This is a genomic window from Rhodoferax sp., from assembly GCF_018780565.1.
Classification (GTDB): Bacteria; Pseudomonadota; Gammaproteobacteria; order Burkholderiales; family Burkholderiaceae_C; genus Rhodoferax.
In genome coordinates, this window is sequence record NZ_JADMJN010000002.1 from 682,949 (window position 1) to 738,904 (window position 55,956).

Annotated in this window: 54 protein-coding genes, 1 tRNA gene and 1 pseudogene (2 of these 56 only partly in view); 27 read left to right on the top strand and 29 right to left on the bottom strand. The window is 60.2% G+C overall.

Annotation, left to right across the window (positions count from 1 at the left end; genetic code table 11):
* From IV109_RS03700 to IV109_RS03720, 5 genes are all read left to right on the top strand, one after another.
* Window positions 1–674: the 3' portion of a sensor domain-containing diguanylate cyclase gene (locus IV109_RS03700; protein WP_296692290.1), read on the top strand. The gene continues 379 nt to the left of window position 1, outside the view; 674 of the gene's 1,053 nt are visible here — the last part of the coding sequence; its start codon lies off the left edge, out of view; it ends in the stop codon at window positions 672–674.
* A 3-nt stretch (window positions 675–677) separates the two neighbouring features.
* Window positions 678–986, top strand: a complete 309-nt coding sequence (cutA, locus tag IV109_RS03705; RefSeq protein WP_296692293.1) for a divalent-cation tolerance protein CutA — start codon at window positions 678–680, stop codon at window positions 984–986.
* Between the two features lie 27 nt (window positions 987–1,013).
* Window positions 1,014–2,324: a guanine deaminase gene (guaD, locus tag IV109_RS03710; RefSeq protein ID WP_296692295.1), complete on the top strand. Its 1,311-nt coding sequence runs from the start codon at window positions 1,014–1,016 to the stop codon at window positions 2,322–2,324.
* Between the two features lie 91 nt (window positions 2,325–2,415).
* Window positions 2,416–2,982 carry a dCTP deaminase gene (gene dcd / locus IV109_RS03715; RefSeq protein ID WP_296692297.1) on the top strand — a complete coding sequence of 189 codons (567 nt, stop codon included), beginning with the start codon at window positions 2,416–2,418 and terminating at the stop codon, window positions 2,980–2,982.
* A gap of 19 nt (window positions 2,983–3,001) precedes the next feature.
* Window positions 3,002–3,796, top strand: a complete 795-nt coding sequence (locus tag IV109_RS03720; RefSeq protein WP_296692299.1) for an enoyl-CoA hydratase/isomerase family protein — start codon at window positions 3,002–3,004, stop codon at window positions 3,794–3,796.
* A gap of 24 nt (window positions 3,797–3,820) precedes the next feature.
* On the opposite strand, the gene IV109_RS03725 is transcribed toward IV109_RS03720, so the two are convergent.
* Window positions 3,821–4,747, bottom strand: a complete 927-nt coding sequence (locus IV109_RS03725) for a delta(1)-pyrroline-2-carboxylate reductase family protein (RefSeq protein WP_296692518.1) — start codon at window positions 4,745–4,747, stop codon at window positions 3,821–3,823.
* A gap of 78 nt (window positions 4,748–4,825) precedes the next feature.
* Between IV109_RS03725 and IV109_RS03730 the strand changes: the two genes are divergently transcribed.
* Together IV109_RS03730 and IV109_RS03735 are read left to right on the top strand one after the other, a co-directional pair.
* Window positions 4,826–5,701: a neutral zinc metallopeptidase gene (locus tag IV109_RS03730; protein WP_296692302.1), complete on the top strand. Its 876-nt coding sequence runs from the start codon at window positions 4,826–4,828 to the stop codon at window positions 5,699–5,701.
* A 130-nt stretch (window positions 5,702–5,831) separates the two neighbouring features.
* Window positions 5,832–7,316, top strand: coding sequence for a DEAD/DEAH box helicase (locus IV109_RS03735; RefSeq protein WP_296692520.1), 1,485 nt, complete (start codon window positions 5,832–5,834; stop codon window positions 7,314–7,316).
* Between the two features lie 60 nt (window positions 7,317–7,376).
* Here IV109_RS03735 and IV109_RS03740 read toward each other — a convergent pair whose 3' ends face one another.
* Window positions 7,377–8,231, bottom strand: coding sequence for a symmetrical bis(5'-nucleosyl)-tetraphosphatase (locus IV109_RS03740; protein WP_296692306.1), 855 nt, complete (start codon window positions 8,229–8,231; stop codon window positions 7,377–7,379).
* A gap of 24 nt (window positions 8,232–8,255) precedes the next feature.
* Here IV109_RS03740 and IV109_RS03745 point away from each other — a divergent pair, with 24 nt between their 5' ends.
* Entirely contained in the window at window positions 8,256–9,560 is a 1,305-nt protein-coding gene (locus IV109_RS03745; protein WP_296692309.1) for a hemolysin family protein, read from the top strand.
* Window position 9,561: 1 nt separating this feature from the next.
* Here the strand turns inward: IV109_RS03745 and IV109_RS03750 are convergent, their stop codons facing one another.
* The 6 genes from IV109_RS03750 to IV109_RS03775 form a co-directional block, all read right to left on the bottom strand.
* On the bottom strand, window positions 9,562–11,166 hold the full coding sequence (locus IV109_RS03750; protein ID WP_296692312.1) for a diguanylate cyclase: 1,605 nt from the start codon (window positions 11,164–11,166) through the stop codon (window positions 9,562–9,564).
* Between the two features lie 48 nt (window positions 11,167–11,214).
* Complete coding sequence (locus IV109_RS03755) at window positions 11,215–11,985, bottom strand: YdcF family protein (RefSeq protein ID WP_296692315.1); 771 nt, start codon at window positions 11,983–11,985, stop codon at window positions 11,215–11,217.
* A 106-nt stretch (window positions 11,986–12,091) separates the two neighbouring features.
* Window positions 12,092–12,373 (bottom strand): hypothetical protein, encoded by a 282-nt coding sequence (locus tag IV109_RS03760; protein ID WP_296692317.1) that lies wholly within the window; start codon window positions 12,371–12,373, stop codon window positions 12,092–12,094.
* 87 nt (window positions 12,374–12,460) lie between these two features.
* Window positions 12,461–13,462: a tripartite tricarboxylate transporter substrate binding protein gene (locus IV109_RS03765; RefSeq protein WP_296692322.1), complete on the bottom strand. Its 1,002-nt coding sequence runs from the start codon at window positions 13,460–13,462 to the stop codon at window positions 12,461–12,463.
* Window positions 13,459–15,096 carry an indolepyruvate oxidoreductase subunit beta family protein gene (locus IV109_RS03770; RefSeq protein WP_296692325.1) on the bottom strand — a complete coding sequence of 546 codons (1,638 nt, stop codon included), beginning with the start codon at window positions 15,094–15,096 and terminating at the stop codon, window positions 13,459–13,461. Before IV109_RS03770 ends, IV109_RS03765 begins: the two co-directional genes overlap by 4 nt.
* A gap of 12 nt (window positions 15,097–15,108) precedes the next feature.
* Window positions 15,109–17,262 carry an indolepyruvate ferredoxin oxidoreductase subunit alpha gene (locus IV109_RS03775; RefSeq protein WP_296692328.1) on the bottom strand — a complete coding sequence of 718 codons (2,154 nt, stop codon included), beginning with the start codon at window positions 17,260–17,262 and terminating at the stop codon, window positions 15,109–15,111.
* Window positions 17,263–17,352: 90 nt separating this feature from the next.
* On the opposite strand from IV109_RS03775, the gene IV109_RS03780 reads away from it, so the two are divergent.
* Window positions 17,353–18,267 (top strand): LysR family transcriptional regulator, encoded by a 915-nt coding sequence (locus tag IV109_RS03780; RefSeq protein ID WP_296692331.1) that lies wholly within the window; start codon window positions 17,353–17,355, stop codon window positions 18,265–18,267.
* 16 nt (window positions 18,268–18,283) lie between these two features.
* On the opposite strand, the gene IV109_RS03785 is transcribed toward IV109_RS03780, so the two are convergent.
* From IV109_RS03785 to IV109_RS03795, 3 genes are all read right to left on the bottom strand, one after another.
* Complete coding sequence (locus tag IV109_RS03785; RefSeq protein ID WP_296692335.1) at window positions 18,284–18,901, bottom strand: c-type cytochrome; 618 nt, start codon at window positions 18,899–18,901, stop codon at window positions 18,284–18,286.
* Window positions 18,898–20,139, bottom strand: a complete 1,242-nt coding sequence (locus IV109_RS03790; protein WP_296692339.1) for a PQQ-dependent sugar dehydrogenase — start codon at window positions 20,137–20,139, stop codon at window positions 18,898–18,900. The genes IV109_RS03785 and IV109_RS03790 overlap by 4 nt, the downstream gene beginning before the upstream one ends.
* Before the next feature lie 179 nt (window positions 20,140–20,318).
* Complete coding sequence (locus IV109_RS03795) at window positions 20,319–21,389, bottom strand: MBL fold metallo-hydrolase (RefSeq protein ID WP_296692342.1); 1,071 nt, start codon at window positions 21,387–21,389, stop codon at window positions 20,319–20,321.
* 204 nt (window positions 21,390–21,593) lie between these two features.
* Between IV109_RS03795 and IV109_RS03800 the strand changes: the two genes are divergently transcribed.
* Complete coding sequence (locus tag IV109_RS03800) at window positions 21,594–22,460, top strand: DMT family transporter (RefSeq protein WP_296692346.1); 867 nt, start codon at window positions 21,594–21,596, stop codon at window positions 22,458–22,460.
* 20 nt (window positions 22,461–22,480) lie between these two features.
* Here the strand turns inward: IV109_RS03800 and IV109_RS03805 are convergent, their stop codons facing one another.
* On the bottom strand, window positions 22,481–23,890 hold the full coding sequence (locus tag IV109_RS03805) for an FAD/NAD(P)-binding protein (RefSeq protein WP_296692348.1): 1,410 nt from the start codon (window positions 23,888–23,890) through the stop codon (window positions 22,481–22,483).
* Between the two features lie 138 nt (window positions 23,891–24,028).
* Here IV109_RS03805 and IV109_RS03810 point away from each other — a divergent pair, with 138 nt between their 5' ends.
* The 4 genes and pseudogenes from IV109_RS03810 (at window position 24,029) to IV109_RS03825 (ending at window position 27,116) form a co-directional block, all read left to right on the top strand.
* Entirely contained in the window at window positions 24,029–24,748 is a 720-nt protein-coding gene (locus IV109_RS03810) for an SDR family oxidoreductase (protein ID WP_296692351.1), read from the top strand.
* A 100-nt stretch (window positions 24,749–24,848) separates the two neighbouring features.
* Entirely contained in the window at window positions 24,849–25,382 is a 534-nt protein-coding gene (locus tag IV109_RS03815; RefSeq protein WP_296692523.1) for a glutathione peroxidase, read from the top strand.
* Window positions 25,383–25,968: 586 nt separating this feature from the next.
* Window positions 25,969–26,292 (top strand): annotated as a pseudogene (locus tag IV109_RS03820) (site-specific integrase); the annotation flags it as partial.
* A gap of 68 nt (window positions 26,293–26,360) precedes the next feature.
* On the top strand, window positions 26,361–27,116 hold the full coding sequence (locus IV109_RS03825; protein WP_296692359.1) for a hypothetical protein: 756 nt from the start codon (window positions 26,361–26,363) through the stop codon (window positions 27,114–27,116).
* A gap of 173 nt (window positions 27,117–27,289) precedes the next feature.
* Here IV109_RS03825 and IV109_RS03830 read toward each other — a convergent pair.
* The 5 genes from IV109_RS03830 to IV109_RS03850 all read right to left on the bottom strand — a co-directional run bounded on the left by IV109_RS03830 (window position 27,290) and on the right by IV109_RS03850 (window position 33,343).
* A tRNA-Thr gene (locus IV109_RS03830) sits at window positions 27,290–27,365 on the bottom strand.
* Window positions 27,366–27,393: 28 nt separating this feature from the next.
* Window positions 27,394–28,398: a class 1 fructose-bisphosphatase gene (locus IV109_RS03835; protein ID WP_296692361.1), complete on the bottom strand. Its 1,005-nt coding sequence runs from the start codon at window positions 28,396–28,398 to the stop codon at window positions 27,394–27,396.
* A 33-nt stretch (window positions 28,399–28,431) separates the two neighbouring features.
* Window positions 28,432–31,167, bottom strand: a complete 2,736-nt coding sequence (gene pepN / locus IV109_RS03840) for an aminopeptidase N (RefSeq protein ID WP_296692367.1) — start codon at window positions 31,165–31,167, stop codon at window positions 28,432–28,434.
* Window positions 31,168–31,243: 76 nt separating this feature from the next.
* A protein-coding gene (gene prfB / locus IV109_RS03845; RefSeq protein ID WP_296692372.1) for a peptide chain release factor 2 occupies window positions 31,244–32,348 on the bottom strand; the annotation gives its coding sequence in 2 pieces (ribosomal slippage) (window positions 31,244–32,266 and window positions 32,268–32,348; 1,104 coding nt in all).
* 92 nt (window positions 32,349–32,440) lie between these two features.
* A complete protein-coding gene (locus IV109_RS03850) occupies window positions 32,441–33,343 on the bottom strand; it encodes an alpha/beta hydrolase (RefSeq protein WP_296692376.1) in 903 nt (300 codons plus the stop codon).
* A gap of 25 nt (window positions 33,344–33,368) precedes the next feature.
* Here IV109_RS03850 and IV109_RS03855 point away from each other — a divergent pair, with 25 nt between their 5' ends.
* Window positions 33,369–35,138, top strand: a complete 1,770-nt coding sequence (locus IV109_RS03855) for an AMP-binding protein (protein WP_296692379.1) — start codon at window positions 33,369–33,371, stop codon at window positions 35,136–35,138.
* A 74-nt stretch (window positions 35,139–35,212) separates the two neighbouring features.
* On the top strand, window positions 35,213–36,277 hold the full coding sequence (locus IV109_RS03860) for an aldo/keto reductase (protein ID WP_296692527.1): 1,065 nt from the start codon (window positions 35,213–35,215) through the stop codon (window positions 36,275–36,277).
* 1 nt (window position 36,278) lies between these two features.
* Here IV109_RS03860 and IV109_RS03865 read toward each other — a convergent pair whose 3' ends face one another.
* The 4 genes from IV109_RS03865 to IV109_RS03880 form a co-directional block, all read right to left on the bottom strand.
* Window positions 36,279–38,051 (bottom strand): flagellin, encoded by a 1,773-nt coding sequence (locus IV109_RS03865; RefSeq protein ID WP_296692382.1) that lies wholly within the window; start codon window positions 38,049–38,051, stop codon window positions 36,279–36,281.
* A gap of 183 nt (window positions 38,052–38,234) precedes the next feature.
* Window positions 38,235–38,558 (bottom strand): hypothetical protein, encoded by a 324-nt coding sequence (locus tag IV109_RS03870; RefSeq protein WP_296692385.1) that lies wholly within the window; start codon window positions 38,556–38,558, stop codon window positions 38,235–38,237.
* A gap of 26 nt (window positions 38,559–38,584) precedes the next feature.
* On the bottom strand, window positions 38,585–38,941 hold the full coding sequence (locus IV109_RS03875) for a hypothetical protein (protein WP_296692387.1): 357 nt from the start codon (window positions 38,939–38,941) through the stop codon (window positions 38,585–38,587).
* A gap of 53 nt (window positions 38,942–38,994) precedes the next feature.
* Window positions 38,995–39,261: a hypothetical protein gene (locus IV109_RS03880; protein WP_296692390.1), complete on the bottom strand. Its 267-nt coding sequence runs from the start codon at window positions 39,259–39,261 to the stop codon at window positions 38,995–38,997.
* Window positions 39,262–39,526: 265 nt separating this feature from the next.
* Here IV109_RS03880 and IV109_RS03885 point away from each other — a divergent pair, with 265 nt between their 5' ends.
* From IV109_RS03885 to IV109_RS03895, 3 genes are read left to right on the top strand one after another with little or no spacing between them, the layout of a single operon-like run.
* Window positions 39,527–40,219 carry a response regulator transcription factor gene (locus IV109_RS03885; RefSeq protein WP_296692393.1) on the top strand — a complete coding sequence of 231 codons (693 nt, stop codon included), beginning with the start codon at window positions 39,527–39,529 and terminating at the stop codon, window positions 40,217–40,219.
* 17 nt (window positions 40,220–40,236) lie between these two features.
* Window positions 40,237–42,240, top strand: coding sequence for a 7TM-DISM domain-containing protein (locus IV109_RS03890; RefSeq protein ID WP_296692396.1), 2,004 nt, complete (start codon window positions 40,237–40,239; stop codon window positions 42,238–42,240).
* On the top strand, window positions 42,237–42,746 hold the full coding sequence (locus tag IV109_RS03895; RefSeq protein ID WP_296692399.1) for a nuclear transport factor 2 family protein: 510 nt from the start codon (window positions 42,237–42,239) through the stop codon (window positions 42,744–42,746). Before IV109_RS03890 ends, IV109_RS03895 begins: the two co-directional genes overlap by 4 nt.
* A gap of 15 nt (window positions 42,747–42,761) precedes the next feature.
* Here the strand turns inward: IV109_RS03895 and IV109_RS03900 are convergent, their stop codons facing one another.
* Window positions 42,762–44,798, bottom strand: a complete 2,037-nt coding sequence (locus tag IV109_RS03900; RefSeq protein ID WP_296692402.1) for an NADPH-dependent 2,4-dienoyl-CoA reductase — start codon at window positions 44,796–44,798, stop codon at window positions 42,762–42,764.
* A gap of 71 nt (window positions 44,799–44,869) precedes the next feature.
* Here IV109_RS03900 and IV109_RS03905 point away from each other — a divergent pair, with 71 nt between their 5' ends.
* The gene (locus tag IV109_RS03905) at window positions 44,870–45,361 is read left to right on the top strand and encodes an aminoacyl-tRNA deacylase (protein WP_296692405.1); all 492 of its coding nucleotides are present in this window, start codon (window positions 44,870–44,872) and stop codon (window positions 45,359–45,361) included.
* 76 nt (window positions 45,362–45,437) lie between these two features.
* Window positions 45,438–46,067: a glycerol-3-phosphate 1-O-acyltransferase PlsY gene (gene plsY / locus IV109_RS03910; protein WP_296692530.1), complete on the top strand. Its 630-nt coding sequence runs from the start codon at window positions 45,438–45,440 to the stop codon at window positions 46,065–46,067.
* Between the two features lie 29 nt (window positions 46,068–46,096).
* Here the strand turns inward: plsY and IV109_RS03915 are convergent, their stop codons facing one another.
* Complete coding sequence (locus IV109_RS03915) at window positions 46,097–46,585, bottom strand: pyridoxamine 5'-phosphate oxidase family protein (protein ID WP_296692407.1); 489 nt, start codon at window positions 46,583–46,585, stop codon at window positions 46,097–46,099.
* Between the two features lie 293 nt (window positions 46,586–46,878).
* Here IV109_RS03915 and IV109_RS03920 point away from each other — a divergent pair, with 293 nt between their 5' ends.
* Window positions 46,879–47,352: an Lrp/AsnC family transcriptional regulator gene (locus IV109_RS03920; RefSeq protein ID WP_366834223.1), complete on the top strand. Its 474-nt coding sequence runs from the start codon at window positions 46,879–46,881 to the stop codon at window positions 47,350–47,352.
* Window positions 47,353–47,376: 24 nt separating this feature from the next.
* Here IV109_RS03920 and IV109_RS03925 read toward each other — a convergent pair whose 3' ends face one another.
* From IV109_RS03925 to IV109_RS03935, 3 genes are read right to left on the bottom strand one after another with little or no spacing between them, the layout of a single operon-like run.
* Complete coding sequence (locus IV109_RS03925) at window positions 47,377–48,336, bottom strand: HD domain-containing phosphohydrolase (protein ID WP_296692414.1); 960 nt, start codon at window positions 48,334–48,336, stop codon at window positions 47,377–47,379.
* An 8-nt stretch (window positions 48,337–48,344) separates the two neighbouring features.
* On the bottom strand, window positions 48,345–48,992 hold the full coding sequence (locus IV109_RS03930) for a TIGR02281 family clan AA aspartic protease (RefSeq protein ID WP_296692416.1): 648 nt from the start codon (window positions 48,990–48,992) through the stop codon (window positions 48,345–48,347).
* Entirely contained in the window at window positions 48,992–49,477 is a 486-nt protein-coding gene (locus IV109_RS03935) for a YajQ family cyclic di-GMP-binding protein (RefSeq protein ID WP_296692419.1), read from the bottom strand. The genes IV109_RS03930 and IV109_RS03935 overlap by 1 nt, the downstream gene beginning before the upstream one ends.
* Before the next feature lie 45 nt (window positions 49,478–49,522).
* On the opposite strand from IV109_RS03935, the gene murB reads away from it, so the two are divergent.
* On the top strand, window positions 49,523–50,563 hold the full coding sequence (gene murB, locus IV109_RS03940; RefSeq protein WP_296692532.1) for a UDP-N-acetylmuramate dehydrogenase: 1,041 nt from the start codon (window positions 49,523–49,525) through the stop codon (window positions 50,561–50,563).
* A gap of 47 nt (window positions 50,564–50,610) precedes the next feature.
* Here the strand turns inward: murB and IV109_RS03945 are convergent, their stop codons facing one another.
* From IV109_RS03945 to IV109_RS03955, 3 genes are all read right to left on the bottom strand, one after another.
* Entirely contained in the window at window positions 50,611–50,928 is a 318-nt protein-coding gene (locus IV109_RS03945; RefSeq protein ID WP_296692422.1) for a pyrimidine/purine nucleoside phosphorylase, read from the bottom strand.
* Window positions 50,929–50,967: 39 nt separating this feature from the next.
* On the bottom strand, window positions 50,968–52,308 hold the full coding sequence (argG, locus tag IV109_RS03950; RefSeq protein ID WP_296692425.1) for an argininosuccinate synthase: 1,341 nt from the start codon (window positions 52,306–52,308) through the stop codon (window positions 50,968–50,970).
* Window positions 52,309–52,388: 80 nt separating this feature from the next.
* The gene (locus tag IV109_RS03955; protein WP_296692428.1) at window positions 52,389–52,751 is read right to left on the bottom strand and encodes an ArsC family reductase; all 363 of its coding nucleotides are present in this window, start codon (window positions 52,749–52,751) and stop codon (window positions 52,389–52,391) included.
* Between the two features lie 40 nt (window positions 52,752–52,791).
* On the opposite strand from IV109_RS03955, the gene folC reads away from it, so the two are divergent.
* The 4 genes in view from folC to purF are tightly spaced (at most 19 nt apart) and all read left to right on the top strand, a layout consistent with a single transcriptional unit that may run on beyond the window.
* The gene (gene folC / locus IV109_RS03960) at window positions 52,792–54,108 is read left to right on the top strand and encodes a bifunctional tetrahydrofolate synthase/dihydrofolate synthase (protein WP_296692430.1); all 1,317 of its coding nucleotides are present in this window, start codon (window positions 52,792–52,794) and stop codon (window positions 54,106–54,108) included.
* A 19-nt stretch (window positions 54,109–54,127) separates the two neighbouring features.
* Window positions 54,128–54,859 carry an SPOR domain-containing protein gene (locus tag IV109_RS03965; protein WP_296692433.1) on the top strand — a complete coding sequence of 244 codons (732 nt, stop codon included), beginning with the start codon at window positions 54,128–54,130 and terminating at the stop codon, window positions 54,857–54,859.
* 16 nt (window positions 54,860–54,875) lie between these two features.
* Window positions 54,876–55,364, top strand: a complete 489-nt coding sequence (locus IV109_RS03970; protein WP_296692437.1) for a CvpA family protein — start codon at window positions 54,876–54,878, stop codon at window positions 55,362–55,364.
* A 13-nt stretch (window positions 55,365–55,377) separates the two neighbouring features.
* On the top strand, window positions 55,378–55,956 hold the start of the coding sequence (gene purF / locus IV109_RS03975; protein ID WP_296692441.1) for an amidophosphoribosyltransferase. 924 nt of this gene lie beyond the right edge of the window; 579 of the gene's 1,503 nt are visible here — the first part of the coding sequence; it begins with the start codon at window positions 55,378–55,380; the stop codon falls past the right edge of the window.

Sequence of the window (55,956 nt, forward strand, 5' to 3'; positions counted from 1 at the left end):
CGCAGGGCTATTTTGATGGTGAGCAGTTGTTGCAGCGAAAGGATGGCAGTTTTTTCTGGGCCCATATGCTGGCACGCGGCGTGGTTGCCGGTGACGCGGGAGGAGGAACCATCTGGATCGTTGAAGATATATCGGGTGCCAAGGCCGATCGTGACCGACTGTCCTGGACGGCCACACATGACAGCCTGACCCAGTTGGCCAACCGGCGCGAGTTTGAGTCGCGTCTGTCCCAGGCCATGAGCCAGTTCAATGGCCGCAGCCTCAGTGTTTTGTATGTGGATCTGGACCGTTTCAAGGCCATCAACGACACCGCAGGTCATGCCGTGGGAGATGAAGTGCTGCGGCAGATTTCACGCCTGATGGAATCCCAGGTGCGGGAAAGCGATACTGTGGCCCGCCTGGGTGGTGACGAGTTTGCGGTGTTGCTGCCGGGTTGTTCGCAGGAACGGGCACAGCAGCTTGCAGAGCACATGCGGGCCGCCGTGGAAGCCTGGCGCCTGGTGCATGAGGACATGGCCTTCAATGTCGGCGCAAGCATCGGCATTGCTGCGGTGACCCCGGACCTTCCCGATATGGCGGCCGTGATGCATGCGGCGGACAGCGCGTGTTACGAGGCCAAGCGCAGTGGTCGCAACTGCGTCGTGACGTACGCTGCGCCCAAGCCGGCGTCCTGACCCATGGCCTATATCGCCGTCGTCACCACGGTTGGCACGCATGCCCAAGCGCAAGCCATGGCGCGAACCCTGGTTGAGCGCAAGCTGGCCGCGTGCGCACAGCTGACCGACATCGAAAGCTTTTATGTGTGGGATGGTGCTCTCCAGAACGAGCGAGAGTGCCGCATTTTGCTAAAGACAAGGGCTGAGTGCTACCCGGCGATTGAGGCCGCCATTCGCGAGTTGCACACCTATGAATTGCCTGCCATTCTTGCCCTGCCCATTGAACATATCTACCCACCCTATGCCCAGTGGATCGATGACAACACCTGATTCCTGGCAGATTGGGCAAAGGGCAGGATGAGAGCCTACCGTGCTGCCGTGCTTCGTTTTGCCGACAATCGGGAGCCACATGATTCGGCAATCCTGGAGCGTGATGGACTGCTGGTGGTCGGGCCAAACGCCGCGGGCGTGCAGGTCGTCCAAGCCGTGGGCCCCTACCGGGATCTCAAGGATGCGTTCCCGCATCTGGTTCCGGAGCACCTGCCCGGTCGCATCATTGCGCCGGGCTTCGTGGACCTGCATGTGCACTATCCCCAGACCGATGTGATGGGGTCGCCAGCCGAGGGCTTGCTGCCATGGCTGGAAAACTACACTTTTCCAGAAGAAAAACGCTTCTCTGCCCCCGAATACTGCGCGCAGGCAGCTACGTTTTTCATAGCTGAACTGCTGCGCAATGGCGTGACCACGGCACTGACCTTTGCGACCTCACATCCCGAATCGGTCAACGCCTTGTTTGGCCAGGCCCAGGCGGCCAGCATGCGCCTGATCACCGGCAAGTGTCTGCAGGATCGCCACTCGCCCGACGGCGTGCGCGATGCCACCGAGCAAAGCCTGATGGACACCGAGGCGCTGATTCAAAAGTGGCATGGCAGGGGCCGGCTGGGTTACGCGATCACGCCGAGGTTTGCACCGAGCTGCAGTCCTGCACAGTTGCGCGGCGCCGGCGAACTGGCCGCCAGATACCCTGATGTGTGGATTCAATCGCATGTGGCCGAGAACAAGGACGAGGTCCGGTGGGCCCGCGAGCTGTTTCCCCAGTCACGCAGCTACCTGGCCACCTACGCAGACTTTGGGCTGATGCGCGAACGCGCCATCTACGCCCACTGCATCCATTTGGACGACGCTGACCGGGCCCTGATGCGCGACACGGGTGCCGCAGCGGCGGTGTGTCCCGGCAGCAACCTGTTTCTGGGTAGCGGCTTTTTTGACTATGTGGCGGCTGATCGCGCGGGTTTCAAATACGGTCTGGGCAGCGACGTGGGGGCGGGTACGAGTTTCAGCCCGTTTCACACCATGCGGGCAGCGTACTGCGTGGGGCGGGAGGGGCAAACCAAAGCTGGTGTCTCGCTGTCGCCGCAGCAACTTTGGTGGCAGCATACGGCGGGTGCGGCGCGCTCACTTGGCCTGGATGGAGCGCTGGGCCGACCGGCCGTGGGCAATCTTCAGCCGGGTTGCGAGGCCGATTTTGTTGTGCTCAATCCGCAGGCCACGCCCTTGCTCGCGCGGCGCACCGCACGTGCAGCCAGCCTTGACGAACTGCTGTTTGCGATGATTGTGCTGGGCGATGACCGGCTGGTTGAAAAAACTGTGATTTCTCAAGCCTTTTAAGGCTCTGGCCCTTGTCGATATTACCTCATAAGCTACTAAATAGATAGCGCTTTCAAGTTTACAATCGGCCCAACTCAGGAGCCACCTTCCCATGACTATCAAAAGTGACAAATGGATTCGCCGCATGGCCGAGTCCACCGGCATGATCGAGCCCTTCGAGCCCGGCCAGATTCGCGAGCGCGATGGCAACAAGATCATCAGCTACGGCACCAGCAGTTACGGCTACGACATCCGCTGTGCGCCCGAGTTCAAGGTGTTCACCAACATCCACAGCACGGTGGTGGACCCGAAGAACTTTGACGAGAAAAGCTTTGTGGATTTTCATGGCGACAGTTGCATCATCCCGCCCAACAGCTTTGCTCTGGCCCGCACCATGGAGTACTTCCGCATTCCGCGCAATGTGCTGACCATCTGTCTGGGCAAGAGTACTTATGCGCGCTGCGGCATCATCGTCAATGTCACCCCGTTCGAGCCCGAGTGGGAGGGCTATGTGACCCTGGAGTTCAGCAACACCACCCCGCTGCCGGCCAAGATTTATGCGGGCGAGGGCTGTGCGCAAGTGCTGTTCTTCGAAAGCGACGAGGTGTGTGAAACCTCCTACAAGGACCGGGGCGGCAAGTACCAGGGCCAGCGTGGGGTGACCCTGCCCAAGGCCTGATTCTTGTTTATGGCTTGATATGACGATGCCCGCTGACTTTGCGCCAAGTTGCCTGAAGGTGCAGATACAAGGTGCTCTGGGCAGGCTCACCCTGTCCCGCCCTCAGCGTTTGAACGCGTTGTCGCCGCAGACCCTGTCCGAGTTGATCGCAGCGGCGCACTGGTTCGATGCGCAGCCTGAGGTGAAAGTGGTGCTGCTGCAGGGCGAGGGCCGGGCATTTTGCGCCGGCTTTGATCTGACAGCGTTTGGCAGCGCCGCCAGTGATGCCTCACCGCATGCGCAGGCCGATCAGGGTCGCCAGGTGCTGGAGGCGATTGAAGGCATGCGGGCTGTCACCGTGTGTGCGTTGCAAGGTCACGTGGTTGGGGGCGGGCTGTTGCTGGCGCTTGCCTGTGACCTGCGCTACGCCGCCATGGACGCCGTGTTTTCCATTCCCGAAGTTGATCTGGGTATTCCGTTGGCCTGGGGTGGTATCCCGCGTCTGGTGCGTGAACTCGGCCCGGCGTTGACGCGTGAACTGGTGCTGACCTGCCGGCCCTTTGGCGCGGCAGAAGCGTTGGCGTGGCGTTTCGTCAACCGTGTAGTGGCTGCAGATGGGCTGGCGGGAGAAGCGCTCGCTGTTGCCCAGCAGCTTGCCGCGCGTCCTGCCTTGCTGCTGCAGATGACCAAGACCCGTGTGGCACGCGCCAGCGAGAGTTTGACGAGTACGACTGACGCCGAAGGCGATGCTGCCATGTTGCTGCAGGCCCTGACAGATGCCGAGTGCCGCGACAGCGCGCAAAGCTATCTGCAGAGTCGTCGCAAGCCTGGGTAGAACTGGCTCGCCGGGTCGGCGATGTCACGCCCGTGAGGGTTTTGCGATCCGCAGGGCCGTTCGCGCCGCCGCCAGATCCCACCCCGCCCAGCCGCAACTTTTGAAAAGAACAGGTCCCTTGCTCGGGACTGGCGCAGAGCGCAGCACCGCACGCAGCGTGTCGAAATCGCTCACCGGAAGGCCCGCCTGCAGCAGGTCACCGGCTTCATGGCACGCGTCGGCTGTGTCCACGATCACAGTGCCATGGGCGGCAAAGTGCTGGCAGAACGAGGGACTGAGCTCCACCATGCTCGGGGTGAACGCGCCCACAGCGGCCAGGAAAGTGTCTGCCCTGGGCAGCTTGCGCAGCACCACCGCCTGGGCTGGTGTGCAGGTGACGACCAGCGGACAGTAGGCGAGTGCGTCGTCCGGGTCGGACACAAGAGTCGCCTTCACACCCAGGCTCTTGGCATGTTCCATCAGCAGGCGCGCACTGGCCTCGCTACGCGAGGCAATCATCACCTCCTTCAGTCCCAGGCCCTGCGCAAACGCGTCCAGATGGGCTTTGCCCTGCGCGCCGGCGCCCACAATCAGAAGCGGACCCTCGCGGTTGGGTGCCAGCCGCTGGGCGGCCAGCAGCGACACGGCAGCGGTACGCCGTGCAGTCACGGTGGGGCCATCCAGTATCAGATGACGCTGCCCGGTGGCAATGTCAAACACCACCACGTCGCCCTGAATGGTGGCGCGGCCGCTGCCGGCGTTCGCTGGGGTGAAGGTGATCAGCTTGGTGATGGCAATCCGGCGGTCCAGCGCCGGCATGACAAACAGACTGCCACCCCCGGGCAGTGCCTGCACCAGCCGGGGCGGTACCTGCACCGCATCGTCTTGCAGCACACTGGCAATTTCTTCGGCCAAAGCCGGGTAGGGCAATAGCGCGGCGGTGGCATCAGGATCGAGCAATGGGTTCATCATCGGGTGTGCGGGCTGTAACATCAGCCCAATTTACCGCACATTCAGTTGGCGGCAGAACGGCTCACCAGGAGTAGCGCCATGAAATGGGAAGGCAATCGCGAGTCGGACAATGTGGAAGACCGTCGGGATGACGGCGGTCCATCGGGTGGTGGGGGCTTTGGCGGGCGAGGCATTGGGATCGGGTCGATCGTCATTGCGCTGGTGGCATCCTACTTTCTGGGTGTCAACCCGATGACGGTGCTCAGCCTGCTCAGTGGCGGCAGCCCGGCGCCGCAAACCCAGCAGGTGACGGCGCACAAACCTCCGGCGGATGATCGCATGGCCAAGTTTGTGTCTACCGTGCTGGCAGACACGGAGGATGTCTGGACAGACGTCTTCAGCAAGGCCGGCGCCACCTACAAAGAGCCCAAGCTGGTCCTGTTCAGGGGTTCAACGCCCACGTCTTGTGGACAAGGCCAGGCGGCGATGGGTCCGTTTTATTGCCCCGGTGATCAAAAGGTTTACATCGACCTGGGTTTTTACGAAACGCTGAAGAACCGGCTCGGGGCACCGGGCGACTTTGCCCAGGCCTATGTGATTGCCCACGAGGTGGGTCACCATGTACAAAACCTGCTGGGTATCAGCGCCAAGATGGAGCAGATGCGGGGGCGCGTCAGCTCGTCTGAGTACAACGCCCTGAGTGTGCGACTTGAGTTGCAGGCCGACTGCTTTGCCGGTGTGTGGGCTCATCATGCGCAAGCAGCGCGGCAATTGCTGGAGCAGGGCGATGTGGAGGAGGCCATGAACGCGGCAGCCAGGATTGGCGACGATGCGTTGCAGAAGTCCGCTGGAGGGTCCGTGGTGCCCGAAAGCTTCACCCATGGCACCAGCGCGCAACGTCAGCGTTGGTTCGATGCCGGGCTAAAAAATGGCAAGGTCAAGGGCTGCGACACGTTTTCTGCCCGCCAATTGTGATATATGAGGGATAATAGGGGTTTGCCCCAGTCCTTGGGGCGCAATCAGCTATCGAATGGATAGCATTTGACCGTGGGCTTGAATGACCGATTTGAATTCTGATCAGAGCACTGATCTGACCCCTGAGACCTTGCCAATGGCCTTTGCCCAGTTGCAACTGGCCGCACCCTTGGCCCGTGCCGTGGCCGACATGGGCTACGAGTCCATGACGCCCATCCAGGCGCAGGCGATTCCGGTCGTGTTGCAGGGCCGCGATGTCATGGGCGCCGCCCAGACCGGCACCGGCAAGACGGCGGCTTTCTCGCTGCCCTTGCTGCAACGCATGCTCAAGCACGAGAACAGTTCTACTTCTCCCGCACGCCATCCGGTGCGGGCGTTGGTACTGTTGCCCACCCGGGAACTGGCTGACCAGGTGGCGCAGGCCATCAAGTCCTATGCCAAGCACACGCAGTTGCGCAGCACGGTGGTGTTTGGCGGCATGGACATGAAGCCCCAGACCATCGAGCTGAAAAAAGGCGTTGAAATTCTGGTGGCTACACCCGGACGTCTGCTGGACCATATCGAAGCCAAGAATGCGGTACTCAATCAGGTGGAGTATGTGGTGCTGGACGAAGCCGACCGCATGCTGGACATCGGTTTCCTGCCCGATTTGCAGCGCATCCTGAGCTACCTGCCCAAGCAGCGCACTACGCTGTTGTTCTCGGCCACGTTCTCGCCCGAGATCAAGCGTCTGGCCAGCAGCTACCTGCAAGACCCGGTGACGATTGAGGTGGCGCGCTCCAATGCCACGGCCTCTACTGTGGAGCAGCACTTCTACAGTGTGGGCGACGACGACAAGCGTCATGCACTGCACCAGATTCTGAAACAGCGCGGCATGAAGCAGGCTTTTGTGTTTGTGAACAGCAAGTTGGGCTGTGCCCGCTTGGCTCGTTCGCTGGAGCGTGAAGGCCTCAAAACCACGGCCCTGCATGGCGACAAGAGCCAGGACGAGCGCCTCAAGGCGCTCGACGCGTTCAAAAAAGGCGAGGTGGATTTGCTGGTGTGTACCGACGTGGCCGCGCGCGGCCTGGACATCAAGGATGTGCCGGCGGTGTTCAACTTTGACGTGCCCTTCAATGCCGAAGACTACGTGCACCGCATTGGCCGCACCGGTCGCGCGGGTGCCGCAGGTCTGGCGGTCACGTTTGTGTCCAAGAGCGACGCGCGGCTGGTGGGCGACATTGAAAAGCTCATCAAGACCAAGATCGAGCTGGAAGCGGTGGAGTTTGAAGAAGACCAGCCAGACATCCGCAAGCAGGGTCGCATCAACGACGGCCGTCGCATGTACGCTGAAGGCGCGCAGGACGATTCCCGCCAGGGGCGTCACCGCACGGGACCCATGCATGACGTAGCCCATGAAGGGCAGTTTGCCCGGCAAGACCGTCCGCCACGCCGTGATTTTTCACGTCCGGCGCCAGCACCACGTGACCCGTTTTTTGACAAGCCTTACGAGGCGGCACCTGTGGCTGAAACAGCGCCATCCTGGGAAGCCACGGCCACCAAGCACGGTGCGCGCAGCATTTCCGCCAACATCAAGCCCAAGCGCCGCGTGGCGGCTTTGTTTAAATCCGAGTGACCGCACTGGCCCGGTGAGATCGACTCGGCGTTTTGCCGGGACCTGCCGGATCGAGTCTTTTCATCCAGGTTTTTGGGCCTGCTCGCACTCCACCTGAATCAGCTCCTGCGCGGGCGTCTTCCCTCCCCCTTGTCCCTGCAGGCGCACCGCGCTGAGGCAGCCCCCCCAGACGCAGCCGGTGTCCAGCGACAGCACGTCGCTGCGGTCAAGCCATCCCAAGGTTGACCAATGCCCAAACGCCACGGTGACACTGGCGGTTTGACGCCCCGGTACTTCAAACCAGGGCATGTAGCCAGGGGGCGTGGCGCCGGCACCTTCCTTGGTGATGAACTCCATCTGTCCCTGTGCATCGCAAAACCGCAGCCGTGTGAGGGCGTTCACGATCACGCGCAACCGGGCGTTGCCGGCCAGTGCGTCGCTCCAGAAAGTCGGTTCGTCGCCATACATGTCGTGCAGGAACTCGCCCAGCGACGGACCGCGCAACACGGTTTCAACCTCGCGCGCAAGCGCTATGGTTTGAACGGCCGACCACGCAGGCAGCACGCCGGCATGGACCATCAATACTTCATGCCCGTCGATGTTTTCCAGGATCGCCATGCGCTGGTGCTTCAACCAGTCCAGCATGGACTGGCGGTCGGGTGCATCCAAAATCCCGCTCAATGTGTCTTTGCGGTGGGGCTTGCGCACCCCTGCCGCAATGGCCAGCAGGTTCAGGTCGTGGTTGCCCAGCACGCATTGCACCGACGTCCCCATCGCCATCAGACGGCGCAGCACGCCGGCAGAGTCCGGTCCGCGGTTGACCAGATCACCCAGAAAATAGAGTGTGTCGCGGCTGGCCGAAAAGGAAATTTTGTCCAGCAGACGCTGCAATGCGCTGTCGCAGCCTTGTACGTCGCCAATAAGGTAGAGTGCCATGGTGTTTATTTTCGCTTGTGATCCATGGAATTTTTGCTGATTGTCTTCCTGACCCTGCTCAATGGCGTGTTCGCCATGTCGGAACTGGCCTTGGCCGCAAGCCGTAAGGCCCGGCTCAATGCCATGGCGGAAGCGGGTGACAAGGGAGCGCAGGCGGCGCTGACGCTGCTGGGCAACCCCAATCAATTTCTCTCGACGGTGCAGGTGGGTATCACTTCCATCGGCGTGCTCAATGGCATTGTGGGCGAGGCGGCTTTCAGCGAAGGGGTGGCCGGCTGGTTGCGTGGGTTTGGCGTGGCTGATAAGGCTGCTGCCATTTCGGCCACCGCCATCGTGGTCACGCTGATCACCTTCACAACCATCATTTTTGGCGAACTGGTGCCCAAGCGCATTGGTCAGTTGTACCCCGAGTCCGTGTCCCGTTGGGTCTCGCGCCCGATGCTCTGGCTGGCCACCGCCGCCAAGCCTTTTGTGAAATTGCTGTCAGGCACGACCGCTGCGGTTCTCAGATTGCTGCGCATTGACACCACGGCGGCGCGGGCCGTCACCGAGGAAGAAATTACCGCCAGTCTGGAGGAGGGGGTCGATGCGGGCCTGATCGAGCAGCATGAACACCAGATGGTGCAGAACGTGTTTCAGCTTGATGACCGGCCGTTGACCTCGCTGATGGTGCCACGCACCGATGTGGAATGGCTCGATGCCAAAAACACCGTCGCCCAGTGTTTGATGCAGGCCGGAAGTGGCGGTGAAAAGGGCGCCCATTCCTGGTACCCGGTATGCCGTGGTTCCCTGGACGACGTGGTGGGGGTGATCAGCGTTGCCCGACTGCTGGAACTCGGCGTTGAGACGCCAGGCGCGATTGAGGCCTATGCCACGCCGGCTTCGTTCGTACCTGAAACCCTGAGCGGGATGGAGCTGCTGGAGCAATTTCGGTCCAAGGCCGGCCGCTTTGTCCTGGTGGTCGATGAATACGGTGTGGTGCAGGGCCTGCTGACGCCCCGGGACCTGCTGGAGGCCATCACTGGCGAACTGCAGCCGGGCGCACAGATCGATGCCTGGGCCACCCGGCGTGACGATGGTTCATGGCTGCTGGACGGGCTGATGCCGGTGGGTGAGCTCAAGGTCCGCCTGGACCTGGACGACTTGCCTGAGGAAGACCGGGGGCGCTACAACACGGTGGCGGGGCTGCTGATGTCGGTATCCGGTCACCTGCCGACGACCGGCGAGCGCATCGAGTGCGCTGGCTGGGTGTTTGAAGTGGTTGACCTGGATGGCAAGCGCATTGACAAGGTGCTGGCCACCGCCTCGCCGCTTCAGCCGCAGGCCTGATTCAATTGCAGGTGATCACGCAATTGCGCCCACCGTGCTTGGCGTCGTAGAGTGCTTCATCCGCGTCCTTGATCAGCATCTCCGCACTGGCGGTAGACGGGAACACCGACACACCGGCTGAAAAAGTCACGTCAAACCAGCTGTCCTTGAACGGGTACTTGATCTGACTGAAATCGCGACGAATGCGGTCCAGAATCTCAAAGGCCTGCTCAGCATCCGTATCCGGCAGGATGACCAGAAATTCCTCGCCGCCATAGCGCCCCACCAGGTCGGTCTTGCGCAGGCGTTGCTTGAGCAGCCAGGCCAGGCTTCGAATCACCTGGTCGCCCATGGGGTGGCCGTATTCATCATTGATCTTTTTGAAGTGATCGATGTCGATCATTGCCACCGCCAGCCGCCCCGCGTCGGTACCCGCCGTGCTGACCGCCGCCGCCAGCTTCTCCTTGCAGGCGCCGTGGTTGAGCAGCCCCGTGAGGCTGTCGTGCTGCATGGAGCGGCGCAGCGCCCGGTAGCGCTCGATTTTGCTTTTCACTACGGCGTTCAGGAACACCGGGTTGAACGGCTTGGTCAGGAAATGCTCACCTCCCAGGCGCAGCGCATCCACCTGCAGGGCAACATCGCCATCGCCGGACAGGTAAATGACGGGGGTGGACAGGAATTCGGCATGCTGGCGAATGACCCGCGTGGCTTCCACGCCGGTGCAGTCGGGCATGTACATGTCCATCAGGATCAGGTCCGGCTGAAAAGTACGCAGTCCGGTCAGGACCTCGTTCGGCCTGGTCACAGCAAATGACTCGATGCCATTTTTTTTCAGGGTCAGTTGAATCGACTTGCTGGCCGTGAGCGAGTCTTCGACCACCAGCACGCGATACGGCGTGTCTTCTTCCTGGCTGCATAACTCGATGATCTTGGCCAGGATGGCCGTTTGCGGCGTGGCTTCGACTAGGCAAAAGTCGCAGCCTGCTGCCAGTGCCAGCTTCAGGCTGTTGAAGTCGGCCGGCATCTGTTGCGCAATCAGCTTGCTTGCTGAAAAGCGGGAGCGCAGGGCCTGGATATGCTGGCATGCCTCGTCCATGGCCATGCCCTGCATGTCCAGCAGCAGGATGGCAGGTTCCTCGGCCTCGGCGGGGACACTTTCCCAAGGAAAAACTTCGGCCCTGATGCTGAAGTATTCAAGCTGGGTCATCAGGGTGCGCCAGTGCACGGACAACTGACCGACCAGCCAGATGGTGTGGGTCGGGGTCAGTTCTGCCGTGATGCCGGTTTCGTTGTGTGCCCGTCGATGGGCGACCGTGCGGCTGTTGTTGTCAATGAACCGGTTCACACGCCCGGACAGGCCCTCAACCTGGCTGTGCAGATCGTCCAGAACGTTCTGTGGAATCTGTTTTTTGTCGGCTTCCTCAAACAGGGAAAGCGCTTGTTGCTCCAGGCTGTGTGACAGCTGGTGCAGGCCCGACAAACCCTTGGCGTTCAGGAATTCGGAGAAGCTTGAAAGGCAGACGGCGAATTCGACGAAGGACTCGATGCCCGGGGATGCGCTGTAGCTGTTCCATTTGAGCTGAAGCTCGGCGCTCTTTTTCCTGAGCTCGGCGGGGGGGCAGGACATTTGATTTTGGTGCCAGGGATTGAGCGTGGAATTATCGCAGTACCCAGCCTATGCCCGCCCGGCAAGCCGGTAGGCCAGCAGGCCCGCCAGCTCGTGCAGAACCAGGTGCCATTTCTGCGCTCCGAGCTCGAGTGAATAGTTGTTCCAAGGTGTTTCTTTGCCGGTCCTGTAGTCAACTGGATAAGGTGTTACGTTCCATCCGGCTTTCCGAAATTGGGCCATGGCGCGTGGCATGTGAAAGGCAGAGGTCAGCAGCAACCAGCGCTGGGTCGGATCAACACCCGGCACCTTGGCACTGAGAATGGCGTTCTCGTAGGTGGTATGGGAAGCTGACTCGTACATCACCCGTTGTGGGGGGACTCCCATGCTGTCAAAGAAGAGTTTGGCGCGCTCGGCCTCCGAGAGGCCGGTTGCAAACAATTCGCCCTGGCCACCGGTGAACAACACGCGCAAGTGCGGGTACTGGCGCAGCAGCGCAATCGGCACCGTCATGCGTTCGGCGGCACTGTTCAGGGCTATCTGGCCATGCGCTTGCCATATAAGACCGGACTCCAGTGCCCCGCCCAGCAGCACTACGCCGGCATAGGGTTGCAGGTTGCCTGCTGGCCCCGGGCCCGGGTACTGGGCTTCCAGGTGGCGCATCAGCGCATCGGGCAGTGGTTGCCAGCCCTGTAACAGCAGAACACCCAGGGCCGCCCAGCACAGCCGCAGCCCCCATTTGCGCCGCCGGGGCATGCAAAGCAGCCCGAGCAGCAACAGGGCGACCACCCACGACAAGGGCTGGGTGGCAAATGAGAGGATTTTTGAGACAACAAACATGGCGGCAGACAAAACGATGGCCTCGCCAGGATGTCTTCCTGAGTGAGGCCAGTGATTGCTCGCCTGATTGCACAGGCGGGCAGAAATTACAACAGAACTGTCGGGACTATAACGCCCTGATGAAGCCGACTCTGCCGGGTTGGCGACCTTGCTCAAACGCACGGCGTTTTTTCAGCGTGTCCCGCATTTTTTCCAGCCGGAGCTTTTCAATCAGCAAATGAACAGCACGCAATTCCATGCTGCCATGTGGCTGAACATGCCGGTCTCTTTCCTGCAGTTGGACCCGTTTTTGTTCCAGGTCCAGCTTGGTGACCAGCAATTCAATATCGGACAGACCATCGCCCATGATGTTTCCTTGTCGGCAGCGTCGTACTTTGCGCGCTGTCATTTGTATCTCCTGGACGGATGTTACCAACAGATTCCTGCTTGATGCGAGAGTATTTGCGACTGAAAACGCCTGCAGTTGCAGGCTTTTTCAGTCCCCGATGATTTTCCGCTCCCTGATCAGGCTGCCAAAGCGCAGTGAGTCGCTTGTCGCCTTAGCCGCGAACTCGGCAGGGGACAAAGGCAATGCTTCGCCACCCAGTGCCGTGATCCGGTCTTTGACCGAGGCCGTGCCCAGGATGCGGTTGATCTCACGGTTCAGCCGTGTGATCACTTCGGTGGGTGTGCCCGCCGGGGCGTAGAAGCCAAACACGCTGTCGGCATCGAACCCCTTGAGCCCTGCTTCGTCCAGCGTGGGAACATCCGGAAACAGTGCCGAGCGCTTGAGGCTGCCCACGGCCAGCATCTTGAGCTTGCCAGCGCGCACATGGTTCAAACCAATGCCGGGGTCAAACATGAAGTCGATCTGCCCGCCCAGCAAGTCCTGCATGGCCGGCGCCGCGCCGCGGTAGGGAATGTGTGTGGCAAAGGTGCCGGATTGCGCCTTCATCATCTCGGCCGCCAGGTGCGGCGAGCTGCCGCTGCCCGGTGTGCCGAAGCTCAGGCGGCCGGGGTTGGCCTTGAGGTAGGCCAGAAAATCCTTCACATTGGCGGCACTGACCCTGGCAGGGTTGACCTCCAGAAACACCAGCACGCGGGCGACAGACCCAACGGGCACGATGTCCTTGGTCGCGTCAAACGGCATCTTGGTGTAGAGGTGCGGATTGATTGACACCGTGCCGCCCGAGCTCATGAGCAGTGTGTAGCCGTCAGGTGCTGACTTGGCCACGGCATCCCCTCCCACATTGCCGCCCGCACCGGCGCGGTTTTCCACGATCACTGGTTGGCCCAATGCTTCCTGCAGGGGTTGCGAGACGATGCGCGCCAATTGGTCGGCAACACCTCCCGGCGGGAAGCTCACAATCACCCGGACCGGCTTGGTGGGCCAGTGGCCAGGGCTTTGCGCCCATGTTGGATTTGCTATAAAAAAGCTAGCTAGGAAGGCATATGCAACGAAGGCTAGGTGCTTATTTTTCTCTAAAAAATGATTCATGTTGTCTCCTGATGCTTGGGGTTTGAACTGTCGGCTGAGTGGGCGCGCGGTCTGCCGGGCGGGGTTTTCACCCAGCGGATGGGCTGTGCCTTCACCGGTCGGGCGGGGGCGCCGTGTTGCACCAGTGCCCGGTCCAGCGCCTTGCCCGCTTCGTCGGACAGTGCGGCGCTGCGTGCGGCGGCAATGGCGCTGGCGCGTGCCTCGTTCGTTGTGAACGTGGCCGCCTGCGCCAGGTGGTCAATCACATGCAGCAGGTTTTCCTTGGCGCGCTCATTGGTGGCGCCATAGCCTTTGATGAGGCGACCGCAGAGGGCCATCTCGTGGCCCAACTGCCAGTTGGCCTGTGTGCCGGTGATCACGGCATCCAGCCATTTGTCGATCATGGTCTGCTCAGCTGCAAAACGGCTGCCGCGCACGCGCAGCCACTTCAGGCTGGCCAGCATGCGCAGCGAGAGCATGCCGAAGACCGCGTGCGTGCCTACCTTCAGCGGCATGGTCCAGGCAGTCTTGCCGCCGCCAACGCGGCGTTTGTCCCAGTTCAGCACCTGGTTAGCCAGACCGGGCGGAAGCAGTGCGGCCACTTCGGGCGCACCGGGTTTGAAGTGGTCGTAAACCTGCAGCAAGTCATCGGGCCTGGATTTGACTTCGTCCTGTACTCGCGCCCAGCGGCTGCGGCGGCTTTTGAGATCGGCCACGCGCACCATGTCGTCAAACGCCATCCACAGTGCCAGCCAGCGAGTCATCTCCAGGGTGGTGGCGAAGCCCTTGGCTCCTGCGGGGTCGATCTGGCGCTCGGCTGTCAACACGCGTTTGAGCCGTGCCACATAGCGTTCGGCGTAGTCCGCGCCCTGGTAATCGAGCATGCGGGCGTGCCCCAGCGCGAGCATGTCGTGCACAACCGCCGGAAAATCAGCTGTCAAATCAGCTGTCAGCCCTTGCGAAGCATCCGTAGTTTGCTCTGAATCTGATAGCAATTCCTCAATTTGCCGAATTTGCGTGCGTTGCCCGGTGACGGCCTCGAAGCCCATGGCAAAGCCGCGCAGACTGGCTGGTGCGTTGTTGCCGCCCTCTCCGATGATGGCCTCGTAGTCGCTCCGTGCAAAAGGCAGCACGCCGCTGCCGGCCATGCAGCCCAGCATGGTGGCACTCACCACGGTGCCTGCCGCGCGGGTCAGGGTTGCCATGTCCAGCACATGGTGCGCCCGGCTGTTTTCGCGGACCAGTTGCAGCAGTTCAGCTTCCTGTCTGCGGCCATCGCCCATCTCCATCTTTTCCATGGTGGTCAGGGCGCGTGCCGACGATGTGATCACCAGCGTGTGCTGGTGCGAGGCCAGGCCGTGGCCGATTTGTCGCGCGGTTTCCAGCAGCTCCGAGGACACCAGCACGTCCAGCCGTCCGGGCAACGGGTTCAGGCCGAACACCGGGCGCCTGCCCTGAAGTTCGGCCAGGGGCACCGGGAACACTTCCAGGTAATAGGTCGTGGCCCCGGTGCGCTGTGCCACACCCGGAATGGAGGTGGCTTGCGCGGCGTAGCCGGCATGGCGCGCAATGTCGATCAGCCATTCGCTGAGAACACCGCCGCCTTCACCGCCCAGGGCGCACAGCAGGAGGGAAATGGGTTGGGTATGGTTCATGATCGTCAACATTCAGGCAGGCTGCAAAGCGCGCACCAGGGCGCCGCGCACCGAGGCCAGCAGTCGTTCGTGCCAGCGCGGATTCTGGATCACCTCGGCCCGGTAGAACGAGGGGCAGAGTGTGGCCGCATGCGCGTTCGATCCGCACAGGCCGCAGCCCACACAGCCATCAATGACGGTGGCTACCGGGTCCACCTTCAGCGGGTCGGGGTTGTCCTTCAGCGTGAGGGTGGGGCAGCCCGAGAGGCGAATGCAGGCATGGTCGCCATTGCACACGTCTTCGTCCACGCCGTATTTGACGCGCACCACCCGCTCGCCTTGTCGCAGCAGGCTGGCCAGCCAGGGCTTGATGCGGCGCTGGCGCTCAAGCTGGCATTCGCCTTCGGCCACGATCACCTTGAGTCCGCTGAACGGTGTGGTGAAAGCCTCAGTCAGCGTGCTGCGCATCTGCTCCACCTGGTAGGTGTTGACCGTGCGCATCCACTTCACGCCCAGGCCGGTCAGCGTGTTCTCAATGGTCTGGTTCAGATGCGCCAGGCTTTGCTGCTTGTCGACGCTTGCCGCCTTGTCGGCTTCACCGGGTGTGGAGATGATGTCCTGCGTGCCGGTGGCTGATGTGTAGCCATTCTTGAAGATCAGCAGCACGGCATCGTCCCCATTGAACAGGGCGCTCTGCACACCCGTGAGCAGGCCGTTGTGCCAGAAGCCGCCATCGCCCATCACCGAAAGCACGCGCCGGTTCATCATGGGCGATACGCCGGCGCGGCTGGCCAGACTCATGCCATAGCCCAGAATGGAGTGCCCGAACGAAAACGGCTCGAACGTGGCCAGGGCATGGCAGCCAATGTCGCCGGAAATATGCACGTCCCCCACGTCCTGCTGCGCCAGCTTGAGCGCGGAAAACACCGGGCGCTCCGGGCAACCGATGCACATGCTCGGCGGACGGGCGGGCAGGGGGGTGGGCAATGACTTGGCCACCGCTTCACGCCGCGTCTGATTGTCTGCGAGCCATTGCAGCGTCGACTCGGGTGTGTGCTGTGGCAGATAGCGCTGCAGAAACTTGGCCAGCCCGGTTGCCATCACTTCTGCCGTGTATTCGCCTGCCTGAGGCAACAGGTCCTTGCCGTGCAGGGGCGTCTGGATATCGGCGCGGCGCAGCAGGGTTGCAAGCTCCTGCTCGATGTACTCCGGCTGGCCTTCCTCCATCATCAGCACCGCGCGTTTGCCGATGCAAAACTCGCTCAGCTGCGCGGGCACCAGCGGGTAGGTCACGTTCAGCACCAGCAGTGCAATATCGGTCTGCCCAAACGCATCGGCCAGACCAAACTGCTGCAAGGCGCGGATCAGGGTGTTGTACAGGCCACCCTGCACGACGATGCCGACATCCGCGTGCTTGCCGGGGAACAGCTCGTTGAGCGCGTTGTCCACAATGTACTGGCGCGCCGCGGGAATGCGCTCTTCACCCTTGAGCTTTTCATGGCGGAAGGTGACCGGCGGGTGGGCCAGGCGCATGTAGTCAAACCCCGCTGGCTCATCGATCAGGTGTTTGGTGGAAAACGCAGGCGTCACATTGTCTTTGCAGGCGAAGCTGCCGCGCACATGGCAGGCGCGGATGCGCAACTCCAGAATGACGGGCATGCTGGAGGCCTCCGACAGGCGAAAGCCGTGCTCCACCATATCCACCATCCGCCCCAGGTCAGGGCGTGGGTCCAGCAGGCACATGGTGGACTTGAGCGCGTAGGCGTGTGTGCGCTCCTGGATCACACTGGCGCCTTCGCCGTAATCCTCGCCCACGATGATGAGCACACCGCCTTTCACGCCGGGGCTGGACAGGTTGCTGAGCGCGTCGGCCGCTACGTTGGTGCCCACAATCGATTTCCAGGTCACGGCGCCGCGCAGCGGGTAATGGATGGAGGCACCCAGCATGGCCGCTGCAGAGGCTTCGTTGGAGCAGGCCTCGACGTGCACGCCGAGCTCGTCCATGTAGGGCTTGGCCTGCACCATCACATCCAGCAGGTGCGAGACGGGGGCTCCCTGGTAGCCGCCCACATAGGCCACGCCCGATTGCAGCAGGGCCTTGGTGATGGCCAGAATGCCTTCGCCGTGGAAAGTATGCCCCGCACCCAGGGCCAAAGACTTGATTTCCTTGGTGAATGAAACTTCCACGCGTTGCCTCTGTAATTTGAATATCCCGGCAGTGTCGCGGCGAATCGTTCATCAATCAATAAAATATAAAAACTATTAAATATTAGAAATATGCATATCAAAGACATCGACCTCAATCTGCTGCGCTTGTTTGATGTGGTGTACCGTACGCGCAATGTGAGCCGCGCGGCCGAGTTGCTGGACCTGACCCAGCCGGCGGTCAGTCAGGGCCTGACGCGTTTGCGCCTGCTCATCAAAGACCCGCTCTTCATGCGTGCACCCGGTGGCGTTCAGCCCAGCCCCAAGGCCGACCGGCTGGCCGATGCGGTGCGCAGTGCCTTGAGCACTATCGAGCAAGCGTTCAACGAGTCGGTTCAGTTTGAGCCGCTGCAGTCGCGCAAGACCTTTCGCATTCACATGAGCGATATTGGCGAGAGCCGCTTTCTGCCAACCCTGATGATGGGCTTGCGCGAATCTGCGCCCGGCGTGCGGATCGAGACTTCGGCGCTGCCAGCCAACACGATTGGGGACGCGCTGGACAGTGGTCGCATCGACTTTGCCATTGGTTTCCTGCCCACGGTCAAGGACACACAGCGTGTGCAACTCCTGAAGGACCGCTATGTGGTGTTGTTGCGCGCCGGCCACCCCTTTGTGCAGAAGTTCAAGCGCCGCAAGAAAAGTGGCAACGCCTTGCTGGAGGACTTGAAGCAGCTCGAATTTGTGGCGGTCCGAACCCATTCGGACACACTGCGCATCTTGCAGTTGTTGCAACTGGAGGACCGTTTGCGCCTGACCACCGAACACTTTTTGGTGTTGCCGGCCATTGTGCGCGCCACGGATCTTTGTGTGGTGATGCCGCGCAACATTGCGCGTGGTTTTGCGCAGGAAGGCGGCTACGCCATCATCGAGCCCGCGTTCCCGCTGCGCGACTTCACTGTGTCCCTGCACTGGAGCAAGCGGTTTGAGTCAGACCCCGGCAACCGCTGGATGCGCCAGAGCTTGTTGGCCCTGCATGCTGACGCCTGATTGTTCTTGTCGCGCTTCAGGGCGCGGCTTTGGGCAGATGGGCCAGGTAGTAGGCAAGGTCTGGAATGGCCTCAGGCGGGATACCTGACAGCGCGTCGTTCATGGCGCTGGTGTAGCCGACGCGCTTGCCGGCACGAAACTCAGCCAGTGTCTGGGTCAGATAATCCTCCCGCTGGTGCGCCAGTCGGGGCACCTGCTTGCCGCCAGAGAAGTCTGCGCCATGGCAAGAGGCGCAACGATTTTGCTGGACCAAGGTGACGCCGCGCGCCATGCGTTGGGCGTCGATTGTGGCGTCAGTGGGTGGCAGTGGTGGTGGCAGCTTGGCAATGAAGTCGGAAAACCCCCTCAAATCATCATCGCTCATGCCCTTGGCCACGGCGCTCATGGCTGGATTGCCACGCCGGCCTTCCCGGAACAGGAACAGTTGCGTGATGGCGTAAAACGAATGCTGCCCCGCCAGCGATGGTGTCAATGCCTGTGTGCTGCGGCCGCCTTCACCATGGCAGGTCATGCACGCGGCAAAGCGTTCCTGTATGGACGCAATGGGCTGGGCTGCCGAAGAAGTGGCGGCCCAAGCCAGGTGCAGCGCTGTCAATACAGCGGCGCACCGGCCTGCGATGCGCTGCAATCTCACTGGCCTTTGTAGCTGATGCGGTAGATGGCGCCGTTGTGGTCGTCAGACACCAGCAGCGAGCCGTCTTTCATCACCAGCACGTCCACGGGGCGGCCCAGGTACTCGTTGTTCTCGACCAGGCCCGTCATGAAGGGTTCCATGCGTGCGCCACCTTTGCCATCCGGCCATGCCACGACCACGTCGGCGGCGTACTTCTTGGTGCGGTTCCACGGGCCATGGCGTGCGATGAACATGGCACCTTGGTACTTGGCCGGGAACATCTTGCCGGTGTAGAAGCGCATGCCCAGCGTACCGGCGTGGGGTCCGGTCAGCATGGCGGGCTTGGTGTAATCGCTGCAGGACTTGCCCCAGCCGAATTCGGGATCGGCAAAGTCACCCTGGTGGCAGTACGGGAAACCAAAGTGCTGCTTGCCGGTTTGGGTCACGTGGTTGAGCTCGTCGTTGGGCAAGTCTTCGGACAACCAGTCGCGGCCGTTGTCGGTGAACCAGAGGTCGCCGGTTTTGGGGTCCCAGTCAAAGCCCACCGTGTTGCGCACGCCGCGTGCCACAACTTCTTCGCCCGTGCCATCCAGGTTCATGCGGCGGATCTGCGCATGCTGTTCGTCTGGCATGCAAATGTTGCAGGGCGCGCCGACCGGCACATACAGTTTTCCGTCAGGCCCGATCTTGATGAATTTCCAGCCGTGCGGCACATCGCCGGGCAGTTTGTCGTACACCATCACCGGCTTGGGCGGATTGTCCAGATTGGCTTCAATGTTGTCGTAACGCGTGATGTCCTTGGGTGTGGCCACGAACAGCGAACCTTTGTGGAATTCAATGCCATTGGGCAGGAAGAGTTTTTCGGCGATGGTTTTGACTTCGCGTTTACCGCCCTTGTCCTGCACGGCGTAAATCTTGCCGGCCACGAACAGGGAGCTGACGAACACCGTGCCCTTGTCACCCTGACGCAGTCCGCGCGCATCGAGAATTCCGCTGGCCCAGACTTCGGCCGTGAAACCCGGCGGCAGTTTGAGTTTGCTCAGCGGCAGCTTGTCCGCAGCCGTGGGGATGGGGAACGAAGGAACCGGCGCCATTTTGCTGGCGGTGTCATTCTTGGGCATGCCGACCGCCCAGAAGGGAACCTCTTCCTTCTTGGGCGGATCAGCCGCGAGTGCCATGGAAGCCGGCAGGGCCATGGCCACGGCCAACATGGCCGAGCGCCACATTCCATGGGTGCGCGTCGAAGCTTTGATTTTCATCGTGTAGTCTCCTGTTGGTGTTTCAAGTGCCATGTCAGGAAACTTCCACGATTTCCCCTGGCCGTTTTTTGTTATCCGGCCAGTTTCGTGATGATTTATCTATCCATCAATAAAATAATTTGTCTATTGAATATTAGATAAATGCATGTGGATCGATGGCGATGAGCGACGGACCGGGGTCAAATCATCTGGTATCTGGCGACACCCGTGTCATCCAGCGTCCGTGCAACTTCGCCGCGGTGCATCAGGTAGTTCAGGCAGGCCAGGCTTTCGCCGGTGGCCAGGTTCAGCAGGCCGGCATCGGTCTCGTCGATGCTGCGGCCAAACAGGGCCGCGAACACATCAATGGCGCGTCTGGGCTCCTGCAATGTCTTGCGCAACCGGTCCAGCGTGCGCTGCTGTGAGGCCGCCAGGTAATCGAGCCGTGCGTGAAGACCGCGAAAGCAGTCGTTGTGCGAGGGCAGCACCAGCACGTCATCCGGCACCTCGCGCTTGACCTTGGCCAGCGACTCCAGCCACTCGCGCATGGGGTCGGCATCCGGCTCGGTCGGGTGGACCGATACATTGGAAGAAATCTTGGGCAACACCTGGTCACCCGAAATCAATAATTTCAGATCGGCGCAGTACAGGCAGGCGTGCTCGGGCGAATGACCTGTGCCCACAATCACCCGCCAGGTGTTGACACCGATCCTGATTTCCTCGCCATCCCGGATGCGGCGATAGCTGTCGGGCAGCGTATGAATGCGCTTGCCAAAGTTGCCAAAGCGGGTCTGGTAGTTTTCGATGGCACCCGTGCTCCAGCCGGCCCGGCGATAGAAGGCCACGCCTTCATCCGGTGCCTCCCGGCCGGAGTCCGCGGTGAGGACGCGGCAGTTCAGGTACTCCAGTTGCGTCATCCACAAACGACAATTGAACTTGCGCGTCAGCCAGCCCGCCATGCCGATATGGTCCGGATGCATGTGGGTGCCAAATATCCGGGTCAGCGGGCGCTGCTCCGCAGCCGTGGCAAACAGTTCACGCCATGCCGCCACAGTCTCGTCGGTACGCATGCCGGTATCCACCACGGCCCAGCCGTTGTCGTCCTCCAGACCCCAGATGTTGATGTGGTTGAGCGCCATGGGCAGTGGCATGCGCATCCAGACCACGCCAGGAGCCACCTCCAGTACCTTGCCGACTTCAGGTGGCGCCTCGAAGGGGTAGATGAGGGTGGGCTTTTCAAGCCGTTCGCGGGGCTGCGGGGTTTCGGTCATGGGCAGCGGCCTTTCACTTGAGTCGGTCATGCGCGCAATGGTAACCCTGTTGACAAGGATCATCTGCGGGACAGCAAGGGGATGGCGTGACACCTACAATGGACTCGTGTTTCCTACTCTTCACGTTCATTCCTGGTGAAATCCAGGGCCGCATTGTCCAAAAAAATCCAACGCCGGCTTGCGTTGACGCACCGACACACCCGGATGCGCGTCTTTCTGTTGCCTGCTGTCTGGCGCGGCATGTTGTGGGTTGCATTGAGTGGCATCGTGTTCACCTGTTTGAACACTGTTGTGCGCCACATCACGCTGTCCCTTGATCCGTTTCAGTCCCAGTTCTTGCGTTACCTGTTTGGGATTGCGGCCATGTTGCCGATTGTCTGGCGCGATGGCCTGGGGGCCTATCGCCCGATCAACATGCGGGGGCAATGGTGGCGCGGTGCTGTTCACACGGTAGGCCTGATGCTGTGGTTCACGGCGTTGCCGCATATTGGTTTGGCAGATATGACTGCGATTGGCTTTACCGGCCCGATTTTCATCATGATTGGGGCCGCCTGGTTTCTCGGCGAGAAGATGCACGCTGATCGCTGGATTGCAGCCATGATCGGCTTCGTCGGTGTGTTGGTGGTGGTGGCCCCGAAATTCACGGCCCAGGGCGGCTGGTATGCCCTGGTGATGCTGGCTTCTGCACCGGTCTTTGCCGCCTCCTTTTTGATGACCAAAACACTGACTCGGAACGAAAGCTCGGGTGTGATCGTGTTGTGGCAAGCCATCTCGGTGACGGTGTTGAGTCTGCCGCTGGGTCTTCTTCATTGGACCGACCCCACTGCGTGGCAATGGATCGGCTTTGCCGCCGCCGGTGTGCTGGGCTCACTGGCGCACTATTGCCTGACGCGCGGGTTTCGCATCGCCGACATTTCGGCTACCCAATCATTGCGCTTCCTTGACCTGATCTGGGCATCGTTGATGGGCTGGCTGGTGTTTTCGGATGTGCCCAGTCAGACCACCCTGATAGGCGCACTGATCATTCTCTCGTCCACCATCTGGATTGCCCGGCGTGAACACAAGCGATAAGCCAGCACAATGACTTTGGCTCAGCTCTTCTGAGTCGCCATTAGTTTTGCAATATTGGTCATGGCCAGCATCGCATTGGCCTTGTATTTCGCCAGGATCCCCATCTTTTCCTCGTCGGCCCGATCCACTTCTGCAATGAGCTTGCCAAATCCGTCCAGGCGGCTTTCGCGAATCCACTGGCGTAGCGGCTTGTCCTGTGACCACTTGAACTGGTTCATCATGTTGGCCGCCGTTGAAGCGGGATAGCTTTCCAGGCTGTCGGGAAATGGAACCGTGCCGCAAATCTGGTTCTTGGTCGCATCATCGTCATAGTGCGCCTCCACATAGGCGATCATGGCCGCACTGAAAGTGGGTAGCGGCACGCGCACCAGTTGCGGCACTATCTTGTCGCCCTGAAAGATCGGCTGGATCGGGCGTTTTTCCACAGCCGATGCCGTGCAGTCAATACACAGCGTATTGGCGCTCATGGGCACGGTTCCGCGATCAAGGACCAGCTGGTCTGCTTCTATCGACTGCACATGGCCCAGGCGGATTACGTTCCTGATGGTTCGCAGAACTTCCACTTCACCTTTGGACATGGTTGCGTAATGGAACATGCCCGGCTTGTGCTCCGGATAGATGCGCAACATGGCTTCACAGTCCTCAAGACGCTTGAACAGATCGTCAATCGAGCTTGCGTTGGCAAAAGCGCCCATCTGATCGGCCTGCCCGCCAATCGTTGTGTTGAAAAACTCTGGCCCCGGTTGGGTATGCAGACGATTCACCAGCCAGGAATCACGCGGCATCACCCAACTGATGGCATCCGGCTGCGCCCCGGAGTTCAGCAGCCAAATGCCCACGTCCATCGCAGTTTTTCCCGCACCAATGATCATGAAATGCCGAGGCCGCTCCCGCTTGCCTTGCCAAAGTTGGGGCAGGGCGTTGGGTGTGATCAGCCAGGCCCCGTCTCCCACTTTAAACTTTGGTGTGTGCGTGGCTGGAACCTGGGTCCCAAAGTAGGTGGCGTCTACGGTTTTTTTGCGCACGTTGACCTGGGTCTGCACGCCGGACAGAATCGATACAAACCGGCCGTCGCCCACGTAATCACACATGGGGTGGTAGCTGACGCGACCGCTGGGCAAGAGCTTCTGGTTCATCACCCGCTCGAAATAGGCGCTTACCTCGGGGCCGGAAGCCAGTTCATAGAGGCCCTTGTTAACGCCAATCGTGTCTTTTCGATTGTTTCCCAGAGGCATGGAGTTAACGCCATAAAAGGCGGAAGGCTGGTGCAGCGCGACAAACGGATAGGCGTCATTCCAGTGCCCGCCGGGCTTGCCGTGGCGATCAACCATCGTGATGTGTGCGTCAGTTTCATCGATCAGCGTATCGGCGAAGGCCAGGCCTACCGCGCCACTGCCAATGACCAAATAGTCGGTCTCAATGTGTTGCATGGATGATCCTTGTTGCATCGGGTCAGACGACACGCCGCCGCGCGGCATGGGCCTCATCGTATTCGCATTTCCGAAAACCGTCTGAATTGGCTTTTCCCGATTTGAGCAAGCCTTGAGAATTTCCCCTATCCTTGGCCAATGTCAGACATCCCGCCTTCAATGAGCAGCCTTGGCGAACACTACCAAGCCATCGTGATTGGCTCCCGAGGCGCCATTGGAGGGGCTTTTGTGCGCGGGCTCCAGCTTGATCCGCGCTGCACCAAGGTCATCGGTGTGTCCCGATCCAGCGTGCCGGGCCTGGACCTTCAAGACGAGTCCAGCATTGCTCAATGCGCGCAGTTGCTCAAGGCGCATGCGCCTTATGCGCTCATCGTGGATGCCACGGGCGCCCTCGCCATGGCAGGCAAGGGGCCCGAGAAGCGATTGGGCGATCTGAATGCCGATCAGTTGTTGCAAGCCTTCAGCATCAACGCCGTAGGACCTGCATTGGTGCTCAAACACTTTGTGGACCTGATGCCTGTGGGAGCCCCGGCCATTTATGCCAAGCTGTCGGCCCGGGTTGGCAGCATCAGTGACAACCGCAAGGGTGGCTGGTATGGCTACCGGGCCTCCAAGGCCGCGCTCAACATGATTTTGCAATCAGCCGCGCTGGAATGCACCCGCCTGCGACCGCAGTTGGTACTGGCCGCCTTGCAGCCCGGCACCGTGCGCTCAGACTTGTCTGCGCCATTTGTTGTTGCGCAGGATGCGATGGACCCCGATGCGGCGGTAGCAGGTTTGCTCACGACGCTGAATGACCTGTCCCCACAACGTGGCGCCCAGTTCGTTGATTACCGCGGGCAGCTCATCGCCTGGTGAGCGCTGTAACGAGAAAATTTGAAAACTTCCGGAGAATGTCATCATGCTGGTTTACTCACGCCGCGAATCCCGCTTCCTGGTTCTTCTGAGTTTTTTTATCATGAGCGTTGTCCTGACGGGCAAGGCCCATGCCGCCGAACCCAGCGCTTGCCCGGCGATTCTTCGCCATCAGTTTGAGCGTCTGCAAGACAATGCGCCCCAGAACCTGTGCCAATACGCTGGCAAGGTGGTGCTGGTGGTCAACACGGCTAGTTATTGCGGCTTTACCAGCCAGTACCAAGGGCTGGAGGCCTTGTACACCCGCTATCAGGCTCAAGGCCTGGTGATTCTGGGTTTCCCGACCAATGATTTTGGCCAGCAGGAGCCCGGTTCATCAAAGCAGATTGCAGATTTTTGTTTCAACACCTATGGCGTCAAGTTCCCGATGATGGACAAGACGGTGGTGGCGGGCCCTAAGCGCAATGCCTTTTATGCGGCCCTGGCCAAAGCCAGTGGCAAAGCGCCGCAATGGAATTTTCACAAATACCTGATTGATCGCAAAGGCCAGGTCATAGGTAGCTTTGCCAGTGAAATCACACCTGAAAACGTGACTTTGGTGAAGGCCGTGGAGGCTGCGCTGACTTCGGCGCAGTGAGTTGAGGAAGAAGCTTGTGATCTGTGCACAGCTCGCGCTCTGCAGTGCAAGCAATCGCCCGGCTGCTAGCTTGGTAGCAGGAAACGTTTCACCAGTATGAGCGCGAGCACAAACAGAACAAGCGCCAAAAAAATGTTGAAGATGGGGTGACTTTTCGATGACTTGTCCGGCGCGGATGGCTGATCCAGCGTCGACAAGAGCGACGGTATCGTTGTATCGGTGTCCAAAACTGCGTCTCCAGGTGATTCGGCATTTATTTTTAAGTACCGGGGAGTTTATAAGCCATCGCTGAATCACGGGATGGGTGTTAGTACTTACCGAAAGAAAAAATCTGACTTTTGCGGATCAGGGGTTTTGTTTGGTGCAGGAAAGATGCTCGGATGCATCTGAATTGCCCCGAAAATTGTGGGGGCTCCAATCTTTGAGAAGTTGGAGCCATGAGCAAAAAATCAAATCACTTTCTCCCCCCCGAAGTGCGCTAACGCGCTTTGCGCATGGTGCAGGAGCAGCGTGGCGAATATTTATCGAGAAGACCGAAGCTCTGGATTCACTCTAACTAACCGACATCCACGAAAGTCGGGGCGGTTCAGTGCCACTGAATCAGGCCACCATGGAAGTGCTGATGAAGCGTCAGGGCGATCACCCTATGCACGTTTTTACCTATGATGGCCATCCAATCGTCCAGGTCAACACCAAGGCTTGGCGCAATGCGCTGCAACGGGCCGGGATTCAAGATTTCCGCTGGCATGACTTGCGGCACACCTTTGCCACTTGGCATCGAGAAGCAGGAACGCCAACGCACGAGTTGCAGCGCCTGGGAGGATGGAAGACCCAGTCCATGGTGGAGCGTTATGCGCACGTTGCGCCGGAAGGCCTGCAATTCGCGGCCAGTCGGCTCGATGCGCTTATGGTCGGCGGCTCTGATACTAAACTGCTTGGAATCTGAAGTTTGTCACCAATACATTGAGAAAGCGTTTAATGGAAAAAATCGCTCTTTTATCTGGTCTCATTGGCGCGCTACTTTCTGCTGCGCTGAGTTACTGGATTCGTGCGTCACTCGATAAGCGTGCCTTGCGACATGCCGAATCTCGTTTGGCATACGTGCATCTAGTCCAGATTTCGCAGCTCGTTGCGATGGAAGCTGTATTAACAAACTACTTCAGGTTACTCGTTGGAGGTCGAGCGGGTGACACGTTGGCGAGTAAGGATGGCACATTTCAGCCATCACACAAAATAAGCGTGCTACTAGCTCAGCAGCTTCAAAAAAGCAAACCGGAAAAGTGGAAAGATGAACCTGGGTTTTCAGTCGTCCCAGTGTTTCTCAAGTCACAGCTGGACTCAATTTCCGATTCAAAGTTGACAGCCGAGCAGCTGTCAAAATTGCCGAAGGAATCAGTATTGATTTACGCACAATTCCTTTCATACCTTTCACACGTACGCGGCGTCGTTCTGTTGTATGTGTCATTCTTTGAGGATGAGAAGCCGCCGTTAATAACTGCGGAGAATCTTCATGATCAATGGCTTACGATGAAAAGATTTTTTGACCACGCGGGCAAACTTCGATTAGCACTTGTCAGCGGCGGTGCCGCTTCTGCGATTGAGGCGGCCACATTGCTGCAGAGGCAGGTCGCTCTCTATAACGAACAGCTAATTTCGAAGTTACAGGATAAACCGAAGATTGACGCTGCGTTGGCTCAGGCAAGTTCTGAGGCAACGGATACCAAGAAGGGTTGAGCTAGGGGGGCGTTTGGACGCTAACTAGAAATCCGAGCGCACTTCAATCAGTAGATCCAGATATTTCTGGCAAGCTTGCAAGAAAATATGACATGGGATCATAATTAGCCAGTGGTTACGTACTGACTACGTGAAGAAGGGGATAGACCGTGGAAGCCTACCCCCTTTTCATTTGGTGCCGGAGAGATGAATCGAACACCCGACCTTCTCATTACGAATGAGCTGCTCTACCGACTGAGCTACACCGGCTTGTAAGACTCAAATTATAGCCCGGGCTTTACGCCTCGCTGTGGTAGCGGGTGACGCGTTCCACTTCGTTTTTCGAGCCCAGAATCACGCTCACGCGCTCGTGCAGTTTGCCGGGCTGGATGTCCAGAATGCGCTGTTTGCCGTTGGTGGCGGCACCGCCGGCCTGCTCTATGAGCCAGCTCATGGGGTTGGCTTCGTACATCAGGCGCAGCTTGCCGGGCTTCTCCGGCTCGCGCTTGTCCCAGGGGTACATGAAGATGCCGCCGCGGGTCAGGATGCGGTGTACGTCAGCGACCATGCTGGCAATCCAGCGCATGTTGAAGTCCTTGCCACGCACGCCCTCTTTGCCTTCCAGGCATTCGTCGATGTAGCGCTTGACCGGGGCATCCCAATGCCGCATGTTGCTCATGTTGATGGCAAATTCCTTGGTGTCCTCGGGGATCTTGACGTTCTCTTCGGTCAGCACAAACGAGCCCTGTTCGCGGTCCAGGGTGAACATGGCCACGCCGTCGCCCACGGTCAGAACCAGCGTGGTTTGCGGGCCGTAGACACAGTAGCCCGCCGCGACCTGCTTGTTGCCCGGTTGGAAAAAATCCTGTTCTGACACGCCCGCACCTTCGGGCTTGACCAGCACGCTGAAGATGGTGCCAATGCTCACGTTCACGTCGATGTTGCTGGAGCCGTCCAGGGGATCGAACAGCAGCAGGTATTCGCCCTGCGGATAGCGGTTGGGCACCACGTAGATGCCTTCCATTTCCTCGCTGGCCATGGCGGCCAGGTGGCCACCCCATTCGTTGGCTTCAATCAGCACTTCGTTGGCAATGATGTCGAGCTTTTTCTGCATCTCGCCTTGCACGTTTTCGCTGTCGGCGCTGCCCATGACATCGCCCAGGGCGCCTTTGTTCACGGCCTGGCTGATGCTCTTGCAGGCACGGGCCACCACTTCAAGCAGAAGGCGCAGCTGGGACGGAATGTGACCGTCCATGCGCTGTTGTTCCACCAGGTAGCGGGTGAGGGAAATTTTTGCACTCATAAAAACTCCAGTTTCAGGAAGGTGGATGCGGTATCAGTCGGCCAGCGCGCGACTGACGACTTCGCGCACGTCGTTGCTCAAATCGGCTTTGGCGGCCACGCGGGCGATGGCTTCGCGGGCGGCGCTGCGGTAGGGCTCGGCCAGTCGCTTCCAGCGGTCCAGCGCGCGCGCCAGCCGTGCGGCCACTTGCGGGTTGATGCTGTCAAGCTCCATGACCCGCTCGCTCCAGAACACATAGCCCGCCGCATCGGTGCGGTGGAAGGCGCCAGGGTTGGCGTTGCAAAAACTGAAGATCACGCTGCGTGCCCGGTTGGGGTTGCGGATGCTGAAATCGGGGTGCGTCATCAGCTGGCGCACCGCTGGCAGCACCTGGCCGCCACGGTCGCAGGCACCGGCCTGCATGGAAAACCATTTGTCCAGGACCAGCTCGTCTTTTTTGAACTCGCTGTAAAAGCGCGCCAACGCGGGCGTGGCCAGCTCGTGGCCGCTGCCCAGCAGTGCGCCCAGTGCATTGGCGCGGTCGGTCATGTTGCTGGCATCCTTGAAGCGCTGGTAGGCCTTGCCTGGCCATACCGTGTCGCCACTGTCCCGCGCCGCCAGGCACAACTGCGCCAGTGCCATGCCAGCCAGCGCGCGGCGGCCAGCGGAGTGGGCGTCCGGGCGGTAGCCACCGGTGTCACCATGCGTTTCAAACGCCCACTGCCAGTCGGCCGCAAGGGCCGTGGCCAGCTGCGCGCGCATGGCTTCGCGCACTTCGTGGATGCGTTGTGGGTTCACCACTTCAAGCTGCTCGGCAATATAGGTTTCGGAGGGCAGGGTGAGCACCAGTTCCTTGAACGCCGCATCCAGCGCAGGGTGCCGCAATACGCTGCGCATGGCGTCGATGTAGTCACTGTTGAGCACGCCTCCCGCCACAAAGACGGTGTTGTTGGCGATGGCCTTGACGGCGCTGCGCAGGGCCAGCCGCTGTCCTGCTTCCCAGCGATTGAAGGGGTCGGCATCAAAGGCCAGCAGTGTCAGCAACTGCGCGTCGGAGTAGTCAAAGTCCAGCACCACAGGGGCTGAGAAGCCGCGCAGGATGGAGGGCACCGGCTCGGCGTCAAGGTTGGCAAAGGTGATGGATTCGCTGGCTTGCGTCATCACAAACAGGTGGCTGTCGCCCGTGGCGGCGGCGCTGCCCTGCAATTGCATGGGCAATGCGTTGCCGTCGGTACCCACAAGGCCCAGACGCACCGGGATCACAAAGGGTTCCTTGCTGGTCTGGCCGGGTGTGCTGGCGCAGCTTTGCGTCAGCGCCAGTGTGTAGGTGCGGGCTTGCGCATCGTAGGTGCCAGTGGCTTGCAGGCGCGGGGTGCCGGCCTGGCTGTACCAGCGTTTGAACTGCGGCAGCAGCCGGGCCAGGTTGGAGTCCGGGTTGGCATCGGCAATGGCCTGCGCGAAATCGTCACAGGTCACAGCTTGGCCATCGTGGCGCGCAAAGTACTGGGTCATGCCCTTGGCAAAACCTGTGCGCCCCGAGTTGGCATCGCCAGCGCCCACCAGGGTTTGCATCATGCGCACAACCTCGGCACCTTTTTCGTAAATGGTGACGGTGTAGAAGTTGTTGATCTCGATGTAGCTGTCAGGCCGCACCGGGTGGGCCATCGGGCCGGCATCTTCCGGGAACTGGGCGGTGCGCAGCACGCGCACGTCTTCGATGCGCTTGACGGCGCGGGCCGAGGCATCGGTGCACAGGTCCTGCGAAAATTCCTGATCGCGGAACACGGTCAGACCTTCTTTCAGGCTGAGCTGGAACCAGTCGCGGCAGGTCACGCGGTTGCCAGTCCAGTTGTGGAAGTACTCGTGGCCCACCACGCTCTCAATATTGGCGTAGTCCGCATCGGTGGCGGTGGCCTGGTTGGCCAGCACGTACTTGGTGTTGAAGATGTTGAGGCCTTTGTTTTCCATGGCGCCCATGTTGAAGTCGCTGGTGGCAACAATCATGAAGCGTTCCAGATCGAGCGGCAGGCCAAAGCGGGCTTCGTCCCAGGCCACCGACGCCATCAGCGAGTTCATGGCATGTTCGGTCTTGTCCATATCGCCGGGGCGCACGTAGACCTGCAGCAGATGGTCCTTGCCGCCGCGCGAGGTGATGCGCTGCTCGCGGCACACCAGCTGGCCGGCCACCAGTGCGAACAGGTAAGACGGCTTTTTGTGCGGGTCCACCCAGGTGGCGAAGTGGCGGCCTTCATTGCCCGCGCCTTCGATCAGGCCTTGAGCGATGAGGTTGCCGTTGGACAGCAGCACGGGGTATTTCTGCTTGTCGGCGCGCAGTGTCACGGTGTAGCTGGCCATCACATCGGGACGGTCCAGGAAATAGGTGATGCGCCGAAAGCCCTCGGCTTCACACTGTGTGAAGAAGGATTCGTTGCTAACGTACAAGCCTGTCAGGCTGGTGTTTTTGACCGGGGTGCAGGTGGTAAAAATCTCCAGCTCGAAAGTCCCTTCGTCGGGCAGGTTTTCCAGCACCAGCTGCTTGCCTTCCATCTTGAACGAGGTGCCCTGGCCGTTGACCAGTACACGGGCCAGGTTGAGTTCTTCGCCATCGAGTTTGAGTGGCTGCACGTCTACGTCCGTGTTCCGGCGCAGCGTCATTTTGTTGAGCACGCGGGTCTTGGCCGGGTCCAGGTCAAAGGTCAGGTTGACGGTGTCAATCCAGTAGGCGGGGGCGGCGTAGTCCTCACGGCGGATCACCGTGGCCGGGCCTGGTCCATCACGAAATTGCAACATGGTCTATCTCCAGAATTGGTTTTGGTAGGGGCGGTCGCCGGGCCACCCGAAGGCGGCGTGACAAGCGTGGGGGTCATCAAACGCCTTGCTTCAGCGACGCCTCAATGAAGGGGTCCAGGTCGCCGTCCAGCACTTTTTGCGTGGCCGATGTTTCGTAGTTGGTGCGCAGGTCCTTGATCCGGCTGTTGTCCAGCACGTAGGAACGAATCTGGTGGCCCCAGCCCACATCGGTCTTGGAGTCTTCCAGCTTTTGCTGTTCGGCCTGGCGCTTGCGCATCTCGAAGTCGTACAGGCGTGAGCGCAGGCGCTTCCAGGCCACATCACGGTTGCTGTGCTGGCTGCGACCGTCCTGGCACTGCACCACGATACCGGTGGGGATGTGCGTCAGGCGCACGGCCGAGTCAGTCTTGTTGATGTGCTGGCCACCGGCGCCGCTGGCACGGAAGGTGTCGGTGCGCACGTCGCTGGGGTTGATGTCGATCTCGATCGAGTCATCCACCTCGGGGTAGACAAACACCGATGCAAAAGAGGTGTGGCGTCCGCCCGAAGAGTCAAACGGCGACTTGCGCACCAGCCGGTGCACGCCGGTTTCGGTGCGCAGCAGGCCAAAGGCGTATTCGCCTTCGACCTTGATGGTGGCACCCTTGATGCCGGCGGTGTCGCCCGCGGTTTCGTCTTCGATGGTGACGGTGAAGCCCTTGCGTTCGGCATAGCGTAGATACTGGCGCAGCAGCATGCTGGCCCAGTCGCAGGCTTCCGTGCCGCCGGCGCCGGCCTGAATGTCTACAAAAGCATTCATCGGGTCCGCCGGGTTGTTGAACATGCGGCGGAATTCCAGCCCCTGGATGATCTCGGCGAGTTTGGCGGTTTCAGTCTCGATGGTGATCAAGCCGTCGTCGTCGCCTTCCTCTTTGGACATTTCGAACAACTCGGTGTTGTCGGCCAGTTCGGTGGTCAGGTTGTCCAGAGTGAGCACAACGCCATCCAGCGCTTTTTTCTCGCGGCCCAGTTCCTGAGCGCGTTTGGGGTCGTTCCAGACGCTCGGGTCTTCGAGGGATGCGTTGACCGTTCTCAGTCGTTCAGCTTTGGCAGGGTAGTCAAAGATACCCCCGTAACTCTTGGGTGCGGGCGCTCAAATCGGTGAGTTGAGTGCCGATGAGATTGATGCGTTCTGCTTCCATGATGCGAGTCCTGAGGTGATTAGTTACAAATAACCCTACATTTTCTCACGCCGGGGCGGCTATGCCCCTGAAATGCCGCATTCAGGACGCGATCAGGCGATAAATTGCTCGATCAAGGCCGCCAGCTTTTCAGGCTGGTCGTGGTGCAGCATGTGGCCGGCCTCGGCAATCAGCGCAATTTGTACATCGGGCACGGACTTCAGGCGCTCGTGGTACTCCGCCAGGGTGTACTTGCCTTGCCACCATTGGTCCAGGCTGTTGTCGCTGGCCTCCACCGCCAGGACCGGGGCGGTAATGCGTTTGTAGAGTTCCAGAATTTCATCGACGTGAAACAGCTGGGCATTGGTGATCTTGTGCGCCGGGTGGCCCATGATGGACCATTTGCCATCCGCGTTGGCGCGCGCCCAGTACTGGGCCAGCCAGTCAGCCTTGTGCTGGTCCAGGCGGGGGTTGGTCTTCATCAGGCGGCTGGCCACACCCTGGGGGCTGTCATAGGCCTTGAGGTCCAGCTCGCCGGCATGCATTTTCTTGAGCTCGTCGATCCATTTGGCCAGCCGACCAGGGGCTTGCGAGGGCCTGCTTGCGGGCATGCCAAAGCCCTCCAGGTTCACCAGACGGCGAATCCGCTCGGGGCGCACGCCTGCATACTGCATGACCACGTTGCCGCCCATGCTGTGGCCGACCAGATCAATCGCCTGGCCGGGTGCATAGTGGTCCAGCAGGAAGTCAAGGTCGGCCAGGTAGTCGGGAAACCAGTAGTTATCTATGGCGCCCGAGTCGGTGTCGCCATAGCCGCGCCAATCCGGGGCAATTACATAGCGGTCTTGCGCAAACGCGTCCACCACAAACTGGTAGGAGGCGGCCACGTCCATCCAGCCATGCACCATCACCAGGGGCGCTTTGCCGGGGGTTGGTGTGCCCCAGATGCGCACGTGGTAACTGAGATTGCGAATAGGGACAAACTCGCTGCGGGAAATTCTTTTGACTTGGTACATTTGATCCATTCTAAGGAGGCATCGAGTGCACTCAAGTCAAAACAGCGACCAACCAAGTCAGTCCGCCCCGGACAACTACGCCCTTTTGCATGCCAGCTTTCAATGGCTGGTGCCTGCGCAGTTCAACATCGCCCAGGTCTGCTGCGCACGCTGGGCCGCCAGGCCGGGTGCTGCAAAAAGAATAGCTATCCGGACAATGGGTACGCTGGGAAAGAGCACTTTTTATACATATTTCGAGCTGCAGCAACAAGCCAGCCGGCTGTCTCACGTGTTGACGGCATTGGGCGTGGTGCGTGGCGACCGCGTGGCCATTGTGATGCCGCAGCGTTTTGAGACGGCGGTGGCCTACATGGCCGTGCTGCAGATGGGTGCGGTGGCCATGCCCCTGTCCATGCTGTTCGGCCCGGAGGCGCTGGAATACCGTTTGCAGGACAGTGAAGCGGTGTTGGCGATTTGCGACGAAAGTTCGATTGCCAGCATCGGGTCGGTTCGCGAGCACTGCCCCCATCTGCGCAGCGTCTTGGGCGTGGGCGGCGCCGCCGACCAGGCGGACACCAACTACGCCGGCGCGCTGGCCAGCGTGTCGTCTGAATTTGCGCCAGTCGTGACCCAGGCCGATGATGCCGCCATCCTGATCTACACCAGCGGCACCACCGGCAACCCCAAGGGGGCGCTGATTCCGCACCGCGCCCTGATTGGCAACCTCACCGGGTTTGTGTGCAGCCAGAACTGGTTTGGCTTTGACGGCAAGCGCAATGCCACCACCGATGCCGTGTTCTGGTCGCCCGCCGACTGGGCCTGGACCGGCGGCCTGATGGATGCGCTCTTGCCCACGCTGTATTTCGGTCGCCCCATCGTCGCCTTCAATGGCCGCTTCAGTCCGGAAGTGGCGATGGAGTTGATGAGCACCTGCGGGGTCACGCACACCTTCCTGTTCCCAACCGCACTCAAGGCCATGATGAAAGCCTACCCGGGCGCGCCAGGTGTCACGGTGCACCAGCAGTTCAAGCTGAAATTGCAGGCCATCATGAGTGCCGGAGAGGCCGTGGGCGATGCAGTGTTCGAGTATTGCCAGCAGCAACTGGGCGTCACGGTGAACGAGATGTTTGGCCAGACCGAGATCAACTACATCGTGGGCAATTGTGCCCGCCAGTGGCCGGCCAAGCCTGGCAGCATGGGCAAGGGCTATCCTGGCCACCGGGTGGCGGTGATTGACGATGCCGGCAATGAGTGCGCAGAGGGCGTGCCTGGCGATGTGGCGGTGAACCGTTTTGACGTGCACGGCCAGCCTGACCCTATTTTCTTTTTGGGCTACTGGAAGAACGAGGCGTCCACCCGTGCCAAATACACAGGCGACTGGTGTCGCACCGGCGACCTGGCCAGCCGCGACGCCGACGGTTACCTCTGGTACCAGGGCCGCTCGGACGACGTGTTCAAGGCGGCGGGTTACCGCATCGGCCCCGGTGAAATCGAGAACTGCCTGGTCAAGCATCCGGCCGTGGCCAACGCCGCCGTGGTACCCAAACCCGATCGGGCACGCGGTGCCGTGGTGAAGGCGTATGTGGTAATTGCTCCTGATTTTGTAGCTTATAGAGCAATGGATACGAGGGGGTTTGATCAATTCGATGCTGAACTTGTGGCCGAGCTGCAAGCCCATGTCAAAGGCAAACTGGCACCCTATGAGTACCCCAAGGAAATCGAATTCGTCGAAGCCCTGCCCATGACCACCACGGGCAAAGTGCAGCGCCGCGTGCTGCGCCTGCAGGAGGAAGAGCGGGCCAAATTACAGCCCTGACAGGCTCCGGCGCAAAGGCACGGGAAACCGTAAACTCGTGACTCTTCAAAAACTTCGGACTCTCTCTCATGACCATGAAAACCATTCAGCTCGGCCAGAGCGATTTGCATGTCACCCCCATTTGCCTGGGCACCATGACCTTTGGCGAGCAGGTGAACGAAGCCGACGCCCATGCCATTCTGGACCGCTCGCTGGAGCGCGGCGTGAACTTCATCGACACGGCCGAGATGTATGCCGTGCCGCCCCGTGCCGAAACCTTCAACGCCACCGAAATCATCCTGGGCAACTGGCTCGCCAAAAACCCCACCGCGCGCCAGAAGCTGGTGCTGGCCACCAAAGTGGCCGGTCCCTCGCGCGGCATGCCCTGGATTCGCGGCGGCAGCCCTGACCTGACCGCGGCCGACATCATTGCTGCTTGTGAAGGGAGCCTCAAGCGCATGAAGACCGATGTGATCGATCTCTACCAGATCCACTGGCCCACGCGCAATGTGCCCATGTTTGGCGCGCTGTACTTTGATCCGGCCCGCGATAACAACGCAACTTCCATGCACGTTCAGCTTGAAGCACTGAACACGCTGGTGAAGGCCGGCAAGGTGCGTGCCGTGGGCCTGTCCAACGAGACGCCGTACGGTGTGCATGAGTTTGTGCGCCTGGCCGATCAGCACGGCCTGCCGAAAATTGCCACCGTGCAAAATGCCTATTGCCTGCTCAACCGCACCTATGAAAACGGCCTGGATGAAACCATGCACCGCCTGGGTGTCTCGCTGCTGGCCTATTCGCCGCTGGCGTTTGGCCTGCTCACCGGCAAGTACGACGCATCTGGCCTGACCGGCCCGGGTGCACCGGCCGAGGCCCGCATCGCCAAGTTCGAGTCCACCCGCAAGCAGCGCTGGGGCCGCCCCGAAGCACTGGCCGCTGCCCGCCGCTACAACGCCCTGGCCATTGAAAACGGCATGACACCCACGCAACTGGCGCTGGCGTTCTGCTACACCAAATGGCAGGTGGCCAGCACCATCATCGGCGTGACCTCGGTGGCGCAACTCGATGAAGACCTGAACGCCTGGGGCACCACCTTGCCACCCGAGCTGCTCAAGAAGATCGACGCCATTCGCTGGGACGTTCGCGACCCGGCCTTGTAAATCAGCGTATCAATGCCAGCACAGTGCGTGGGTACTGTGTCGCTTGGGCCAGCAGCGCCAGCCCGGCCTGCTGAACAATTTGCCGCCTGGACAAGTGCGACATCTCCTGCGCGTAGTCTGCATCGATGATGCGACCGCGTGCCATTGTCAGGTTGTCACTGCTGTTTTGCAGGGTCGAAATCACGGCGTACAAACGGTTCTGAAATGCCCCCAGGCTGGCGCGGGTCTGGTTGACCGAATCCAATGCAGCATCCACGCGCATGATGACCTCTCCCGCACTGGATGCGTTGAACAGGTTGACCTGACTCAAATCCCCGCTGCTCTGGCTGGTGTTGGCGGAAAAGCCCAATGCACCGGATGCATCGGCCTGGACACCTGAAACGGTAAAAGCCTGCGAGGACAGAAGCTTCATGACGCCAGAAGTGGTGTCCACAGACGCATACACACTCGGTACTTTGCTCATGATGGCGACGGCCAGCGCTTCGGGGCTGGCAAAGCTGCCGGTGATGCTCACGACAGAGCCGCTACCCATCTGAAGCTCAAAGTCACCCGCGCCAAGCGTCAGCACGGCGGGCGTTGCCTGTGCGAAAGTGCTGGCACCCGTTCCCACAAAGCCGCCCACACTAGGTGTTACCAGGCTCGCTGGCTTGGCAATGCTGATGCCCGACGCCGAGCCGCTGATCTGGTAAGTGCCCGTGATGGCGGGTATGGCATCCAGTTGGGACTGAATATCTGCAAGCAGGCCGGCGTCATTGCCGGTGTAGTTCGAGTTGATGTACACGGCGTGGCCATCGATGCTGAACCCGGCGTAGGTGGCCGTGACCGCGGCGGCGCCGGCACTGGGCGCCCCCGATGTGAAAGCAGCACCATTGGCGCCACTGATTGCCGCAATGCTCACTGCGGTGGTGGCACTGGCCGCACTGGCGGTCTTGGTGATGCTGATCGTGCTGCCGTCATGGCTCACGCTGTACCAGCCGCCGTGCGCCGCAGAGAGTTGCGCTTGCACGGCAGTGGTCAAAGCGGCCAGACTGGCGTAATTGGCACTCAGGCTCACCGTGGTTCCGTCCACGGCAAACAGGGTAGGTGCCCCGACAGCGTAGTTCAACACGGGCGTGCCGGCAGTGGTGATGGCGCCGCCAACGAACGGGCTTGCCGGAATGGAGAAATCCAGGTTGCTGATGGGTAGCGTGGTGTAGGTGCCCGCGAACTGGAATGCACCACTGGAGGTGCGAAGGTCTGCGGAACCCACCATGTCCAGCGCGCCTTGTTGGTTCAGACGCAGATTGCTGTCCCAGTCAAAGCTGATCGTGTCGCTTGCGTCGGCACCCACCAGGTAGTTGGTCGTTCCCAGTGTTCCATTCAGCAGGGTGCGCCCATTGAAGGTGTTGCTGCCTGCAATGCGGTCGAACTCCGCCAGGGCTTGTTGCAGCTCTCGATTCATGGCTATGCGATCCGACGCTTGATAAGTGCCGTTGGCCGCCTGGACCCCCAATTCACGTGCGCGCTGCAGTATCTGGGTGAGTTGTGCCATTTGGCCTTCGGCAGTCTGCACGGCGGATATCGCGTCATTGGCGTTGCGTACGCCCTGGTTCATGCCCCGGATCTGACTTTCCATGCGAGTGGCCACGGCCAGGCCCGCCGCATCGTCCGAAGCCTGGCTTACGCGCAGACCCGACGAAAGGCGCTTGAGCGTGCGCGCCAGCCCAACCTGGTTCTTGTCCAGATTGCGCTGCAGGCTTATCGCGTCAATGTTCGTATAGATGGTCAATGTCATTTCATTGGCCCCAGCGCGTCAACTCAAGAAAGCGACGCGCCGAGGAACCCCTGTATCTGGCATCGACTCTTCAGAACGAAACGTGAATTTGAAATAGGGGGTAATCACCCCCCTTTATGTTTTCCGGCCCAAGGTACTTGCCCGGTTTGACTGCAGAAAAAAGCCGCGTGGACCTGGCCGTACCTAGCCAGCAGTGGGTTGTCTCTGGGGCTTGCCTCGATGACGTAGCTGCATCTTTTTCCACGTCACAATTCCAACCAGGGTGCAGCAAGCGATGAAATTGCCCAGAAAAACAATGGCCATCACGTTGTCGTGCAGCACGACAAACCCGTACAGGCTTCCTGTGCAATGGGCAACTGCGAAATAGCCCCAAGTGATCCGCGACACCGCTGTCGCGCCATTCTCACATCGCGATGCTGCGAGAATTTGCGGAAGATAGGCGAAGATGCGGCCCATGTTTGACGCAAAAAATATCCAAGTGACCACGCTCACGAGTTGCTCAGTCATGGCTTCAACCCAAAACGGCGGCAGGCTCAATCGCCTGATACCGCCTCTAGGGAAGGCTTGGGCTGGAGTGCCAGCTTTGTCCATTGATCAATCTGCGGCTGCGACGCACCCCATTTGAGTCCGTACATCTCCGACCCATGGCGAAGCATGAAGAGCGCGATGCGTGCTGCCTCTGCATCGCCCCCATCGGCCAAGGCAGAGAACCGTCCGTAGGCGTGTGACCAATTTCCAAGTTTGTGCTGCTCCATGGCTTGTTTGAATGCAACATCAGAGTTTGCGACATATGTAGTGGCCGTTGTCGTCGCTATTGCCTCGGCTGCGCAAAGCAGAAGAATGGCGGCAAGTGGGTGGCGGAAGATGGACGGGCTTCGTTGGAGTTTCATAAATATTTCTTGTGGATGAAGAATGTTTTGATGGGAGGGGCGTGCGCAATTTGTCAGACGTGGAAGTACGCCGCAGACATTGGTGAAGACGGTTCGTGCTCGGCCGGTACGCCTTCACGGTTGACCACCGAATGGTCGAGCAGCGGCACTGTCGAGTGGCCGATTGGCCCTGGCAAAGTGGATGCATTGGATTCGCTCATCGGCGCGGACGCGAGCGGAAAGATGGCGCTGGCGACTAGCAGGATGGAGACGAGTCCCAGAAAAAAAAGTCCCGACCAGACTGCCCCTTCGACTGATTTCAAGTTCAAAGAATTGTTCATGAATGCCCCCTCAAAGGTCGATAGCGCTTTGCGTACGGAGTCTGAATTGCAGCTGCCTCTTGCGCTTAATACTGTCGGGACGCTGCTGTTCCAGCTCTCTGCCAATCTCAGTGCATGTAATGCTAAAGAGAAGCTCCTGGCTTGTATGTCCCCAGAACTGGGGACAAGGGCCGCCCTCTGCATTCGGCCGTTTCTATGTCATAGTGCGAGGATTGAATTGGGAGGCCGAGGTTTGTAGTCAGCCTCGCTGCATGACGTACGGAATATGCCGCAAAAAAAATCACATCCGGACAGTTCACTGATCCATGTTGCGCTGGTCGAGGACGATATGGGCTTTCAGAGCGCGTTGACTGCGGCCATTGGGACGGCGTCCGACATGAGGTTGGTGAGCCTAGCGAGTACGCGCTCGCAGGGCTTGCTGATGCTGGAGCAGGCGCCAGCCCATGTGTTGTTGGTGGATCTGGGTCTGCCTGATGGCTCCGGCATCGATGTGGTGCGCGCAGCGCATGTGCAATGGCCCGAGTGCAACATCATGGTCAGCACCACTTTCGGCGACGAAACCCATGTCATGCAGTCGATCGAGGCCGGTGCGGCGGGTTATCTGCTCAAGGACAGTTCCCCGCAGGCGATGGTGCTGGAGATACGCAGTCTGCATGCCGGGGGGAGTCCCGTCAGTCCGATGATCGCCAGGCAGCTTTTGATGCGCTTTCGGCCGCCCGTCAATTCCGTCATAGAGTTTGCGGTGGGCCGTGACACCGACAAGGAATGCGCGGTGCTGTCCGAGCGGGAACGAGAAGTGCTGGAATTTATTACCAAGGGTTTTACTTCAAAGGAGATCGCCGCATTGATGTCTGTCTCGCACCACACTGTGCTGACCTATGTGCGGCGCGTTTATGCCAAGCTCAAGGTGAACTCCAGAGCAGAAGCAATTTTTGAAGCAAGGGTTCAAGGGCTGTGAACAGAGTGGCGGCGTGTTTGTCCAGATTGTCATTTGGCCTGACCTGCAAGAGCGATGAATGCTGGCGGTCGATGGTCCTGTTGCTGTGCGGTTTGTTATTTTCCTCAGTCTCCGCAGGGGCGGCGGCCAAGGCGCTCGACGCCAGCCGGATTGAGCGGGGTTCGGTTTCGCTGACCGAGTATTTCGCCGTTCTCGAAGACCCAAGCGGGTCCTTGACACTGACCGATGTGCAAGCGCCTGGCATCGCCAACCGGTTCAAGGACGTTGTAGCGCCGGCAGAAGCTGTGAGTTATGGCTTCACGCGCTCGGCCTACTGGTTGCGCTTGCCCTTGCGCAACGCTTCCGACCAGCCCGTGCAACGGATGCTGGAAATCGGCTATGCCGTCCTTTCAGATATTCAGTTTCATCAACCGATGGGGGACGGAACCTACCGGTCTGTCACAACGGGCGTTGCCACCCCGTTTTCCACGCGCCTCTACCCCGACCGCTTCTTTGTCTTTCCCTTGACCTTGCCGGCACACGCCGAACAAGTGGTCTATCTGCGGATTCGGTCCGTGAGTTCCCTGCTTGTCCCGGCCAAGTTATGGACGCCAGCGGCCTTGCACACCCATCAACGAGACGGCTATGTTGTGCAGGCCTGGTATTTCGGCATGGCCAGCGCGATGATTCTGTTCAACCTTCTGCTCTTCATTGCGCTGAAGGATAGCGTCTACCTGCTGTATGTCAGCTTCGTCTTTTTGACTGCACTCAGCATATCGGCGGTCAATGGCCTTGCCAAGGAATTCCTATGGCCCGATACCACGCTGTGGTCAAACATCGCCGCCAGCATCTGCTACGTGGGCATGTATGTGGCATTGCTGCTCTTGATGCGCCGCATGCTCAACACGCGGGAACTGGTGCCGCGGCTTGACTGGCTCGTCAAGGTTCTTATCGGCCTGAATTTGCTCCTGCCAATAGGCGCTGTCGTTGCGCCGCAGACTTTCGCTTTTCCCGTCAGATTTATTGTGGGCATGACGGGGCTGTTGACTCTGTCGATTGGCGCCTACTGCGCAGTCTTCAAGCGCCAGCGGATTGCCGTCATCTTCGTGGCGGCCTATTTCATGTTCGTACTGGGCCCCATCTTTATTGGAATGAAGCTGATGAAGGTGCTGCCTGTCAACTTTCTCACTACGAACGGCTTGCTCATTGGATCAGCGCTGGAAATGCTGCTGATGGCGTTTGCTCTGGCCTATCGCTTCAATGTGATCCGCCGCCAGGCGACGCAGGATGTGCGACAGGCCAATGTCAGCCTGGAGCAACGGCTGCAGGCGCGCGAAGCCGAATTGACGCAAAGCCATCAGCGCTTGCTCGAGATTGAACATCGTCAAACCTTGAGCCAGGAGCGGCAACGCCTGATGCAGGATATGCACGACGGCCTGGGTTCATCGCTCAGCAGCGCGCTGCGGGTGGTGGAACATGGGCATATGGATGATGCTGAAGTTGCAGAGGTGCTCAAGGGTTGTATCGACGACCTCAAACTGGCGATCGATTCAATGGAGCCGGTGGAGGCCGATTTGCTGTTGTTGCTCGCGACGCTGCGCTTTCGCCTGGGGCCGCGCCTGGAGAGCACCGGTATCGCGCTGCGCTGGGAAGTTCAAGACGTCCCGGCGCTCAACTGGTTGGATCCGAAGAATTCGCTGCACATCCTGCGTATCCTCCAAGAGGCCTTCACCAACATCATCAAGCACACGAACGCGACAGAAATCCGGGTTGCAACCGGTGCTGATGCCGACGGTATCGTGGTGAAAATCTCCGACAACGGGCAGGGTTTTGACGTGGAACGTGCGCTGAAGAGCGGTGGCAAAGGGTTGTCTAACCAGATGCGCCGTGCGCAATCCATCGGCGGTAAGGTCAAGTGGGACTCGGATGATTCCGGGACGCGCTTGACATTGCGCTTGCCGATTGAACGCCAGCCAGAGGCCTCAAGTATCCCGTCGGGGCCAGTTCATCCCGCCACGCAAGAAAGGTATAGCCCAGCATGACTTCCGAAGAATTTAGCGTACTCCTCCAGCGATTCACGCAAGCGGCCGAGACCGGTGATGGCCACGCTTTTGCCGAGTGCTTCACGCCCGATGGCGTTTACCACGACTACATCTATGGCGACCACCAGGGCCGGGCGGACATCGCGCACATGATGTCTGAACTTTTCCACCGCGATGCGGGGCCGGACTACCGCTGGGAGATGTTCGATCCGGTCTGCAATGGCACGATCGCCTACGCCTCATCACTGTCGAGCTTCACCAGCAAGGTGCCCGATTTCGCGGGTCGCCAGGTTGTTATCGATGGCATCAGCCGCTTCGAGTTGCGTGATGGCTTGATCAGTGATTACAGCGAGTCGGTCAATGGCGGCGTGGCGATGGCGCAATTGGGCGTGGCGCCGCCGCGTCTGGAGAAAGTGCTGTTGCGCTGGAGCAAGCAATTGCTGGAGCGACCCGCCACGCAGGCTTTCATGGCCCGAGCCAAAGGCACTCGGGCGGCTGGCCACTGAGCGGTTTCGCCTGCTTCAAACTTCTGCGGCCAATTGGCAGGCTTGCTCAATGGCCCGTTTGGCATCCAGCTCGCTGGCTTCAAACGCGCCGCCCACCAGCGTGGCTTTGACGCCTTGAGTTTGCAAGTCGTCAAACAGGGTGCGCAGCGGGAGTTGCCCGGCGCACACAATTACCGTGTCCACCTCAAACAGTTTGGGTTCGCTGTTCACCAGCGTGTGCAGGCCCGCATCATCCACCTTGAGGTATTCAACCCCGTTGACCATGCGCACACCGCGCCGTGACAGGGTGAGCCGGTGCGTCCAGCCCGTGGTGCGGCCCAGCGACTTGCCCACAGGGTCGGTCTTGCGTTGCAGCAGGGTGATGGTGCGCCCCGATGTGGCCGCCTGCGGCTGTACGCCCGTTACGCCACCGCGGGGGTGGTTCTCGAAATCAATGCCCCATTCCCTTGCGAACACGGCGCTGTCCAGCGCCGCCGAGGGCCCTGCGTGCGAGATGAGTTCGGCCACATCAAAACCAATGCCGCCCGCGCCCATGATGGCGACCCGCTCCCCAATGGGTTTGCGGCCAAGGATGGCGTCGATGTAGCTCACCACCTTGGGATGTTTGATGCCTTCCAGCGCAGGTTGGCGCGGCTCAATGCCGGTGGCCACAATGACTTCATCGAAGTCTTCGGATGCGAGCAGCGCCGCATCCACCCGGGTGTTCAGGTGCAGCGCAACGCCATGTTTGGCGATCATGCGCTGGTAGTAACGCAGCGTTTCATAAAACTCTTCCTTGCCCGGAATGCGTTTGGCCAGGTTGAACTGTCCGCCAATTTCGCTGGCCGCGTCAAACAGGGTGACCTGGTGCCCGCGCTGCGCAGCGACTGTGGCATACGCCAGACCGGCCGGGCCGGCACCCACGACGGCCAGGCGTTTGGGCCGGGCAGTCGTTTCATAGTTGAGCAGCGTCTCGCGGCAGGCCCTGGGGTTGACCAGGCAACTCACCTGTTTGTAACCGCCAAAGGTGTGGTCCAGGCAGGCCTGGTTGCAGGCGATGCAGGTGTTGATTTCATCCTCGCGGCCCTCGAAGGCTTTGCGCACCAGTTCCGGGTCCGCCAGCATGGGGCGAGCCATGGACACGATGTCGGCATCGCCGCGCGCCAGCACGGTTTCGGCTGTATCGGGCATGTTGATGCGGTTGCTGGTGATGAGCGGCACCTTCAAGACCTTGCGCAGTCGTCCGGTGACCTGGGTGAAAGCCGCTCGCGGCACCATGGTGGCAATGGTGGGCACGGGTGCTTCGTGCCAGCAGAAATGGGTGCTGATAATGGTGGCGCCTGCCGCTTCCACGGCTTGGGCCAGAGTGACAACTTCGTCCCAGGCCATGCCGCCGTCCAGCATGTCCATGGCGGCGATGCGGAAGATGACAATGAAGTTCGGTCCCACGGCGGCGCGCACCCGGCGAACCACTTCCACCACAAAGCGCATGCGGTTCTCAAAGCTGCCGCCCCACTGATCGGTTCGCAAATTGGTTTTGGCCACCAGAAAGGTCGACAGCAAATAGCCCGCCGAGCCGATGATTTCGACCCCGTCATAACCCGCTTGCTGGGCCAATGCCGCGCAGTTCGCAAAATCCAGCAACTGTTTTTCAATGCCTTCTTCATTCAGCTCGCTTGGTTTGAAGGCGCCGATGCGCGACTTGACGGCAGAGGGCGCAACACACGCAGGGTTGGGCGCCAGAGAGCCCATGTGCAGTATCTGCATGCAAATCTTCACATCGGGGTCCACCGCATGCACGGCGGCGGTGATGGTGCGGTGCTGTTCGGCTTCCTCAGAGGTGGACAGCTTGGCGCCAAAGCCACCTTCTTCATTGGGCGGTATGCCGCCGGTGATGATCATGCCGACCCCGCCGCGGGCGCGCTCTGCGAAATAGGCCGCCATGCGGGCAAAGCCATTTTCGGCCTCCTCCAGGCCGGTATGCATGGAGCCCATGAGCGCCCGGTTCTTGATCTGGGTAAAGCCCAGGTCCAAGGGGGAGAACAACAGGGGGTATCGGCTGTGAAGGTTCATGCGCTGCCTCTTGATGTGAGCAATGTGATGGGACATTGTGTCACCACCGCAAGCATGGAAAATACGCACCTATGGCCAAAAAAGATCATGTCAGCGAAACACCCGCGACCCAGTTGCTCAAGGCAAGCAAGGTCATTTTTACCGAGCACCCGTATGAATACCTGGAGCATGGCGGCGCCCAGCACAGCGCTCAGGTGCTGGGCTTTGATCCCTTCTTGGTCGTCAAGACGCTCATCATGCAGGACCAGGACGCCAGGCCACTGGTGGTGTTGATGCACGGCAACCGCAAGGTGTCCACCAAAAACCTGGCGCGCCAGATCGGGGCGAAGTCAGTGGAGCCCTGCGCGCCAGAGGTGGCCAACCGGCACAGCGGCTACCTGGTGGGCGGCACCTCGCCGTTTGGCACGCGCAAGGTCATGCCGGTGTTTATTGAGGAAACCATCCTGGCGCTGCCGCGCATCCTGATCAATGGCGGGCGGCGGGGCTACCTGGTCGGTATTGACCCGCAGGTTTGTTTGAACCTGCTGGCGGCCAAACCGGTGCAATGCGCGCTGGCGGACTGAGTCATTTCGCCGGGCTGGCAAAATACGCGCATCATGCCCCGACGAGCGGGTGCAGCTGGAGACGTTTTTGGAATCAATCAAATCATTTCTTCCCATCCTGGCGGCCATTGCCGGCTACCTGATCGGGTCTTTGTCATTTGCGGTCATTGTCAGCCGGGCCATGGGGTTGAGCGACCCGCGCACCTTTGGCAGCAAGAACCCCGGCGCCACCAATGTGTTGCGCTCCGGCTCCAAGGCTGCGGCCATCATGACCCTGGTGCTCGATGCGGCCAAGGGCTGGCTGCCAGTGGTGCTGGTCAAGATGTATGGCAAGCCCTATGGACTGGAAGAAGGCACCATGGCCATGGTCGGGCTGGCGGCCTTTGTGGGGCACCTTTACCCGGTGTTCTTCAAGTTCGTGGGAGGTAAGGGCGTGGCCACGGCCCTGGGCGTGCTGGTTGGCATCAGCTGGGTGCTGGGGTTGGCTACCGGTGCCACCTGGATCATCATGGCGTATTTCTTCCGCTACTCGTCGCTCGCATCCCTCACTGCAGCGGTGTTTGCGCCGGTGTACTACATCTTTGGCGACGGTATGGCCTGGTACCTGAACAAGAGCGTGCTGTTGGCCGTGTCGATCATGTCGCTGCTGCTGATCTACCGTCATGCCGAGAACATTGGCCGTCTGGCCAAGGGCACGGAGTCGCGTCTGGGCAAAAAGAAGCCCTGAGTTTTACGACGGTCTGCGCCGGGGCTGCGCTAGGCCAAGGGGCGCAACAACTGCGCGATCTCATCCGCCTCCAGTGAGCGCGCTGCACCGAAGCCGGCGACCTGGCGAGCGCCCAGAAGCTGAATGGCCACAAACATGAAATCGCCCAATTCGGTCATCGGCTCCACTTCAGGAAAACGCGCCAGATAGGCAGACCGTGCATCGGTCCAGGTAGCGCTGCCCGGCGCCAGGACGCAGGCCTGGCCTTGCAGCGTGACACGGGGCAGGGCATGCACCGGCTCATCCGCCGCTTCAGCTTGCATCACCAGCATCGACACCTGCGGCCGGTCCTGCAAGTTGCGCGTATGCGCAGCCAGTGCACTCACATGAATCACCACACAAGCACTCCGTGGCTCCAGCGCATAGGGCACCATGGACACAAAGGGCAGGCCGTCGTCACCCAGCGTGCCCAAAGCGGCCACGCGCTGGGTGTTTAGCAGCGTTCGCAGGTCTTGGCTGAGGCGGGGTTCGTGGGACATGGGGGGATGGTAAACACAAGTGGGGAGTCATGCAGAGGGAGACTCGACCCCGGGCGAATGTCCCGCCCGGGGTGCTGGCTTTGCAGTGCCTGCCCTTGTGAGGCGGGATTGCGCAACATGGGGCGGTAGCCGCTTTGTTGCATGTGCCTGTGGGTAACAGGTGATTCAAGTGTAAATCGGGGTGCCCCGCAGCGGATTGCGTAATTGCTTTGAAAAACTACTTATTAAAAATATACTGCCAAAAATACTAAAAATAGTGGCATAAATAACCCTTCAGTATCCGAAATTCGAAAATTATGAAGCTTGACCGCTACGACCAGCACATCCTTGAAGTCCTTCAGCAAGACGGGCGCATCAATAACCAGGACCTGGCCGATCGCATTGGCTTGTCGCCATCGCCTTGCCTGCGTCGGGTGCGTGCGCTGGAGGAATCAGGGTTGATCCTTGGCTACCGGGCTTTGCTGGACGCCAAAAAGCTGGGGCTCACGCTGATGGCGCTGATTCACATCTCCATGGATCTGCACACGCCTGAGCGTTTTGCCAATTTTGAGGCGGCAGTGAGCGTGTTGCCCGAAGTGCTGGAGTGCTTGCTGATCACCGGGCAAGATGCAGACTACCAGCTCAAGGTGGCGGTGCGTGATATGGACCATTACCAAGCCTTGTTGCTCAACCAGCTCACGCGCATTGAGGGCGTTACCGGCGTTCATTCCAGCTTCGTGTTGCGCCGGGTGGTCGAGAAAACGGCTCTGGCGGTGTTCGCTGGCTGAAGATCCGGCCCCGGCATGGCCGGCTCAGGGGTGCAGTGCGGCGTATGCGCCCAGTTGCAGGATCAGGTGATGGTTCAGGCGCACCCGCACGGCCGAGGCGGCCAGCGCCGCCTGGATCCTGGGGCTGGCGTTGGCGGTGCGGTGCAGGCGCGGCGGATTGAGCAGGGCGCCCGCTTGATCCACCACGATCGCAACGTGCGGGTGATTGGGCTTGCTGCTGCGGCGCATCACCACGGCCAGTTCCTTGTTGTCCAGGCGTACATAGGTACCCGGTGGACACAAGCCCACGGCGCGCACCAGTGCATGGCCGACTTCGTCGCGTTGTTCTGCCGAATTGGTGATGATGGAGCGCACCGAATCGGTGGCACTGCGACCTTCACGTGATTTGCGCGGGCTGATCATGGCCGCATAGCGGTCCACAATACGCAGGATGCGGGCCAGTCGCTTGACGGCGGGCAACTCCCGCAATTCGCCGCGATCCGTGCTTTCATCGTGGTGCAGGCTGATGGTGTCCAGCCACAGTTCGTCAGTGACCCCCATGTTGGCCAGCATCAGCCCACCCTTGACGGCATGGGCGCGGATGGCACTCTGTTGTTCGGCAGAAGGCTTTTCGACTTGTCCTGCCAACTGGTCCTGCAGGGCCGTCATGGCGATATTCATGGTGAGGGCGGCATGCACCAGGCTGTCGCGCTCGTTCACAGGCAGCTTCAACTCGACCCCGATCAGGTGGCAAAGCACGGCACACACCAGGGCGTGAGAGGCGCTGTAGCCTACCGGTGAGTTGGTTGCCAGTTGAAAGAGCAGGTACAGGCCGACATCGGTATCGCGTTTGAGCAAGGCCTGCATCCAGCGGTCGTACTGCCATACGCGCTGCTCGAACTCCTGAATGCTGGCCGGACTGCCCAGGATGATGCCCACGCCCGATTCCAGATCGGACCAGAGGCCGAGCAGGTCTTCGTATTCGTTTTCGCTCTGGACACTCACAGGCTGCCTTAGTAACGCTTTTCCAGAACCATCTGGTCATTGGTCCGTGTCATTTGAAAGCGGGTCAGAAAGCTGTTGCCCAGCAAGACGTAAGGCATTTCGCCAGCCAGCACGCTGGCATCAACCTCGTACATCGTGACATCACCAACCCGGACCGAGGCCAGTTTGATGCGCCACGTTGGCACGATGCCGTTGGCAGTGCTCGACCGTGCGGCTTGTCCGGCCCTGTAATTGAGTCCGATACGTTCGGCATCGGCAACACTGAGGGCCACACTGGTCGCGCCCGTATCCACCAAAAACTGCACCGCCTTGCCGTTGATTTGCCCCTGGGTCAGGAAATGGCCACCAGTGCCGGCTGTCAGCACGATCTTGGTGCCACCCGCATCGCCCCCGCCCCCTGCGCCTACGCTTGCTGGCGCATCACCGACGCGCATCGTATGGCGCTTGCCGGCAATTTCGATCACGGCCTGATCTCCCTGAGTCGAGACGATCTTGACGCCGCGGTAAGTCTCGCCTGTGGCGACCGCTTTGGGCGCACTGCCATCCACAATCACCAGCGCCTTGTTGCCCAGCATGCCCGCCAGTCCCACGGTCTGGGCCCAAGCGGCTTGACCCAGCATCAGCAGGGTGAAGGCAAGCAGGGCAGAAGTTTTCATCAGTCGCGGAAGTTGTCGAATGTCAGGGGCATGTCGACCATCTCTTTTCGAATCAAGGCCATGGCGGCCTGCAAATCGTCGCGCTTGGCCCCGGTGACGCGCACTTTCTCTTCCTGGATGGCGGCCTGGACCTTGAGCTTGCTGTCCTTGATCTGGCGCTGGATTTTCTTGGCCGTTTCAGTATCGATGCCGTTGCGCACCTTGATGACCTGCTTGACCTTGTCGCCGCCCATTTTCTGAATATCGCCCTTGTCCAGGAAGCGCACGTCCACATTGCGTTTGGTGAGCTTGTTGCGCAGGATGTCTTCGATCTGCGTCAACTGAAAATCGGCGTCGCCGATCATCGTAATTTCCTTGTCCTTGAGCTCAATGGCCGCAGGCGTGCCCTTGAAGTCAAAGCGGGTGGTGATTTCTTTGGTGGTGTTTTCCACCGCGTGTTTCACGTCCACCATGTTGGCGTCGCAAACCGTATCAAAAGAAGGCATGGCTAATTTCCGGAAAGAATCACGAGTGTGAGGGCTAATGAGAGAATTAGGGCAATGTTAGTCGAGAAAAACGTCCCACTCCAGTCCTGCAACAGCTTCCACATCGTGGCCAAGGCGCATTCTTTGGTTCGCATTGCCAGTGAAGCCGATGTGCAGACCGTCGTTACCCAGCCCGAATGGCAGGAATTCCCCAAGTTTGTATTGGGTGGGGGCAGCAACATTGTGCTCACCGGAGACGTCAGGCCCGTGGTTTTGAAGGTCGAGATCCTGGGTAAAAGGCTGGTGCAGGAAACCGCCAAGGCCTATGTGGTGGAGGCCGGTGCCGGCGAGAATTGGCACGATTTCGTCACCTGGACGCTGCAGCAGGGCTATCCTGGTCTGGAGAACATGGCCCTGATCCCGGGCACTGTGGGCGCCGCCCCGGTGCAGAACGTGGGTGCCTACGGGGTTGAGTTGCAGGACCGCTTTGAGTCGCTGGACGCGGTGGACCTGCAAACCGGCAAGGTCTTCAGCCTGAATGCGGCCCAATGTGCCTTCGGCTACCGGGATTCCGTGTTCAAGCACAGTTCGCAGCCCCTGGGGCTGGCGGGTCGGGCCGTTATTACCCGCGTGCGCTTTCACTTGCCCAAGCCCTGGAAGGCGGTGTTGGGCTATGCCGATATCGAGAAAAAAATGGCCGAGGCCAAGGTCACCCAACCCACTGCACAGCAAATTTACCAATGGGTTTGCGACATCCGCCGCGCCAAGCTGCCTGACCCGGCGGTGATTGGCAATGCGGGAAGTTTCTTCAAAAATCCCACCGTCACGACCGAGCAGTGCGCCGACATCATCGCGCGTGATCCCAAAATCGTGCACTACCACCTGGCCGACGGCTCGGTCAAGCTGGCCGCTGGCTGGCTGATTGATGCCTGTGGCTGGAAGGGTAAATCCGTCGGCAACGCCGGGGTGTACGAGAAGCAGGCCCTGGTGCTGGTGAACCGGGGCGGTGCCACGGGGGGGGAGGTGATGACCCTGGCCCGAGCGATACAAACCAGCGTTTACGAACGCTTTGGCATCATGCTGGAGCCCGAGCCGGTGGTGGTTTGAGCGGCCTCGCCACCGCAGAACTCGCGTCGGATGGGTGGCGGCGCAGATTAACCGAAGTGGCAGATGTAGTGGTAGGGCTCGCTCACCCGAATCTCAAAAGACGAGTTGCCGGGTACGCTGAATTTGTCGCCGGCTACAGACTTCACCCAGGCATCGGTGCCTGCGAGCTTGTATTCGCAGCTGCCCGCCACGCACTCCATGATTTCCGGCGCGCCGGTGTTGAAGGTCAGGGTGGCCGGCAGCACGACGCCGACCGATTTTTTGGTGCCGTCGGCGAAAATGATGCCGTGGCTCACGCATTTGCCGTCAAAGTAGACGCTGGCCTGGGTGTTGACGGTGACGTTGGCGATGCTGGTGGTGCTCATGATGTCCTTGGATCGATAGGTAGATAGTGCTGCGGGGATTTACTTGCCGTCCTTGCCACCCAGCTGGGGCAGGGCAGCGCCTGAACCCAGTGACAGCAGGCCGGCCTGGGTGTAGATGCCGAGCTTGGCCCGGGTGTCCACAATGTCCAGATTGCGCATGGTGAGTTGGCCGATACGGTCCAGCGGAGAGAACGGGGCGTCTTCGACCTTTTCCATGCTCAAACGCTCGGGGTGGTAGGTCAGGTTGGGCGACTCGGTGTTGAGCAGCGAGTAGTCGTTGCCGCGGCGCAACTCCAGAGTGACTTCGCCGGTAACAGCGCGCGCCACCCAGCGCTGGGCGGTTTCGCGCAACATGATGGCCTGCGGATCAAACCAGCGGCCCTGGTACAGCAGGCGGCCGAGTTTGCGGCCGTTGTCGCGGTATTGCTCGATGGTGTCTTCGTTGTGGATGCCGGTGACCAGGCGCTCGTAGGCGATGAACAGCAGCGCCAGGCCCGGGGCTTCGTAGATGCCGCGGCTTTTGGCTTCGATGATGCGGTTCTCGATCTGGTCGCTCATGCCCAGGCCGTGACGGCCACCGATGCGGTTGGCTTCCAGAATCAGTTCCACCAGATCGGGAAACTCAACGCCGTTGAGCGCGACCGGGCGACCTTCTTCAAAGCGCACGGTCACTTCTTCGCGTTTGACCTCGACCTCGTCTTTCCAGAAGGCCACGCCCATGATGGGTTTGACGATCTTCATGCCGCTGCTCAGGAACTCCAGGTCTTTGGCCTCGTGCGTGGCGCCCAGCATGTTGGAGTCGGTGGAGTAGGCTTTTTCGGCCGACATCTTGTAGCCAAAGCCATGCTGCGTCATGAAGGCCGACATTTCGGCGCGGCCACCCAGTTCGTCGATGAACAGCTGGTCCAGCCAGGGCTTGTAGATCTTCAGGGAGGGGTTGGTGAGCAGGCCGTAGCGGTAAAAACGCTCGATGTCGTTGCCCTTGAAAGTGCTGCCGTCGCCCCAGATGTTGACGTCGTCTTCTTTCATGGCGGCCACCAGCATGGTGCCGGTGACGGCTCGGCCCAGCGGCGTGGTGTTGAAGTAGGTGACACCGGCGGTGGAGATGTGGAAGGCGCCACACTGCATGGCGGCAATGCCTTCGGCCGCCAGCTGCGTGCGGCAATCAATCAGGCGTGCTGCCTTGGCGCCGTATTCCATGGCTTTGCGCGGGATCTCGTCGTAGTCAGCCTCGTCGGGCTGGCCCAGGTTGGCGGTGTAGGCATAGGGCACAGCGCCCTTGAGCTTCATCCAGAGCAGCGCGGCGCTGGTGTCCAGGCCGCCGGAGAAGGCGATGCCGACTTTTTGGCCCAGGGGCAAATTTTGAAGAATGGTGGCCATGGTGTGTGCAGTGCAGTTTGGGGTAACCCATGATTTTAGGCGACCCGCAGCGGGGGGCGGTCAGGACACCGTGCGCAGGCTCACCCGAGTTTGGCTCGCCAGGTGGCTTCGTCAAAGCCCACTGTCAGGCTGGCATCGACCCAGTGCACGACCGGACGTTTGATCACGCTGGGCTGCGCCAGCATCAGGGCGCGGGCACTGGCCGCGCCGGTCACACCGGCCCGTGTTGCTTCGTCCAGCTTGCGCCAGGTGGTGCCGCGGGTGTTGACCAGCGGCTCCCAACCCAGGGTTTTGATCCAGAAATCGAGCTGTTTTTCGGGCACGCCCTGCTTTTTGAAGTCGTGGAACTGGTATTCCAGTCCCAGCGTGCCCAGCCAGGTGCGAGCTTTTTTGACGGTGTCGCAGTTGGGAATGCCGTAAAGAATAAGGGTGGTTTTTTCCATGGACGCCATCATGCCGTACTCGGCGACAATGGCGGTCCTTATGAAAACCGAACCCCACACCCTGGACGAATGGCTGGCCTTTTGCGAGCAACTGCACCCTAAAAACATCGATATGGGGCTGGACCGCGTCAAGGTGGTCGCCAACCGCATGGACATCCAGTTTGCCTGCCCGGTCATCACCGTGGCCGGTACCAATGGCAAAGGCTCCACCTGCGCCATGCTGGAATCGATCCTGGGCCAGGCGGGTTACCGAACGGGGGTCTACACCTCGCCGCATCTGGTGCACTTCGAGGAGCGGCTGCGCCTGCAGGGCGAATCTGTAAATGCTACGGAATTAATAGCATCTTTCGCAAGTGTTGAAAAGGCCAGGTGCCAAAACAATGCTGAAGTGTCGTTGACTTACTTTGAATTTTCCACGCTCGCTATTCTGAACGTGATGGCGCACAGCCAGCTGGATGTGGTGATCCTGGAGGTGGGCCTGGGCGGACGCCTGGACGCCGTCAACATCATCGAGCCCGACTGTGCCGTGATCACCAGCGTGGATCTGGACCATATGGAGTTTCTGGGCCCCGACCGCGAGTCGATCGGCTTTGAGAAGGCCGGCATCATGCGCACCGGGCGCCCGGTGGTGGTCAGTGACCCGATGCCGCCGCAGAGCGTGCTGGATCACGCCAAGGAGATCGATGCCGATCTGTGGCGCTTTGGCGTGGACTTCAATGTGTCGGGCGACAAGCAGCAATGGGGCTGGGCCGGGCGCGGACGCCGTTACAGCGGCCTGGCCTACCCGGCCTTGCGCGGTGCCAATCAGTTGGTGAATGCCGCCGGTGTGCTGGCGGCCCTGGCCACCTTGCGCGAGCGCTTGCCGGTGACGGCACAGGCGGTGCGCAACGGGCTGGCGTTTGTCGAGCTGCCCGCGCGTTTCCAGATCATTCCGGGGCAGCCCACGCTGGTGCTGGATGTGGCGCACAACCCGCATTCGGTGGCGGCGCTGGCGGCCAATCTGGATGCCATGGGCTACTTTCCGACCACGCACGCGGTGTTTGGCGCCATGGCCGACAAGGACCTGGCACTGATGCTGGCCAAGGTCAATCCCTTGATTGACAAGTGGTATTTCACCGATTTACCCACCCCTCGCGCCGAGTCTGCAGCAGGTCTTTTAGAGAAGTGGCAAGCCCAGAATACCCGGCGCGATGCCAAGGGGGTGGTTTGCGTTGACCCGCAGCAGGCTCTGCAGGCGGCGATCGACGCGGCAGACCCCACTGATAGAATCGTGGTCTTTGGATCGTTCTACACGGTGGGTGGTATTTTGAAGGACGGGGTGCCCCGCCTTTTTGCCAAACACATGCCCAACAATTGAACTCCCGAGTCCCCAAAACATGGCCTTTTTCAAGTTTCGAAAAGCTGGCGACGAACCGTCCGCCTCGCCCGCCCAACCCGAGAGTGTGACGGCCATGCGCAGGCGTGCAAAGCACCGTTTGCTGGGTGCCGCTGCCTTGGTGCTGATCGGTGTAATTGGTTTCCCATTGCTTTTTGACAAGCAGCCCCGTCCGATTTCAGTCGACACGCCGATCGAAATTCCAGACAAGAACAAGGTCAAGCCCCTGAGCCTGCCAGCGGCCGTTGTGGCCACGCCTGCACCTGCGGCAAAAGCGGAAGAAAAAGTCAGTTCCCCCCCCGTTGTTATTGCACCGGATGCTCCCAAAATTGTAGCTAAATCAGAGCCCAAACCAGAGACTAAGCCTGAACCCAAAGCCGCAGACAAGCCAGTCGAGAAGCCGGCCAAGCCCGTGGCCAAACCGGACGAGGGCGCCAAGGCCCAGGCCTTGCTGGAAGGCAAGGAACCGGAGAAAAAGCCGGAATCGAAACCGGACGCCAGTGAAGGCCGTTATGTGGTCCAGGTCGGCGCGTTCGCTGACGTGACCAAGGCGCGTGAAGTCCGTCTGAAAGTCGAACATGCCGGGCTGAAAACCTATACCCACGTTGCCGAAACCAAGGAAGGGCGCCGGATCCGTGTGCGTGTCGGTCCCTTTGGTTCCAAGGCTGAAGCTGAAAAGGTTGCTGAAAAGATCAAGAAGCTGGGTCTGCCAGCTGCCATCCTGACCTTGTAAGGCGCAAAAGCTGCCCATGCCTGCGCTGGACTGGATTTTTTTGGTGGTGTTGCTGGCCTCGTTCCTGATCGGTGCCTGGCGTGGCCTGGTGTACGAGGTGTTGTCGGCCGTGAGTTGGATTGCGGCTTTCGTTTTGGCGCAATGGTTTGCCCCCGACATGGCGCAAAAGCTGCCCATGTCCGGCGCCGGTGAGGCGGTGCGCTATGCGGCAGGCTTCGCGGTGGTGTTTGTGGGGGCCGTGTTTGCTGGCGGGCTGGTGGCCATGCTGGCGAAGAAGCTGTTTGCAGCGGTTGGCCTGCAGCCGGTGGACCGGGTGCTGGGCGCTGCGTTTGGCCTGGTGCGGGGCCTTGTATTGATATTGGCGACAGCGGTGGTGGTGGGTATGACACCGTTGAAGTCGGGTGAATGGTGGCAGGAATCTATCGGTGCTGGCCTTGCCACTGCAGCACTCAAGGGATTGAAGCCACTGTTGCCTGAAGAGTTTGGCAGTCACCTGCCGTCATGAGATCGGAAAAAGTATGTGTGGAATCGTAGGCGTTATCAGCAACGCACCCGTCAATCAGCTCATTTACGACGCCTTGTTGCTGCTGCAACACCGGGGCCAGGATGCCGCCGGCATCGTGACCCAGCAGGAGCGCAAGTTCTTCATGCAAAAGGCCAAAGGCATGGTGCGCGACGTGTTTCGCACCCGTAACATGCGTTCCCTGCCCGGCAATTGCGGTTTGGGCCAGGTGCGCTACCCCACGGCAGGCAATGCCTACAGTGAAGAAGAAGCCCAGCCCTTTTATGTCAACGCGCCTTTCGGTATTGTGCTGGTGCACAACGGCAACCTGACCAATGCACATGGCCTGAAGGCCGAGCTGTTCAGCACCGACCATCGCCACATCAACACCGAGAGCGACTCCGAGGTGCTGCTCAACGTGCTGGCGCATGAGATCGAGGAAACCACACGCGGCATGGCGCTGCGTCCCCGAGATGTGTTCGAGGCGGTTCGTCGTGTCCACCGCCGCATCAAGGGCTCCTACGCGGTCATTGCCATGATCGCGGGCCACGGTGTATTGGCTTTTCGCGATCCGTTCGGCATTCGTCCGCTGTGC

Bases quoted from the DNA above. Each gene is read 5' to 3' on its own strand.
- pepN (WP_296692367.1), bottom strand. From the start codon at position 31,167: ATGTTGCAATTTCGTGATGGACCAGGCCCGGCCACGGTGATCCGCCGT.
- IV109_RS03765 (WP_296692322.1), bottom strand. From the start codon at position 13,462: ATGAATCATTTTTTAGAGAAAAATAAGCACCTAGCCTTCGTTGCATAT.
- IV109_RS03965 (WP_296692433.1), top strand. From the start codon at position 54,128: ATGGCCTTTTTCAAGTTTCGAAAAGCTGGCGACGAACCGTCCGCCTCG.
- IV109_RS03900 (WP_296692402.1), bottom strand. From the start codon at position 44,798: ATGAACCTTCACAGCCGATACCCCCTGTTGTTCTCCCCCTTGGACCTG.
- IV109_RS03740 (WP_296692306.1), bottom strand. From the start codon at position 8,231: ATGGCACTCTACCTTATTGGCGACGTACAAGGCTGCGACAGCGCATTG.
- folC (WP_296692430.1), top strand. From the start codon at position 52,792: ATGAAAACCGAACCCCACACCCTGGACGAATGGCTGGCCTTTTGCGAG.
- IV109_RS03955 (WP_296692428.1), bottom strand. From the start codon at position 52,751: ATGGAAAAAACCACCCTTATTCTTTACGGCATTCCCAACTGCGACACC.
- IV109_RS03870 (WP_296692385.1), bottom strand. From the start codon at position 38,558: ATGACTGAGCAACTCGTGAGCGTGGTCACTTGGATATTTTTTGCGTCA.
- IV109_RS03755 (WP_296692315.1), bottom strand. From the start codon at position 11,985: ATGTTTGTTGTCTCAAAAATCCTCTCATTTGCCACCCAGCCCTTGTCG.
- IV109_RS03795 (WP_296692342.1), bottom strand. From the start codon at position 21,389: ATGACCGAAACCCCGCAGCCCCGCGAACGGCTTGAAAAGCCCACCCTC.
- IV109_RS03815 (WP_296692523.1), top strand. From the start codon at position 24,849: ATGAGCGTTGTCCTGACGGGCAAGGCCCATGCCGCCGAACCCAGCGCT.
- IV109_RS03780 (WP_296692331.1), top strand. From the start codon at position 17,353: ATGCATATCAAAGACATCGACCTCAATCTGCTGCGCTTGTTTGATGTG.
- IV109_RS03750 (WP_296692312.1), bottom strand. From the start codon at position 11,166: ATGTCCTGCCCCCCCGCCGAGCTCAGGAAAAAGAGCGCCGAGCTTCAG.
- dcd (WP_296692297.1), top strand. From the start codon at position 2,416: ATGACTATCAAAAGTGACAAATGGATTCGCCGCATGGCCGAGTCCACC.
- IV109_RS03790 (WP_296692339.1), bottom strand. From the start codon at position 20,139: ATGAAAATCAAAGCTTCGACGCGCACCCATGGAATGTGGCGCTCGGCC.
- argG (WP_296692425.1), bottom strand. From the start codon at position 52,308: ATGGCCACCATTCTTCAAAATTTGCCCCTGGGCCAAAAAGTCGGCATC.
- IV109_RS03805 (WP_296692348.1), bottom strand. From the start codon at position 23,890: ATGCAACACATTGAGACCGACTATTTGGTCATTGGCAGTGGCGCGGTA.
- guaD (WP_296692295.1), top strand. From the start codon at position 1,014: ATGAGAGCCTACCGTGCTGCCGTGCTTCGTTTTGCCGACAATCGGGAG.
- IV109_RS03865 (WP_296692382.1), bottom strand. From the start codon at position 38,051: ATGACATTGACCATCTATACGAACATTGACGCGATAAGCCTGCAGCGC.
- IV109_RS03885 (WP_296692393.1), top strand. From the start codon at position 39,527: ATGCCGCAAAAAAAATCACATCCGGACAGTTCACTGATCCATGTTGCG.
- IV109_RS03945 (WP_296692422.1), bottom strand. From the start codon at position 50,928: ATGAGCACCACCAGCATCGCCAACGTCACCGTCAACACCCAGGCCAGC.
- IV109_RS03725 (WP_296692518.1), bottom strand. From the start codon at position 4,747: ATGATGAACCCATTGCTCGATCCTGATGCCACCGCCGCGCTATTGCCC.
- IV109_RS03810 (WP_296692351.1), top strand. From the start codon at position 24,029: ATGTCAGACATCCCGCCTTCAATGAGCAGCCTTGGCGAACACTACCAA.
- IV109_RS03745 (WP_296692309.1), top strand. From the start codon at position 8,256: ATGGAATTTTTGCTGATTGTCTTCCTGACCCTGCTCAATGGCGTGTTC.
- IV109_RS03875 (WP_296692387.1), bottom strand. From the start codon at position 38,941: ATGAAACTCCAACGAAGCCCGTCCATCTTCCGCCACCCACTTGCCGCC.
- IV109_RS03835 (WP_296692361.1), bottom strand. From the start codon at position 28,398: ATGAGTGCAAAAATTTCCCTCACCCGCTACCTGGTGGAACAACAGCGC.
- IV109_RS03770 (WP_296692325.1), bottom strand. From the start codon at position 15,096: ATGAACCATACCCAACCCATTTCCCTCCTGCTGTGCGCCCTGGGCGGT.
- IV109_RS03730 (WP_296692302.1), top strand. From the start codon at position 4,826: ATGAAATGGGAAGGCAATCGCGAGTCGGACAATGTGGAAGACCGTCGG.
- IV109_RS03935 (WP_296692419.1), bottom strand. From the start codon at position 49,477: ATGCCTTCTTTTGATACGGTTTGCGACGCCAACATGGTGGACGTGAAA.
- IV109_RS03895 (WP_296692399.1), top strand. From the start codon at position 42,237: ATGACTTCCGAAGAATTTAGCGTACTCCTCCAGCGATTCACGCAAGCG.
- IV109_RS03970 (WP_296692437.1), top strand. From the start codon at position 54,876: ATGCCTGCGCTGGACTGGATTTTTTTGGTGGTGTTGCTGGCCTCGTTC.
- IV109_RS03860 (WP_296692527.1), top strand. From the start codon at position 35,213: ATGAAAACCATTCAGCTCGGCCAGAGCGATTTGCATGTCACCCCCATT.
- IV109_RS03880 (WP_296692390.1), bottom strand. From the start codon at position 39,261: ATGAACAATTCTTTGAACTTGAAATCAGTCGAAGGGGCAGTCTGGTCG.
- IV109_RS03915 (WP_296692407.1), bottom strand. From the start codon at position 46,585: ATGTCCCACGAACCCCGCCTCAGCCAAGACCTGCGAACGCTGCTAAAC.
- cutA (WP_296692293.1), top strand. From the start codon at position 678: ATGGCCTATATCGCCGTCGTCACCACGGTTGGCACGCATGCCCAAGCG.
- IV109_RS03930 (WP_296692416.1), bottom strand. From the start codon at position 48,992: ATGAAAACTTCTGCCCTGCTTGCCTTCACCCTGCTGATGCTGGGTCAA.
- IV109_RS03720 (WP_296692299.1), top strand. From the start codon at position 3,002: ATGACGATGCCCGCTGACTTTGCGCCAAGTTGCCTGAAGGTGCAGATA.
- IV109_RS03825 (WP_296692359.1), top strand. From the start codon at position 26,361: ATGGAAAAAATCGCTCTTTTATCTGGTCTCATTGGCGCGCTACTTTCT.
- IV109_RS03850 (WP_296692376.1), bottom strand. From the start codon at position 33,343: ATGTACCAAGTCAAAAGAATTTCCCGCAGCGAGTTTGTCCCTATTCGC.
- IV109_RS03905 (WP_296692405.1), top strand. From the start codon at position 44,870: ATGGCCAAAAAAGATCATGTCAGCGAAACACCCGCGACCCAGTTGCTC.
- IV109_RS03760 (WP_296692317.1), bottom strand. From the start codon at position 12,373: ATGACAGCGCGCAAAGTACGACGCTGCCGACAAGGAAACATCATGGGC.
- IV109_RS03800 (WP_296692346.1), top strand. From the start codon at position 21,594: ATGCGCGTCTTTCTGTTGCCTGCTGTCTGGCGCGGCATGTTGTGGGTT.